67 protein-coding genes and 1 pseudogene (1 of these 68 running past the window's edge) are annotated in these 57,671 nt (G+C 39.8%); all 68 read right to left on the bottom strand.

The window, feature by feature from the left end; genetic code table 11:
• Positions 1–200 carry the 5' portion of a 30S ribosomal protein S13 gene (gene rpsM / locus SCSH_RS09055; protein ID WP_057491589.1) on the bottom strand. Its footprint begins 166 nt before the window's first position, so the window shows 200 of its 366 coding nt (coding positions 1–200); it begins with the start codon at positions 198–200; the stop codon falls past the left edge of the window.
• A 17-nt stretch (positions 201–217) separates the two neighbouring features.
• Positions 218–334: a 50S ribosomal protein L36 gene (gene rpmJ / locus SCSH_RS10965; protein WP_000868345.1), complete on the bottom strand. Its 117-nt coding sequence runs from the start codon at positions 332–334 to the stop codon at positions 218–220.
• A gap of 24 nt (positions 335–358) precedes the next feature.
• Entirely contained in the window at positions 359–577 is a 219-nt protein-coding gene (gene infA / locus SCSH_RS09050; RefSeq protein WP_002262318.1) for a translation initiation factor IF-1, read from the bottom strand.
• Positions 578–693: 116 nt separating this feature from the next.
• On the bottom strand, positions 694–1,332 hold the full coding sequence (locus SCSH_RS09045) for an adenylate kinase (protein WP_057491588.1): 639 nt from the start codon (positions 1,330–1,332) through the stop codon (positions 694–696).
• 209 nt (positions 1,333–1,541) lie between these two features.
• Positions 1,542–2,846: a preprotein translocase subunit SecY gene (gene secY / locus SCSH_RS09040; protein ID WP_057491587.1), complete on the bottom strand. Its 1,305-nt coding sequence runs from the start codon at positions 2,844–2,846 to the stop codon at positions 1,542–1,544.
• On the bottom strand, positions 2,846–3,286 hold the full coding sequence (gene rplO / locus SCSH_RS09035) for a 50S ribosomal protein L15 (protein WP_057491586.1): 441 nt from the start codon (positions 3,284–3,286) through the stop codon (positions 2,846–2,848). Before rplO ends, secY begins: the two co-directional genes overlap by 1 nt.
• Before the next feature lie 245 nt (positions 3,287–3,531).
• The gene (rpmD, locus tag SCSH_RS09030) at positions 3,532–3,714 is read right to left on the bottom strand and encodes a 50S ribosomal protein L30 (RefSeq protein WP_057491585.1); all 183 of its coding nucleotides are present in this window, start codon (positions 3,712–3,714) and stop codon (positions 3,532–3,534) included.
• Between the two features lie 13 nt (positions 3,715–3,727).
• On the bottom strand, positions 3,728–4,222 hold the full coding sequence (gene rpsE / locus SCSH_RS09025; RefSeq protein ID WP_057491584.1) for a 30S ribosomal protein S5: 495 nt from the start codon (positions 4,220–4,222) through the stop codon (positions 3,728–3,730).
• A gap of 18 nt (positions 4,223–4,240) precedes the next feature.
• Positions 4,241–4,597 carry a 50S ribosomal protein L18 gene (gene rplR, locus SCSH_RS09020; protein WP_003010871.1) on the bottom strand — a complete coding sequence of 119 codons (357 nt, stop codon included), beginning with the start codon at positions 4,595–4,597 and terminating at the stop codon, positions 4,241–4,243.
• An 84-nt stretch (positions 4,598–4,681) separates the two neighbouring features.
• Complete coding sequence (gene rplF, locus SCSH_RS09015; RefSeq protein ID WP_057491583.1) at positions 4,682–5,218, bottom strand: 50S ribosomal protein L6; 537 nt, start codon at positions 5,216–5,218, stop codon at positions 4,682–4,684.
• Between the two features lie 209 nt (positions 5,219–5,427).
• Positions 5,428–5,826, bottom strand: a complete 399-nt coding sequence (gene rpsH, locus SCSH_RS09010; RefSeq protein WP_057491582.1) for a 30S ribosomal protein S8 — start codon at positions 5,824–5,826, stop codon at positions 5,428–5,430.
• A gap of 185 nt (positions 5,827–6,011) precedes the next feature.
• Positions 6,012–6,197, bottom strand: a complete 186-nt coding sequence (locus SCSH_RS09005; RefSeq protein WP_003086896.1) for a type Z 30S ribosomal protein S14 — start codon at positions 6,195–6,197, stop codon at positions 6,012–6,014.
• 15 nt (positions 6,198–6,212) lie between these two features.
• Positions 6,213–6,755: a 50S ribosomal protein L5 gene (rplE, locus tag SCSH_RS09000; protein WP_057491581.1), complete on the bottom strand. Its 543-nt coding sequence runs from the start codon at positions 6,753–6,755 to the stop codon at positions 6,213–6,215.
• Positions 6,756–6,778: 23 nt separating this feature from the next.
• Positions 6,779–7,084: a 50S ribosomal protein L24 gene (gene rplX / locus SCSH_RS08995; RefSeq protein ID WP_057491580.1), complete on the bottom strand. Its 306-nt coding sequence runs from the start codon at positions 7,082–7,084 to the stop codon at positions 6,779–6,781.
• An 80-nt stretch (positions 7,085–7,164) separates the two neighbouring features.
• Positions 7,165–7,533 (bottom strand): 50S ribosomal protein L14, encoded by a 369-nt coding sequence (gene rplN, locus SCSH_RS08990; protein WP_003086899.1) that lies wholly within the window; start codon positions 7,531–7,533, stop codon positions 7,165–7,167.
• Positions 7,534–7,558: 25 nt separating this feature from the next.
• A complete protein-coding gene (gene rpsQ / locus SCSH_RS08985) occupies positions 7,559–7,819 on the bottom strand; it encodes a 30S ribosomal protein S17 (protein ID WP_057491579.1) in 261 nt (86 codons plus the stop codon).
• 26 nt (positions 7,820–7,845) lie between these two features.
• The gene (gene rpmC / locus SCSH_RS08980; protein WP_057491578.1) at positions 7,846–8,052 is read right to left on the bottom strand and encodes a 50S ribosomal protein L29; all 207 of its coding nucleotides are present in this window, start codon (positions 8,050–8,052) and stop codon (positions 7,846–7,848) included.
• Positions 8,053–8,061: 9 nt separating this feature from the next.
• On the bottom strand, positions 8,062–8,475 hold the full coding sequence (rplP, locus tag SCSH_RS08975) for a 50S ribosomal protein L16 (RefSeq protein ID WP_003062852.1): 414 nt from the start codon (positions 8,473–8,475) through the stop codon (positions 8,062–8,064).
• A 3-nt stretch (positions 8,476–8,478) separates the two neighbouring features.
• Entirely contained in the window at positions 8,479–9,132 is a 654-nt protein-coding gene (gene rpsC, locus SCSH_RS08970) for a 30S ribosomal protein S3 (RefSeq protein ID WP_057491577.1), read from the bottom strand.
• Positions 9,133–9,144: 12 nt separating this feature from the next.
• Positions 9,145–9,489, bottom strand: coding sequence for a 50S ribosomal protein L22 (gene rplV / locus SCSH_RS08965; protein WP_057491576.1), 345 nt, complete (start codon positions 9,487–9,489; stop codon positions 9,145–9,147).
• Positions 9,490–9,504: 15 nt separating this feature from the next.
• Positions 9,505–9,783 carry a 30S ribosomal protein S19 gene (rpsS, locus tag SCSH_RS08960; RefSeq protein ID WP_003086904.1) on the bottom strand — a complete coding sequence of 93 codons (279 nt, stop codon included), beginning with the start codon at positions 9,781–9,783 and terminating at the stop codon, positions 9,505–9,507.
• A gap of 199 nt (positions 9,784–9,982) precedes the next feature.
• Entirely contained in the window at positions 9,983–10,816 is an 834-nt protein-coding gene (gene rplB / locus SCSH_RS08955) for a 50S ribosomal protein L2 (protein WP_057491575.1), read from the bottom strand.
• Positions 10,817–10,833: 17 nt separating this feature from the next.
• Positions 10,834–11,133 (bottom strand): 50S ribosomal protein L23, encoded by a 300-nt coding sequence (locus SCSH_RS08950; RefSeq protein ID WP_057491574.1) that lies wholly within the window; start codon positions 11,131–11,133, stop codon positions 10,834–10,836.
• Positions 11,133–11,756: a 50S ribosomal protein L4 gene (gene rplD, locus SCSH_RS08945; protein ID WP_057491573.1), complete on the bottom strand. Its 624-nt coding sequence runs from the start codon at positions 11,754–11,756 to the stop codon at positions 11,133–11,135. The genes SCSH_RS08950 and rplD overlap by 1 nt, the downstream gene beginning before the upstream one ends.
• Positions 11,757–11,780: 24 nt before the next feature.
• Positions 11,781–12,407, bottom strand: coding sequence for a 50S ribosomal protein L3 (rplC, locus tag SCSH_RS08940; RefSeq protein ID WP_057491572.1), 627 nt, complete (start codon positions 12,405–12,407; stop codon positions 11,781–11,783).
• Between the two features lie 106 nt (positions 12,408–12,513).
• Positions 12,514–12,822, bottom strand: coding sequence for a 30S ribosomal protein S10 (gene rpsJ / locus SCSH_RS08935; protein ID WP_002262341.1), 309 nt, complete (start codon positions 12,820–12,822; stop codon positions 12,514–12,516).
• A gap of 224 nt (positions 12,823–13,046) precedes the next feature.
• Positions 13,047–14,354, bottom strand: coding sequence for an MATE family efflux transporter (locus SCSH_RS08930; protein ID WP_057491597.1), 1,308 nt, complete (start codon positions 14,352–14,354; stop codon positions 13,047–13,049).
• Between the two features lie 329 nt (positions 14,355–14,683).
• Positions 14,684–16,168 carry a threonine synthase gene (gene thrC / locus SCSH_RS08925; protein ID WP_057491571.1) on the bottom strand — a complete coding sequence of 495 codons (1,485 nt, stop codon included), beginning with the start codon at positions 16,166–16,168 and terminating at the stop codon, positions 14,684–14,686.
• An 829-nt stretch (positions 16,169–16,997) separates the two neighbouring features.
• On the bottom strand, positions 16,998–18,782 hold the full coding sequence (locus SCSH_RS08920) for an acyltransferase family protein (protein ID WP_057491568.1): 1,785 nt from the start codon (positions 18,780–18,782) through the stop codon (positions 16,998–17,000).
• Complete coding sequence (locus SCSH_RS08915; protein WP_057491596.1) at positions 18,779–19,159, bottom strand: MORN repeat-containing protein; 381 nt, start codon at positions 19,157–19,159, stop codon at positions 18,779–18,781. Before SCSH_RS08915 ends, SCSH_RS08920 begins: the two co-directional genes overlap by 4 nt.
• Before the next feature lie 65 nt (positions 19,160–19,224).
• Positions 19,225–19,646, bottom strand: a pseudogene (locus tag SCSH_RS08910) (low molecular weight protein-tyrosine-phosphatase).
• A 27-nt stretch (positions 19,647–19,673) separates the two neighbouring features.
• A complete protein-coding gene (ruvB, locus tag SCSH_RS08905) occupies positions 19,674–20,675 on the bottom strand; it encodes a Holliday junction branch migration DNA helicase RuvB (RefSeq protein WP_057491566.1) in 1,002 nt (333 codons plus the stop codon).
• 348 nt (positions 20,676–21,023) lie between these two features.
• Positions 21,024–21,938, bottom strand: coding sequence for a helix-turn-helix domain-containing protein (locus SCSH_RS08900; RefSeq protein WP_057491564.1), 915 nt, complete (start codon positions 21,936–21,938; stop codon positions 21,024–21,026).
• Between the two features lie 232 nt (positions 21,939–22,170).
• Positions 22,171–23,469, bottom strand: coding sequence for an adenylosuccinate lyase (gene purB, locus SCSH_RS08895; protein WP_057491562.1), 1,299 nt, complete (start codon positions 23,467–23,469; stop codon positions 22,171–22,173).
• Positions 23,470–23,917: 448 nt separating this feature from the next.
• Complete coding sequence (locus SCSH_RS10960) at positions 23,918–24,865, bottom strand: GyrI-like domain-containing protein (RefSeq protein WP_082581969.1); 948 nt, start codon at positions 24,863–24,865, stop codon at positions 23,918–23,920.
• Between the two features lie 73 nt (positions 24,866–24,938).
• Positions 24,939–25,550 (bottom strand): CPBP family intramembrane glutamic endopeptidase, encoded by a 612-nt coding sequence (locus SCSH_RS08885; RefSeq protein ID WP_057491560.1) that lies wholly within the window; start codon positions 25,548–25,550, stop codon positions 24,939–24,941.
• 72 nt (positions 25,551–25,622) lie between these two features.
• The gene (locus SCSH_RS08880) at positions 25,623–26,315 is read right to left on the bottom strand and encodes an aspartate/glutamate racemase family protein (protein WP_057491558.1); all 693 of its coding nucleotides are present in this window, start codon (positions 26,313–26,315) and stop codon (positions 25,623–25,625) included.
• Between the two features lie 62 nt (positions 26,316–26,377).
• The gene (locus SCSH_RS08875; RefSeq protein ID WP_057491556.1) at positions 26,378–27,418 is read right to left on the bottom strand and encodes a hypothetical protein; all 1,041 of its coding nucleotides are present in this window, start codon (positions 27,416–27,418) and stop codon (positions 26,378–26,380) included.
• A complete protein-coding gene (gene purK, locus SCSH_RS08870) occupies positions 27,419–28,510 on the bottom strand; it encodes a 5-(carboxyamino)imidazole ribonucleotide synthase (RefSeq protein ID WP_057491554.1) in 1,092 nt (363 codons plus the stop codon).
• Positions 28,497–28,985, bottom strand: coding sequence for a 5-(carboxyamino)imidazole ribonucleotide mutase (purE, locus tag SCSH_RS08865; protein WP_057491552.1), 489 nt, complete (start codon positions 28,983–28,985; stop codon positions 28,497–28,499). Before purE ends, purK begins: the two co-directional genes overlap by 14 nt.
• A 290-nt stretch (positions 28,986–29,275) precedes the next feature.
• Positions 29,276–30,457: an ATP-grasp domain-containing protein gene (locus tag SCSH_RS08860; protein ID WP_057491550.1), complete on the bottom strand. Its 1,182-nt coding sequence runs from the start codon at positions 30,455–30,457 to the stop codon at positions 29,276–29,278.
• A 59-nt stretch (positions 30,458–30,516) separates the two neighbouring features.
• A complete protein-coding gene (purD, locus tag SCSH_RS08855; RefSeq protein ID WP_057491548.1) occupies positions 30,517–31,776 on the bottom strand; it encodes a phosphoribosylamine--glycine ligase in 1,260 nt (419 codons plus the stop codon).
• A gap of 151 nt (positions 31,777–31,927) precedes the next feature.
• On the bottom strand, positions 31,928–32,776 hold the full coding sequence (locus SCSH_RS08850) for a hypothetical protein (RefSeq protein ID WP_057491546.1): 849 nt from the start codon (positions 32,774–32,776) through the stop codon (positions 31,928–31,930).
• Entirely contained in the window at positions 32,773–34,893 is a 2,121-nt protein-coding gene (locus SCSH_RS08845; protein WP_057491544.1) for an ATP-binding protein, read from the bottom strand. Before SCSH_RS08845 ends, SCSH_RS08850 begins: the two co-directional genes overlap by 4 nt.
• An 11-nt stretch (positions 34,894–34,904) precedes the next feature.
• Positions 34,905–36,089, bottom strand: coding sequence for a DNA cytosine methyltransferase (locus SCSH_RS08840; RefSeq protein ID WP_057491542.1), 1,185 nt, complete (start codon positions 36,087–36,089; stop codon positions 34,905–34,907).
• Positions 36,090–36,690: 601 nt separating this feature from the next.
• Positions 36,691–36,954 (bottom strand): type II toxin-antitoxin system RelE family toxin, encoded by a 264-nt coding sequence (locus SCSH_RS08835; protein WP_057491540.1) that lies wholly within the window; start codon positions 36,952–36,954, stop codon positions 36,691–36,693.
• Positions 36,951–37,166, bottom strand: coding sequence for a type II toxin-antitoxin system RelB family antitoxin (gene relB, locus SCSH_RS08830; RefSeq protein ID WP_057491538.1), 216 nt, complete (start codon positions 37,164–37,166; stop codon positions 36,951–36,953). The genes SCSH_RS08835 and relB overlap by 4 nt, the downstream gene beginning before the upstream one ends.
• Before the next feature lie 334 nt (positions 37,167–37,500).
• Positions 37,501–38,274 (bottom strand): LamB/YcsF family protein, encoded by a 774-nt coding sequence (locus tag SCSH_RS08825; protein WP_057491536.1) that lies wholly within the window; start codon positions 38,272–38,274, stop codon positions 37,501–37,503.
• Between the two features lie 23 nt (positions 38,275–38,297).
• On the bottom strand, positions 38,298–39,467 hold the full coding sequence (locus tag SCSH_RS08820) for a biotin carboxylase N-terminal domain-containing protein (protein WP_057491534.1): 1,170 nt from the start codon (positions 39,465–39,467) through the stop codon (positions 38,298–38,300).
• A 36-nt stretch (positions 39,468–39,503) separates the two neighbouring features.
• Positions 39,504–40,514, bottom strand: coding sequence for a 5-oxoprolinase subunit C family protein (locus SCSH_RS08815; RefSeq protein WP_057491532.1), 1,011 nt, complete (start codon positions 40,512–40,514; stop codon positions 39,504–39,506).
• Positions 40,504–41,244, bottom strand: coding sequence for a 5-oxoprolinase subunit PxpB (gene pxpB, locus SCSH_RS08810; RefSeq protein WP_057491530.1), 741 nt, complete (start codon positions 41,242–41,244; stop codon positions 40,504–40,506). Before pxpB ends, SCSH_RS08815 begins: the two co-directional genes overlap by 11 nt.
• A 21-nt stretch (positions 41,245–41,265) precedes the next feature.
• Positions 41,266–42,468, bottom strand: a complete 1,203-nt coding sequence (locus tag SCSH_RS08805; RefSeq protein ID WP_057491528.1) for an NRAMP family divalent metal transporter — start codon at positions 42,466–42,468, stop codon at positions 41,266–41,268.
• 371 nt (positions 42,469–42,839) lie between these two features.
• On the bottom strand, positions 42,840–43,823 hold the full coding sequence (locus SCSH_RS08800; protein ID WP_057491526.1) for a Gfo/Idh/MocA family protein: 984 nt from the start codon (positions 43,821–43,823) through the stop codon (positions 42,840–42,842).
• Positions 43,824–43,948: 125 nt separating this feature from the next.
• Positions 43,949–45,181, bottom strand: a complete 1,233-nt coding sequence (locus tag SCSH_RS08795) for a zinc-binding dehydrogenase (RefSeq protein ID WP_057491524.1) — start codon at positions 45,179–45,181, stop codon at positions 43,949–43,951.
• Between the two features lie 20 nt (positions 45,182–45,201).
• Positions 45,202–46,044, bottom strand: a complete 843-nt coding sequence (locus SCSH_RS08790; RefSeq protein ID WP_057491522.1) for a PTS system mannose/fructose/sorbose family transporter subunit IID — start codon at positions 46,042–46,044, stop codon at positions 45,202–45,204.
• A gap of 19 nt (positions 46,045–46,063) precedes the next feature.
• Entirely contained in the window at positions 46,064–46,864 is an 801-nt protein-coding gene (locus SCSH_RS08785) for a PTS mannose/fructose/sorbose transporter subunit IIC (RefSeq protein WP_057491520.1), read from the bottom strand.
• A 24-nt stretch (positions 46,865–46,888) separates the two neighbouring features.
• Positions 46,889–47,380 carry a PTS sugar transporter subunit IIB gene (locus SCSH_RS08780; RefSeq protein WP_057491518.1) on the bottom strand — a complete coding sequence of 164 codons (492 nt, stop codon included), beginning with the start codon at positions 47,378–47,380 and terminating at the stop codon, positions 46,889–46,891.
• On the bottom strand, positions 47,380–47,796 hold the full coding sequence (locus SCSH_RS08775) for a PTS sugar transporter subunit IIA (RefSeq protein ID WP_057491516.1): 417 nt from the start codon (positions 47,794–47,796) through the stop codon (positions 47,380–47,382). The genes SCSH_RS08780 and SCSH_RS08775 overlap by 1 nt, the downstream gene beginning before the upstream one ends.
• Before the next feature lie 15 nt (positions 47,797–47,811).
• Entirely contained in the window at positions 47,812–48,612 is an 801-nt protein-coding gene (locus SCSH_RS08770) for an SDR family oxidoreductase (protein WP_057491514.1), read from the bottom strand.
• A 160-nt stretch (positions 48,613–48,772) separates the two neighbouring features.
• Entirely contained in the window at positions 48,773–49,720 is a 948-nt protein-coding gene (locus SCSH_RS08765) for a sugar-binding transcriptional regulator (RefSeq protein ID WP_057491512.1), read from the bottom strand.
• Positions 49,721–49,851: 131 nt separating this feature from the next.
• Positions 49,852–51,333, bottom strand: coding sequence for a xylulokinase (xylB, locus tag SCSH_RS08760; protein WP_057491511.1), 1,482 nt, complete (start codon positions 51,331–51,333; stop codon positions 49,852–49,854).
• Positions 51,334–51,342: 9 nt separating this feature from the next.
• Positions 51,343–52,302 (bottom strand): aldose epimerase family protein, encoded by a 960-nt coding sequence (locus SCSH_RS08755; protein ID WP_057491510.1) that lies wholly within the window; start codon positions 52,300–52,302, stop codon positions 51,343–51,345.
• Between the two features lie 93 nt (positions 52,303–52,395).
• Positions 52,396–52,914, bottom strand: coding sequence for a D-lyxose/D-mannose family sugar isomerase (locus SCSH_RS08750; RefSeq protein ID WP_057491509.1), 519 nt, complete (start codon positions 52,912–52,914; stop codon positions 52,396–52,398).
• A gap of 17 nt (positions 52,915–52,931) precedes the next feature.
• Entirely contained in the window at positions 52,932–54,035 is a 1,104-nt protein-coding gene (locus tag SCSH_RS08745) for a PTS fructose transporter subunit IIC (protein WP_057491594.1), read from the bottom strand.
• A gap of 6 nt (positions 54,036–54,041) precedes the next feature.
• Positions 54,042–54,356: a PTS fructose transporter subunit IIB gene (locus tag SCSH_RS08740; RefSeq protein WP_057491508.1), complete on the bottom strand. Its 315-nt coding sequence runs from the start codon at positions 54,354–54,356 to the stop codon at positions 54,042–54,044.
• A 246-nt stretch (positions 54,357–54,602) separates the two neighbouring features.
• Complete coding sequence (locus SCSH_RS08735; protein ID WP_057491507.1) at positions 54,603–55,478, bottom strand: ketose-bisphosphate aldolase; 876 nt, start codon at positions 55,476–55,478, stop codon at positions 54,603–54,605.
• A gap of 29 nt (positions 55,479–55,507) precedes the next feature.
• On the bottom strand, positions 55,508–55,972 hold the full coding sequence (locus SCSH_RS08730) for a PTS sugar transporter subunit IIA (RefSeq protein WP_057491506.1): 465 nt from the start codon (positions 55,970–55,972) through the stop codon (positions 55,508–55,510).
• Complete coding sequence (locus SCSH_RS08725; protein ID WP_057491505.1) at positions 55,973–57,445, bottom strand: BglG family transcription antiterminator; 1,473 nt, start codon at positions 57,443–57,445, stop codon at positions 55,973–55,975.
• Between the last annotated feature and the right edge of the window lie 226 nt (positions 57,446–57,671).

The following is a 57,671-nucleotide window of genomic DNA, read 5'->3' as shown; positions in this document are numbered from 1 at the left end:
CCTTCAACCTTAATTGCATCAACTTCACGACGGATAGCATCTTCTTGATCAGACGTTAAATCTTTCACACGGACATCTTCTGAAACACCTGCTGCTGCAAGAATTTTTTTAGAAGTTGGCAAACCGATACCATAAATGTAAGTAAGTGATACGACTACACGTTTGTCGTTTGGAATATCAACTCCAGCAATACGAGCCATTTTTTCTCCTTTCTATTTTAACCTTGACGTTGTTTGTGCTTTGGATTTGTTGGACAAATAACCATAACACGGCCATTACGGCGAATAACTTTACAATATTCGCAAATTGGTTTAACCGATGGTCTTACCTTCATTTTTTATCCCTCCATTTATTTCGACTATTTAAAGCGGTATGTGATGCGGCCGCGAGTCAAATCATAAGGACTCATCTCGACAGTAACCTTATCTCCTACTAAAATACGAATATAATTTTTTCGAATTTTTCCAGATACGGTTGCCAAAATTTGGTGTCCATTTTCGAGCTCAACTGTAAACATCGCATTCGGCATGGTTTCAACAACCTTGCCTTCAATTTCAATCACATCTTCTTTTGCCACGCAAAAGCCCCCCTAAATTTCGATTTGATGACCTCTGAGCACAGAGGTAACAATTATAAGCCAGACTAGCTTATTCTATCACTCTTTGCAAGAAAAATCAAGCTGGTAAGCTGATTTTATTTTAAATTTGACAAAACCTTGTCAATAGCTTCAAAGACTAGTTCAATATCTTGATCTCCTTCAATATCATGAACCAATCCTTCAGCACGATAAAATTCAATAATCGGCTGACCTTGAGCAATATTGACATCTAAGCGGCGTTTGACAGCTTCTGGTTTGTCATCCTCACGCTGATAATAATCTTCTTCATTGTAATCAGCAGGAGGATTGAAAACTTTATGGAAAGTTTCACCAGTTTTACGATTGATGATGCGGCCGCTCAAACGTTCAACTAGTTTATCAGCAGCAATTTCAATGTTAACTACCGCATCTAATTTCAAGCCAAGATCTTTCAAGATAGCATTCAGTACCTCTGCCTGTTCCAAAGTTCTTGGATAGCCATCAAGAAGAAAACCTTTTTCTTTGATGTCTTCTTGTCCCAGACGCTCTTTTACAATGCCATTGGTCACTTCATCAGGAACCAGATCTCCTTTATCCATATAGGACTTAGCTAACAGTCCCAATTCTGTTTGATTGGCGATAGCTGCACGGAACATATCTCCTGTCGAAATATGAACAAGGCCAAATTTTTCAACAATCTTAGCTGCCTGAGTACCTTTCCCAGCACCTGGCAAACCCATAATTAAAAGATTCATGATAGTCTCCTTATTTTGTTTTCAAATAAATCTGCCAATTTGGCAAACTTATCAAAAAACAAAATAGAAAGGAGCAGAAGATGAATTCAAAACATCAGCGAATTCATCATCCTACCCCCGCAGCCTTTGTCTGCTTTTCTAAGCAGCTGCTTAAAAACAAACAATTTCTGCGTTTTTTAACGCTCTGCTATAAAGTTTGACTTTATATTCTATTCTGCAGTATTCATAAAACCAACATACTGTCTCTTGAGCAGATAACCTTCCAGCTGTTTCATTCCTTCAATACCAGTTGAAATAACAATCAAAAGACTGGTTCCTCCCAGAGCCACACTTGATGATAAATCAAACTGCTGCTGAGCAACAATCGGGCTCAAGGCAACAAAGGCCAAGAAAATGGAACCGATTGTGGCAAGTTTTTTTAGGAGTGATGACAGGTATTCTTCCGTTTCACGGCCAGGTCTGACACTAGGAATGTAAGAAGCATTCTTCTGCAGATTTTCTGCTGTCTTTTCCGGATTCACCTGTACAAAGGTATAAAAGAATGAAAACAGAACGACAAGAACTGCATAGACAGCCATCCCTGTTGGATTGGTATAGGACAGCCATTCCTGCAAAGTTGACATCCAAGGAATATCACGCCCCCGTTGGAAAAACGGCAGTATGGTACTTGGAATTGTTGTAATGGAACTTGCAAAAATGACAGGAATAACACCGGCTGGATTTATCTTTAAAGGCAGATAAGAATTGGTCGGCGCACCTTGTGCCAGCTTTGTATATTGGATTGGAATTTTATATTCCGCTTGCTGAACAAAGGTTGTAAAGAAGATAATTACCAAGCTGGCCAATACTAGCAGTCCTACAAAAATCAGTGAGTTTTTCATCTCGCCAGAACGAACGTTGACAAAATAATCTTCATAAACTGATTTAATGGTTTCAGGTATTGACGAAATGATCCCAGCAAAGATAATCATTGAAACACCGTTGCCGAAACCTTTATCAGAAATTTGATCTCCCAGCCAGGTCACAATCACACTTCCTGCAGTCAAAATAGCACCAATTAAAAGAAAGGTTTTTACATTTGGGGTTGTTACAATACCTACACTGGAAAGTGCATTGAAACCGTAAGCAATACCAATAGATTGGAAGAAAGCAAGAACCAGTGAGATATAGCGTGTCGCCTGATTTAGCTTACGGCGTCCAACTTCTCCTTGTTTCCCCCATTCAACGAACTTAGGTAATATATCCATTTGTAAAAGCTGAACCACGATAGAGGCGGTAATATAAGGACTAACCCCCATTGAGAAAACTGAAAAGTTACTCAAAGCATTACCGCTGACTAGGTTTAGCATATTTAAAAATGGCAGATCACTTATTTGTTCAAGACTTTTAGCATTGATGCCTGGTACGGTGATGTGTGTACCAACACGAAATACAAAGATGATAAAAATGGTAAAGAAAATCTTTTTTCTAACACTTTTCACCTTTAGGGCGTCTTTTAAAAGCCTAAAAAACATTAGATCACCTCGATTGAACCACCTTTAGCAGTGATTGCTGCTTCAGCAGATTTTGAGAATTTAGCTGCTTTAACAGTTAATTTTTTAGTTAATTCGCCATTACCAAGGATTTTAACTCCTGATTTTTCATTGCGAACGATACCTGCTTCTTTAAGGACAGCAGGTGTAACTTCTGCACCATCTTCAAAGACGTTTAATTTGTCAAGATTAACAAGTGCATATTCTTTAGCATTGATATTTGTAAATCCACGTTTTGGCAAACGACGGAAAAGCGGAGTTTGACCCCCTTCAAATCCAGGACGGATGCTGCCGCCACTGCGGGATTTTTGACCTTTTTGACCACGACCTGCAGTCTTACCATTACCTGATGATGAACCACGGCCGACGCGGTTGCGAACTTTGCGAGAACCTTCTGCAGGTTTTAATTCATGAAGTTTCATTTAAATTTTTCTCCTTATTTGTAAAATGCTAACGCCTTTATAGGGGAAAAGGTGTTCCCTATAAAAACTCGCCTATACGATTTTTTATTGCAGTCAAGCCGCAGCGAAAAATCGCTGCGACTTGATGAATGAGCTGTTAATTTGGCAGAGTTTCAACAAGGTTAAAACCAACTGCTCAAATTAGCTTTTATAGAAAACTCTAAAGCCATGAAAAAAGTCTCTTCTCATAACTTAAGGGGCTGTTTCTATTTAACTTCTTCTACAGTCACTAAGTGTGAAATTTTATTGACCATGCCGCGAATAGATGAGTTATCTTCTTTGACAACTGAGCTGTTCAATTTACCAAGTCCAAGGGCAGCAACTGTTTTACGCTGTGCAGGAATACGGCCAATTGGAGACTTCGTCAAAGTAATTTTAATTTGTGCCATGACTTCTCCTTTCCTATGCTAAATCAGAAATTGAAACACCGCGAAGGGCTGCAACTTCTTCAGCACGTTTAAGCTGTTTCAAACCTTCAACTGTTGCACGAACAATATTAATTGGAGTGTTTGAGCCCAGTGATTTAGATGTAATATCTGCTACACCAGCCAATTCCACAACGGCACGAACAGCGCCACCTGCAGCAACTCCGGCACCTTCTACAGCTGGTTTCAACAAGACACGAGCACCGCCAAATTCTGAACGTACTTCGTGCGGAATTGTTGTTCCAACCATTGGTACTTCAATCATATTTTTCTTAGCAGTATCTACTGCTTTGCGAATAGCTTCCGGTACTTCTTGAGCTTTACCGGTACCAAAGCCAACGCGACCGTTACGATCCCCAACAACTACAAGAGCAGCAAAGCGAAGTCGGCGTCCGCCCTTAACAACTTTTGTAACACGGTTGATTGCAACAACGCGTTCTTCAAGTTCTACTGCATTATCTTTAAATGCCATTATTAAGTGTCCTCCCTATTAGAATTTCAATCCGTTTTCACGAGCTGCATCAGCCAAAGCTTTAACACGTCCGTGATAGAGATATCCACCGCGGTCAAACACCACTTCAGAAATACCTTTAGCTACTGCGCGTTCAGCAACGAGTTTACCAACAACAACGGCTTGTTCTGTTTTAGTCCCTTTTGAAACTTCTTTGTCAAGAGTTGAAGCACTTGCGAGCGTTACACCCGCTACGTCATCAATTACTTGAGCGTAGATGCCTGTATTAGAACGGAAAACGTTCAAACGTGGGCGATCAGCAGTTCCAGAGAGTTTACCGCGAACGCGACGATGGCGTTTTTGACGGATTTTATTTTTATCTGGTTTCGAAATCACAATTTTTACCTCTTAAATTTTATTTATCAAACTGACAAAGACTTTTATAGCAGCTGTAAATATCTTACAAATACTATTAAACTTCTATTTACCTGTCTTACCTTCTTTGCGGCGTACATATTCACCAACATAACGAATACCTTTACCTTTATATGGTTCAGGAGCACGAAGACCGCGGATATAAGCAGCTGTCTGACCAACAACTTCTTTATTAATTCCGTTTACAACGATAGCTGTAGCAGATGGTACCTCAAAAGTGATACCTTCTGGAGCTTCTACTTCGTCTTGGTGAGATTTACCGACTGAAAGCACAAGTTTTTTCCCTTGAAGCTGAGCACGATAACCGACACCCTGCATTTCAAGTTCTTTTTTGAAGCCTTCAGAAACACCGACAACCATGTTATTCAAGTTAGCACGAGCTGTTCCATGAATTGTCTTCATTTCTTTAGAGTCATTTGGACGATGAAGAGATACTTCAGTACCTTCAACTTTGATTTCAATAGCTTTTGGAAACTCACGAGTAAGTTCCCCTTTAGGTCCTTTTACAGTAACAACATTATCTTTATTGCTGAGTTCAACACCAGCAGGCAACGTAATTACTTTATTACCAATACGTGACATATTTTTAATTTCTCCTGTTAGATTATCAGGCCACTCTTTGAGTGACGAGTTTTCACGGGGTGATGATAAATAAAATACCGTTCAAAGCATAAAAGCTGATTTGAACACGCCCTAAGAACCGTGCAAATTAGACAACTCTTTTTGTTTGCAAGCAAACTTCAAAGAGTTCCTAAATTTGCTTTGTTCTTGACGGGCTTTGTATCATTATTTTACCATACGTATGCAATCACTTCGCCGCCAACATTCTTTTGACGAGCTTCTCTATCAGTCAAAAGACCTTCTGAAGTTGAAATGATAGCAATTCCAAGTCCATTAAGAACTTTAGGAACATCTTCGCTTTTAGTATAGATGCGAAGGCCTGGTTTTGAAATACGTTTCAGGCCAGTAATAACTTTTTCACCATTTGGTCCGTATTTCAAGAATACACGGATGATGCCTTGTTTGTCGTCTTCGATGACTTCAACATTTTTTACAAAACCTTCACGTTTAAGAATTTCTGCAATTCCTTTTTTAATGTTTGATGCAGGAGCTTCAAGAACACTATGATTCGCTTGGTTAGCATTGCGAATACGTGTCAGAAAGTCTGCAATTGGGTCAGTCATAACCATTTATATATTTCTCCTCTTACTAGTAGTTTGCAAGCTGCACTTGCTAGTTAATGATGCCCTGATGAGCTAGTTTAATTTAATAATAGGTTGCAAGGCCGCCGTCAATCTAGGCGATTGCTCGCAGACAGTACTTGAGTACGGCAAGAGCAATCAACGACGAGTGACCAGAGCATTGCAAGCTATTATTACCAAGACGCTTTAGTAACGCCAGGGATTTGTCCTTTGTATGCTAATTCGCGGAAGCACACACGGCAAAGTTTAAATTTGCGGTAGACTGAATGCGGACGGCCGCATTTTTCACAGCGAGTGTAAGCTTGCGTAGAGAATTTTGCTGGGCGTTTGCTCTTAGCAATCATAGATTTTTTAGCCAAATTTAAACCTCCTTATTATTTTGCAAAAGGCATTCCAAGGCCTGTAAGCAATTCACGTGATTCTTCGTCAGTATTAGCTGTTGTAACGATAACAATATCAAGACCGCGCACTTTATCAACATTATCAAAGTTGATTTCTGGGAAGATCAATTGTTCTTTAACACCAAGTGTGTAGTTGCCGCGTCCATCAAATGATTTTGTTGGAACACCGTGGAAGTCACGCACACGCGGAAGTGATACAGTAACTAATTTATCTAAGAATTCATACATACGTTCGCCGCGAAGAGTAACTTTCGCACCGATAGCAACCCCTTCACGAAGGCGGAAGCCGGCGATAGATTTCTTAGCTTTAGTGATAAGCGGTTTTTGACCTGAGATAAGTGCCAATTCAGCAGCAGCTTTTTCCAGATTTTTTGCATTTGATACAGCGTCGCCAACACCCATATTAAGGACGATTTTGTCAACCTTAGGCACAGCCATTACAGATGAGTAGTTGAATTTTTCTGTCAATGCAGGAACTACTTCGTTAAGATATTTTTCTTTTAAGCGATTTGCCATTATACTTCTCCTTTCCTTCGTGATTAATCAAGCACTTCGCCTGATTTTTTATTATAGCGAACCTTTTTACCGTCAACAAATTTATAGCCGACACGTCCTGCAACACCATTTTTATCAAGAACTTGAACGTTTGATACATGGATTGGTGCTTCTTTTTCCACGATAGCACCTTGAGGGTTTTCGCTGTTTGGTTTTTGATGTTTCTTGATGATGGCTACACCTTCAACAACAACCTTGTTTACTTTTGGAAGAGCTTTAAGAACTACAGCTTCAACGCCCTTGTCCTTACCAGCAATAACGCGAACTTTGTCGCCTTTTTTTACAAACATTTGAGTATTCTCCTCTGTATATTTCTTACGCCCCAGGGGCACCCTAGGAAAAACCTAGGGGACTAAGTTTGTTTTTTAAATTAAAGTACTTCTGGTGCCAATGACACGATCTTCATGAAGTTACCTTCACGCAATTCGCGAGCTACTGGACCAAAGATACGAGTTCCGCGAGGTGTTTTGTCATCACGGATCAGAACAGCTGCATTTTCATCGAATTTGATGTATGAACCATCAGCACGACGAGCACCTGATTTAGTACGAACGATAACGGCTTTAACAACGTCACCTTTTTTAACCGCACCACCAGGAGTAGCTTGTTTTACTGAAGCAACGATAACATCACCGATGTTTGCGAATTTACGTCCTGAACCACCAAGAACTTTAATGGTCAAGATTTCGCGAGCACCACTGTTGTCAGCGACTTTTAAACGACTTTCTGATTGAATCATTTAAGTTTTCTCCTTTCAGGTTTGATTAAATAATAACAGCCTCTTCGACCACTTCAACAAGACGGAAATGTTTTGTCGCTGAAAGCGGACGAGTTTCCATGATACGAACGATATCACCTGTTTTAGCAACATTGTTTTCATCATGTGCTTTGTATTTTTTAGAGTAGTTAATACGTTTACCATAGACTGGGTGGTTACGTTTAGTTTCAACTACAACAGTGATTGTTTTATCCATTTTATCAGATACTACACGTCCAACAAGGGTTTTACGTTGATTACGTTCCATTATTAGAAGACTCCTTTCCCAATCTATTATTTCATTTCAGATTGCACTGTTTTGACACGTGCAATTTGTTTTTTCACTTCGTTCAAACGGGCAGTTTGATCAAGTTGACCTGCTGCAGCTTGGAAACGAAGGTCGAAAAGTTCTTTCTTCAGTTCGTTTTCTTTCTTAGCAAGCTCTTCTTGAGAAAGACCACGAAGCTCTTTAACAAAATCTTTAATTTCTTGAAGTTTCATGTTTTCTCCTTATTCTGCTTCACGTTTCACGAATTTAGTTTTAACTGGCAGCTTGTGGCTGGCAAGACGAAGAGCTTCACGAGCAACTTCTTCTGACACACCGGCAATTTCAAACATAACCTTGCCGCGCTTAACCGGTGCTACCCAGCCTTCAGGAGCACCTTTACCTGATCCCATACGTACACCGATAGCTTTAGCAGTGTATGATTTGTGTGGGAAGATTTTAATCCAAACTTTACCACCACGTTTCATGTAACGCGTCATCGCGATACGAGCAGCTTCGATTTGGCGGTTGGTAATCCAGTGGCTAGTTGTAGCCTGAAGACCGTATTCTCCAAATGCTACTTCTTTCCCGCCTTTTGCTTCACCGCGCATTTTCCCGCGGAATTCACGACGGTGTTTAACACGTTTAGGTACTAACATTTGTTATTTGCCTCCTTTAGTGTTTTTACGAGCTGGAAGAATTTCACCACGGTAAATCCAAACTTTGACACCGAGCTTACCATAAGTTGTGTCAGCTTCTTCCCAAGCGTAATCAATATCCGCACGAAGTGTGTGAAGCGGAACAGTTCCTTCTGAGTATCCTTCACTGCGGGCGATATCCGCACCGTTCAAACGGCCTGAAACTTGAGTTTTGATTCCTTTAGCGCCTGCACGCATTGTGCGTTGAATAGCTTGTTTTTGTGCACGGCGGAAAGCAACACGCTGCTCAAGCTGACGAGCAATGTTTTCACCAACAAGATGGGCATCAAGATCTGGTGATTTAATTTCAACGATATTGATGTGAACTTGTTTTCCAGTCAGCTTATTAAGCTGCACACGAAGGGCGTCAACATTTGCTCCGCCTTTACCGATAACCATACCTGGTTTTGCAGTATGAAGGGAAACATTTACTTTATTTACTGCACGTTCGATTTCGATAGTTGAAACAGAAGCGTCAGCCAATTCTTTGTTAATAAATTTGCGGATTGCAAGATCTTCATGAAGGTAATCCGCGTATTCTTTTTCAGCATACCATTTCGCATCCCAGTCACGGATGATTCCGACACGCATACCAATTGGATGTACTTTTTGACCCACGATTTTACCTCCTTATTTTTCTGCTACAACTACTGTAACGTGAGTTGTGCGTTTGTTGATTGGTGATGCTGAACCTTTAGCACGCGGACGGAAACGTTTCATTGTCGGTCCTTCGTTAGCAAATGTTTCAGATACGACCAAGTTAGCTTTTTCCAAACCAAAGTTGTTTTCTGCGTTAGCAATTGCTGAATTAAGTGTTTTTTCAACAATGCGAGCTGCTTTGTTTGGAGTGAATTTCAAAATTGCGATTGCATCAGCAACGTTCTTACCACGGATAAGATCAAGAACAAGACGTGTTTTACGAGGTGAAACACGCACTGTACGAGCAATTGCTTTAGCTGAAGTAATTTCTGCCATTGTGTCCTCCTCCTATTAACGACGTGTTTTCTTATCGTCAGCTGCGTGACCTTTGTAAGTACGAGTTGGTGCAAATTCACCAAGTTTGTGACCTACCATGTCCTCTTGAATGTAAACAGGAACATGTTTACGTCCGTCATAAACTGCGATTGTATATCCGATGAAACTTGGGAAAATCGTTGAACGACGTGACCAAGTTTTGATGACTTTTTTCTTTTCGTCATTAGCTTGAGCTTCAATTTTTTTCATCAAATGCTCATCGACGAAAGGTCCTTTTTTAAGACTGCGTCCCATTGTGTAATTTTCTCCTTTAAATAAATGTACCACAACGGCTTGCCCGCATAGCGGGCTACCGAGCTGGCGGATGATTGTCGTGCTTGACTGACGCAGCAGCTAATAGTCAGATAGCCTTACTTTTAGAAAGTTTGCTATTTTCCTCATCAACTGTGCGAAGCCTTGCTACGAAGTTTTAACAAAACCTCTACTCAGCCGCTTATTTTTCGTTGCGGCGACGAACGATAAGTTTGTTAGATCTAGCTTTCTTATTACGAGTTTTAAGACCAAGCGCAGGTTTACCCCAAGGAGTAGATGGCGCTTTACGTCCAACTGGCGCTTTACCTTCACCACCACCGTGTGGGTGATCATTAGGGTTCATTACAGAACCACGAACTGTTGGGCGAATACCTTTCCAACGGCTGCGTCCTGCTTTACCAAGGTTTACAAGTCCATGTTGTTCGTTACCAACTGTACCAACAGTTGCACGGCAAGTGCCAAGAATCATACGAACTTCACCTGATTGAAGACGAACAAGAACGTATTTACCTTCTTGACCAAGCACTTGAGCAGAAGCACCAGCGGCACGAACAAGTTCTGCACCCTTACCTGGTTTCAATTCAATATTATGAATGATTGTACCAACAGGGATGTTAGCAAGCGGAAGTGCATTCCCAACTTTGATATCAGCTTCTGGACCTGAAACGATACGTTGACCAACTTCAAGACCTTTTGGAGCGATGATATATGCTTTAGTCCCGTCAACATAGTGCACAAGAGCAATATTAGCTGAGCGGTTTGGATCGTATTCAATTGTTTTAACAACTGCTTCAACACCATCTTTGTTACGCTTGAAGTCAATCAAACGGTAATGACGCTTATGGCCACCGCCTTGATGGCGAACTGTGATACGACCGTTATTGTTGCGGCCAGCCTTACTTTTCAGTGGAGCAAGCAATGATTTCTCAGGAGTGCTTGTAGTGATTTCAGCAAAATCCAAAGAAGTCATATTACGACGGCCATTTGTCGTTGGTTTATAAACTTTAATACCCACGTTATTTCCTCCTTAGATTACTCTGCTTCAGCAGCTGCAAACAACTCGATTGCTTTCGAATCAGCTGTAAGAGTGATGATAGCTTTTTTCGTTTTATTTGTGAAGCCTGTGTAGCGGCCAACACGTTTTTGTTTTGGTTTTACATTTACTGTACGGACACTAGCAACTTTTACACCGTCAAATGCTGCTTCCACAGCTTGTTTGATCAAAAGTTTATGTGCACGAGTGTCAACTTCAAATGTGTATTTCCCTTCTTCAAGAGCAACCATTGATTTTTCAGTAACAACAGGTTTTTTGATTACGTCGTACAAATTCATTATGCAAGAACCTCCTCGATAGTAGAGATTGCTTCTTTGGTAACAAGAAGTTTGTCTGCGTTTACGATATCAAGAACACTTGCAGTTGCTGCTGTAGCAACTTTTACATTAGGAAGGTTGCGAGCTGACAGTTCAGCAAATTTGTTGCCTTCTTCAAGAATAACAAGTACTTTTGAATCAATGCTGAGCGCAGCGAGTGCCTGTGCAAATTCTTTAGTTTTTGGAGTTTCAAAAGAAAGAGCATCTACAGCTACAAATTTATCTTCAGCAACTTTTGCTGAATAAACAGATTTCAATGCAAGGCGACGAACTTTTTGCGGAAGTTTGTAACCATATGAACGTGGAGTTGGTCCGAAGACAACACCACCACCACGCCATTGTGGTGAGCGAATAGAACCTTGACGCGCACGTCCAGTTCCTTTTTGACGCCATGGTTTACGACCGCCGCCTGATACTGCTGAACGGTTTTTAACCGCATGAGTCCCTTGACGAAGGTTAGCACGCTGACTGACAACCACATCAAATACTACTGATTCATTGGGTTCAATTCCAAAAACAGCATCATTAAGTGTCACTTGACCAGCTTCTTTACCAGTTTGGTCAAATAATTTTACGTTTGCCATGTTAACTGATTTCCCCTTTCTTTATTATTTAGCAGCTTTAACTGCTGATTTGATAGTGATAAGAGATTTCTTAGCACCTGGCACATTACCCTTGATGAGGATAACATTTTTTTCTGGAACAACTTGAACAATTTCAAGGTTTTGAACTGTTACACGGTTGCCACCCATACGACCTGCAAGGTTTTTACCTTTAAATACACGGTTAGGTGCAACAGGACCCATTGAACCTGGACGACGGTGGTAACGAGAACCGTGTGCCATAGGACCACGTGATTGACCGTGACGCTTAATAGCACCTTGGAAACCTTTACCTTTAGTTGTGCCAGTGACATCAACAACATCTCCAGCTTCGAATTGCTCAACAGTTAATTCAGCACCAACTTCCAAGCCTTCAATGTTTTTAAATTCACGAATGAAGCGCTTAGGAGCCGTGTTAGCTTTTGCTACGTGACCTTTGGCAGGTTTGTTGCTCAATACTTCGCGTTTGTCATCAAAACCAACTTGAACAGCTTCATAACCATCAGTTTCAACTGTTTTCACTTGAAGCACAACGTTTGGAGTTGCTTCGATGACAGTAACAGGGATAAATTCACCATTTTCAGTGAAGATTTGAGTCATTCCCACTTTTTTCCCTAAGATTCCTTTTGTCATGAGAAAATATTTCCTTTTCTTAATTTTGTTTTCAAAAAGTTTTTAATGAGCGTTTTTCATGCTCAAAAAAGTTTTTTAGGAGCGTTTTTTGTGCTCCGAAATCAACTTAAAGTTTGATTTCTACGTTAACACCGCTTGGAAGATCCAATTTCATAAGGGCATCAACAGTCTTTTGCGTTGGGTTCACAATGTCGATAAGACGTTTGTGAGTGCGCATTTCAAATTGTTCGCGAGAATCTTTGTATTTGTGAGTCGCACGAATAACTGTGTAAAGGCTGCGTTCAGTTGGAAGCGGTACTGGACCGGCTACACTTGCACCTGTACGAGTTGCAGTTTCAACGATTTTTTCTGCCGCTGTGTCAAGTGTACGATGTTCGTACGCTTTCAAGCGGATACGGATTTTTTTGTTTGCCATCTTTTCTCCTCTCGTCTATTTAAAATAATAGGCTAGCTCCACAAGAAAACCGACAGCGGTCACGTGGCAATGCAACCGAGCGTGTCGCAACCTCTTGCATCAAAGCTAAAAGCTGTTTTTTACAGCACCAGATTAGTATAACAAATAAACCCTAGCATTGCAAGGGTTTTGAGGACTTTTTTTCATTTTCTTCATGAGAAGGCTTTCAAAGTTCTAAAGTGCAATCAGCTATCCATCGTCATCGTTTTCTTGGGAAATTCCTGCATGTATCTTCTATACAAATAATAAAGGAAAATCCATCTAAAGACATTATCAGCCAAGGTTGCCAGCCAAACACCTGCCAAACCAAGATTTAAACCAGCACCCAAACAATAGCCAGAGACAATCCGAATCAGCCACATACCAATCGTTGTCGCATAAAAAGGCAATTTAGCTTTGCCTAAACCCTGCCAAGCCGCCGTAAAAACCAGAGTTCCCGATGTTGCAGGGCCTCCTATGAAGGAATAAAACAAGACAACTAAACTAGCCTGAAGAGCCGCCTCATTGCCTGTAAAGAAATAGCTTAACTGTCTGCCACCAAAAAAGACAATTCCTCCTACTGCCAACATTAATATAGTGGAAATAATATAGGATTCTCTAACAACTTCTTTGACAGCGCTCATTTTTCTTTGGCCTAAATTATGAGCCACTAGAATGACAGTTGCTGTCGCAACACCCATCCCAGGCATATAATTAAATTGCGTCAAAGTCTCCCCGATAGCATTGCCAGCTACTACTTCTGTGCCAAACTTGACAATGATAGCTACAATGACAACATCTCCTGCCCGCATCATCAGCCTCTCTCCAGCTGCTGGTAGAGCAAGTTTAACTAAACCTTTATCTAGTTTAAATCGCATCTCAGCTAAAGTTGCTTTAAGTGGCAGCTGACCAACCAGCACAGCCCCTCCAATAAAACGTGAAAAGACCGTAGCAAGAGCAACACCAGCAATTCCCCAGTGAAATAGAAAAACAGCTGATGCTGACAAAAGAGCATTTAAAATATTGGTCAATAAACTGACATACATTGGCAGCCTAGCCTTCCCCAGGGCCCTCAAAATAGCACCCAGAGTTGTCTGCAAGCCCAAAGTGACAATCAAGCCGCCAACAAGAGCTAAATAAAGACCACCTGTCTGTGTTACATCAGCAGCTGTTCCCAAAAAATGCAGCATCTGCTGCCCAAAAACAAGAGATATTGCCCCTAGAATCAAACTGAGCACTAGCGTTATAAAAATAGATTGAGCTTGATAAGATCTTGTTTTAGCATCATTTTTTTCACCTAAACTCTTGGCAGTCAGACTGGACACTGCAGCCCCGAGGGCAATAAAAATAGCTTGATAAATAGTAATGATGTTGTTGGCAACTGAAACACCAGAAACAGCAGCTAAGCCCAGCTGCGCGACCAGATAATTATCTATAACTCCCATTAGCATCTGAAGCAAATTTTCTGCCATAGCCGGCAAAGCAAGCTCAATAATTTTCTTTCTTTGGTTCATATAACACACGAAAAGGCCGCTAAACGGATAAAGCTAGCCTCCCATTTACATTTTTAATTTAAAACAGCTTTCTACACTATTAAACTGCTAAAAAAAAGAATAAACCCAGTCATATATCAATGAGATGGCTTTTTTCTTATACGTATCTTCCTAGATTACCTTATTTTGGAGGTGAGGACGAAGCATGTATTGCTGCCCTTTCCACTCCCTAAGGCGACCACCTGAAAACGAAGAGGTATCCAGACAAAGACCCCCCAATTACTGCAAACATTTGATCTGTATAGATTGAAAGAGTTTGGATTTTTCCCAAACTCCGTTCTATCTTCTCTTTAAATTCCCAAGTAAGACTCAACTGCTTTTTGCATATCAGCAGCCGCAACGACCTTTCGATGACGAACAGGAGCAGTATCAAGACCTGCAACTGCTGCTGGCACAGCAACACCCGATAGCTCGTTTAGGTCACGAACAGCAGCAAAGTCATCTCCTGAATCCTTACCAGTTACCGCTTGAACTGTAACCCGCGGGAACTTATAAGGACTGGCTGTCGAAGCAATGACTGTAGGCCTTTGATCTCCTGTAGCAGCCTTATAAGCACGATAGACAGCAGAAGCAACCGCTGTATGCGGATCTTCAATGTATTTATTATCATCATAAACACACTTGATTTCTGCGGCAGTCTCTGTCTCACTGGCAAAACCTGCTGCAAACAAGTCTAAAATGTCTTTGTCTGCATTTTCCAAGGTGTACTCACCTTTTTCTACCAGAGCTTCCATGAGCTCTTTTGTTTTAGCCGAATCATTGCCCAACAAATGGAAAATGAGCCGCTCTAAGTTTGATGAGACTAAAATATCCATAGACGGACTGGTGGTAACATAAAAATCACGTTTTTTATCGTAGGTTCCTGTTTTAAAGAAGTCTGTCAGCACATTATTTTCATTTGAAGCACAGATCAATTTCCCAACCGGCACACCAATTTGATAAGCATAATAAGCAGCTAAGATGTTGCCAAAGTTTCCGGTTGGTACTGTAAAGTTAACTTTATCGCCGTTTTGAATATCTCCGGATTTAACCAATTGTGCATAGGCATAAACATAGTAAACAACCTGAGGAATCAAGCGGCCGACATTCATTGAATTAGCAGAAGAGAACTGGGTTCCTTTTTGCAGCAATTTATCCCGCAGTTCAGCATCGTTGAACATTTTTTTGACATTAGTCTGAGCGTCATCAAAGTTTCCTTCAATCGCAACCACATGAGTATTGCTGCCCTTTTGCGTGGTCATCTGCAGTTCTTGAATTTTGCTGACTCCACCATGAGGATAAAAGACAATAATCTCTGTTCCGGGCACATCAGCAAAACCAGCCATGGCAGCCTTGCCGGTATCACCGGATGTCGCTGTTAAAATAACAATTTTATTGTCAACTCCCTGCTTTTTCGCAGACGTTGTCAACAAATATGGAAGGATAGACAGGGCCATATCCTTAAAAGCAATTGTTGAACCGTGAAACAGTTCAAGATTGTACTGACCATCAAGTTTAACAAGCGGTGCAATCGCTGGTGTATCAAATTTATCATCATAAGCATTAGCAATACAATAGCCCAGCTCTTCTTCGGTAAAATCATCCAAAAAAGCAGACAGCACTAATTTAGCAACTTCCTGATAAGTTGCTGTCTTAAGCTGCTCAAAATCCAGATCAACCCGAGGGTAAGAAACAGGTGTAAACAAACCACCGTCTGCAGCTAAGCCTTGCAGAATAGCTTGACTGGCAGTTACAGTATTATTTGCATCGCGAGTCGATTGATAAACTAGGGTCATGATTCATCCTCTTCTTTTATAGATAGCTTTTTAAGCATTATACCATAATTATACTAAAAGAGCGCGCCTTTATTCAGATAAACCCAAAATCAAAGTCCTTATCAAGAAGAAAAACACATTTTAGCTGCAGCAATCTGCTAAAGCGCTCAAAAATTAATTTAACTTCCTTACTTTTGACATTTTAAGGTTGCAAGAGCAAGGAAATACTTCCTGGATCATTTAGTTACAAAAGTTCAAAAGACCAAACATTGCCCGGTCTCTTATTGATATGAATGATAATAAAGCTCCTAAATCTTGCTTGGACAGTCGCACAATTCAACCTACAAGTCTGATTAAAGCAAAAATAAGAGCCCTCACTAAGATAAATTCCCAATGAAGGCCTTGCAATGTTTTTTCATACTTTAATGAAGATTAAGCAAGCAGCCTGTAAATCTGCAGTCTCTCTTCATAAAAAAACTAGTTGCCCCAGCGAGCATCTACTCCAGCAATAGAAATCCAGACCACCGCCAAAGCATTGTAAAGCCAAGCAGACATTTGTAACGCACCCTCCTTGTTCTAACATTTAATGTCACCTATATTATAACGCAAGAATTTGTTTTTGCAAGCCTATTTTAAAAGTTTTTTAGAGATTTTATAAATGTTATCATTCCTAACATTAAAAGTCAGTTTTAGCGCCTGATTCCTCCAAACTATGTCAGCTTTTTTCTTTCTTTTGCTCCATAAAAATCAAAAAGCATACCATGCCAATTTTATGGCAGATATGCTGTCATTTATATAAGCAAAAACAAGTTGCCTGCAAATTAAGGCTTTTGCTTCTCTTGAAAACTGCTTATTTTTCACCCTTAGCAGGCTTTTTAGCAGATGCTTGGATTGCTTTTTTAATAGTTTCGACATAAAGCTTGGCACCTTCATCACTGCTGTCGTTATAGTGAACACCATCAGATTCTGTCCAGATTTCAGAATGCGCTACCGCAGCCGCATACCAATCTGCAGTGGTGACATATTTATATTTCTTAGCCAAACTTAACTCATAGTCGCGAACATTAGGAATACGTTCATCTTTAGTATTATAAGGCGTAACAATCACCAAGCGGTGTCCATTTGGAAGAGCATCAATGAATTGCTGAAGATTATTTTCATATCCTTCAATGGAATTAACACCAACAGCAAGAACAACTGTTTTGGATAAACTGTTATTAGTAATATGGTTCTGGAAGATTTCATAAGCACTTTCAAAATTTCGACTGACTGCTGCGTCAACTTGAGCCTCAGGCAAAAGTTCTGAAAAAGCCGAGCTGGAGCGCAAGGTAACAGAATCACCGATAACCGTAATGTCGCTGATTGCAGTTGCATCACCAGCAGCAAGCGTATGAGTCCGATTCATATTATTGTCAGCCTGATTGAGAGAGTCGACCAAAAGGTTAGTCTCAAAAGCACCAACATTTGGCGCGGTAACAGCAACACCCAGAGCTACAGCTGTCAATAAAGCAGCGAGACCATACAGCCATTTTTTATAAGAATCCAAATGAATTTCCAAGCCTAAGAGAGAAGAAGACTTACCAGCAATATACGGCTCAACAACATAGTAAGAAAGCGTTGAAAAGATAACTGAGAAAAAGAGGGTGAAAAGAACAGCCAACCAGTTGTTCATCAGCTGACCAAAAATGATATAAAACGGCCAGTGAAAAAGGTACATACCATAGCTGATATCTGCCAGATAGGTTACAACAGCAGGTTCCTGCAAATCAGGGGTTTGTTCATGTAAAACACGGCTTGAGTAGATCATGACAGCTGTAAATAAGCTAGCCAGACCAAAGCCAAACAGATAAGTAATGATATTATTAAAATCAAGTATAAAGCCTAACAAAAAGAGCAAGGCCGCACTGCCAGCAATGTAGATGACAACACGCTTTGTCTGCCAGAGACGCACATTTTTCTTAAACCGTTTGGTTGTTTCATTAATTCCTGAAATGGTCGCAAAGATAGCTCCCAGGAAAAAGGGGAAGATATGCGACAGCGTTGAGAAATAAATTACCGAAAAGTTGGTCACAAAGAAAGCCCGTGCAAACATAATGGCAAAGCTCAGCAAGAACAGTCCCACCGAAACCAGAAAAACCGATCCGCGGAGCTGCTGCTGATTTTTAACTTTGGTTGACAAGAACCACACCAAGATGCCCCAAAAAACATAGAAATGCACTTCAATGGCTAAACTCCAAGTATGGACGAAGAGGTGCGGAATAAACTGAGTTTCATAACTGCTGCCAGTAAAAATTTCATAGAGATTAGTTGTGAACCCTAAAACAGCAGCCATCTGCCGGCCAATGTCCGCCACGAAATCTTTTCTAATCAAAAAAGTAAAGGGCAAAACGAGAAGCAGCATGACGACCAAAGGTGGTACGATGCGATAAAAACGCCGCCGCAAAAACCCTAAAAGATCTATAGCTTTATGTCGAGCATATTCATCAATTAGTAAAGCCGTAATGAGATAACCCGAAAAGGTGAAGAAAACGTCCACTCCGATAAAGCCGCCACGAAAGACCTGCTGAAAGAAGTGGTAGAGCAAAACCAGAAGCAGCCCGGCAACTCTAACAAAAGAAAACCATTTTATTCTCATTTTTGATAAATTCCTTGTTTAAACTTTCCTTTATAAATTTTCTTATCTTTAGCAATCAGCTTGCCTTGTCCATCAGCCTGTCCCTTTTTGAACTCTCCAACATAGGACCAGCCCATGCTAGATTTAAAGCTGCCACGACCGCTGAAAACACCATTAACGAAGTTGCCTTCATATACATCTCCGTTAGGATAAGTCAATTTGCCATGACCGTTCATGCGATGATTTAGCACATAGCCTGTATAACGAATTTTGCCGTTTTCATAAGTCAACGTTGACTGACTTCCAAATTTAATGCTAAAAACTGACAGACCGCATACAAGAATGACAATAACTGCTAATAACTCTAATTTTTCTCTTGTTATCTGTATTTTTTTCATCTTATTCATTCAATTCTACCTAATAATGCCATTTTACTACAATTTGAAAATATAACAAGGTGCAGCTAATTCATTTTTTCCAACCAAGCCTGACACCCTTTTTTAATCAAGCCGTAAGTTTCTTCAAAATCACCTGTATAATAAGGATCTGGCACTCCACCATCTATAAAAGAAAAATTTTATCATCAAATTGCCCCTGTGACAATCTCTTTAAATCACGAACATTTTCACGATCCATGCCAATAATCAAATCAAAGTAACGAAAATCGGCTTGGTTGATTTGCTGAGACTTTTTCGAAGGATCATAAGCAATATCGTATTTTTTGAAAATCTTCTGCGTTCCACGGTGAATTGGATTGCCGTGTTCCCAGCCAGAAGTAGCCCGACTGGCAATTTCAACAGTATCAGCAGCTGCAGCCTTCATGACAAATTCAGCCATAGGACTGCGGCAGATATTTCCCAAGCAGACAAAACAAACTTTCTTCATCTGTATTTCCTTTTTATCTTTAAACCGTCAGTGTTCTTTAGTATAATCATAACCCAAATGCTCATAGGCTTTGGCAGTTGCAACACGGCCGCTGCGGGTCCGTATAATAAAGCCTCTTTGGATAAGGTAAGGTTCGTACATGTCCTCAACTGTTTCTCGTTCTTCAGCAATATTGACCGACAGCGTCCCTAAACCAACAGGACCGCCGTGATACATCTCAATCATTGTTCTAAGAATCTTTTGGTCGATATAATCAAGACCTTCATGATCCACATCAAGCATAGTCAGAGCCTTATCGGTAATCTTCTCATCAATCAGGCCATCTCCCATAATCTGAGCATAATCACGTACACGTTTTAAAAGACGGTTGGCAATACGCGGAGTCCCGCGTGAACGTCTGGCCAATTCCAGAGAAGCTTGGTGGGTGATTTCCATCTCAAATATGTCCGCTGTTCGCTCCACAATCTCTGTTAAATCCGATTCCGTGTAATATTCCATATGCCCTGTAATTCCAAAGCGAGCCCGCAAAGGATTTGAGAGCATACCTGCCCGCGTTGTCGCTCCAATTAGCGTGAAAGGCGGTAAATCCAAATGCACACTGCGAGAAGTCTCACCAGCACCAATCATAATATCAATATAAAAATCTTCCATAGCACTGTAGAGAACTTCCTCTACTGCCATTGGCATGCGATGAATTTCGTCAATAAAAAGAACATCACCTGGTTCTAGCTCGTTGAGAACAGCCACCAAATCGCCAGCCTTTTCAACAGCCGGACCGCTGGTCTGCTTGAGATTGACTCCCAGCTCGTTAGCGATGACAAAAGCCATAGTTGTCTTTCCAAGCCCTGGAGGTCCAAAAAGCAACACATGATCTAGCGCTTCATCACGCTGTTTAGCTGCCTCAATAAAAATCTTCAGCTGATCTTTTACTTTATTTTGACCAATGTATTCCTGCAAATACTGAGGGCGCAAAGACCGTTCGGCAAATTCTTCATCACCCATAGGCGCATTATCTAAAATTCTAGTCATAGTTTAATTGTATCATCTTGCAGGCAAAAGAAAAAGACAAAAATAGGTCCTGTTCAAAAATTTAAAATTTCCCAAAAAAAAGAAAGACTTTTGCTGAGAGGGCAAAAATCTTTCTCCTTTTGACCATAAGGCCAACTAAATGCTTTCTGCTGCTTCACTCTGCTTTGAAAGCTGTGGCCTTAGGCTGATCAAAGAGCCTTATCTGAAAGTTTCAGATGTGTTTCCACATTAGAGTCCCCACCAGTCAAGAGCTCGTAAAATCGTTGAAAAAACTGCAGCCATATTGCTTCTCCTTTCTTTTTTGATGCTACTCATTATAAAGGATTGGAGAAGAAAAGAACAGGACATCTATGTCCTATTTTGGAAATCTTTCTGCCACTCTTTTTCTAATTTTTCTTTTAAGATTGAATTTTCAGTCAATTTAGCAAACAAGATAGCAGAATCATAGCTTTTTCTAGCTTCAATGTCATTTTTCTCTGCTAACAGACAATACTTCCACTCAAGCATACTGACAATCGGTTTCTTTTGGAAATCAGAGGTTTTCATCATGATATTATTGGCAACCGTGATTAATTTTTTAATGACATCATATTTTTCTAAAAGAAGGAGAATACCAAAGTTGTTTAACAGGACATTATTCAGCACAAACAAATCTTCTAAAGGAAGATGAGCGCTTTGCTTTAAAAGGAGATGCATCAGTTTATCATACTTATCTAAATCAAAAATATCTGGGCTGAGATCACTGATCGTTAAGCAGGAGAAGTAGAGATCAATAATGATTAAATCGTTAAGCTGATAACGTTTCCGCATCAGAATCTGGTCAAAATAATCATTTAAAATGCCAACTCCAAAATCGATATTCTCACTGAAATGAACATCCAGTTTAGATTGAAGGGCATCAACAACCAGCTGCTCTTCCTCGGGCAAAATATCATAAAAATGATTAAAGATCTCATCAAAATAAGCCTCCCTTTCAGCCAGCTTTTCCTGATCGCCATAGGTCGGTGTTCTCAACAGCAGATACTTTAATTTCTTATAACGGTTGGGCAGATCGATACCCTTCCCATCAGTCAAATAATCAAGTGTCACTCCCAGACGCTCAGCAATATAAACAGCCTTTCTGAGAGTAGGCACTGACTGCCCTGACTCAATCCTTGTCAGCTGCCGCATGGACAGCTCGGATTCATCCTGACAGAAAACTTCCTTGGTTAGTCCCTTTTCTAACCGCAGATGTTTTACTCTTTCCCCAAAATCTTCTAACATAAAATCTCTTTCTCAATTTTTTAACATTTTATCATAAGTTTATAATATAGTAAATTTTTCTGATGTTTCATTTATATTATGAAATGATTAGAAGTTCGTACTCAGTGCTTATTTGCCAACATCTCTCAAACCACGGCAATGCTTGCTGCAGCCTGTAGAATTAAAAACAAGAGCAGAACTACTCGCATGGTTGCTGAGCAATCATACAAGTAGTTCTACTCTCTTACGGTTATTAATCCTTTAATCCGATTCTTTCAAAAATTTCATCCACACGCTTAGTATAATAGGCAGGATTGAAGATTTCGTCGATTTCTTCTTGGGTCAGGCGGGAAGTGACTTCTGGATCTGCTTCCAGCAGCGGTTTGAAGTCTACTTGATTGTCCCAAGACTGCGCGGTCTTAGGCTGGACAAGGTCATAAGCCTCTTCGCGGGTCATACCTTTTTCGATCAAGGTCAGCATAGCGCGCTGACTGAAGATAAGACCAAAGGTAGAGCCCATGTTGCGCTTCATGTTTTCTGGGAAGACCGTCAGGTTCTTGACGATATTGCCAAAGCGGTTGAGCATGTAGTCAATGAGAATGGTCGTATCAGGCGCGATAATACGCTCAGCCGATGAGTGAGAAATATCACGTTCGTGCCAGAGGGACACATTTTCATAAGCTGTCACCATGTGCCCGCGGATAACACGCGCAAGGCCCGTCATGTTTTCAGAGCCAATTGGATTGCGCTTATGGGGCATAGCTGAGCTGCCCTTTTGACCTTTGGCAAAGAATTCTTCCACCTCACGCTGTTCAGACTTTTGCAGACCGCGGATTTCTGTCGCCATGCGTTCGATTGATGTGGCAATGCTGGCAAGCACCGCAAAGTATTCAGCGTGCAGGTCACGCGGTAAAACTTGGGTTGAAATTTCTTGCGGACGAATACCTAATTTATCACAGACATATTTTTCCACAAAGGGCGGAATATTGGCAAAGTTCCCGACAGCACCAGAGATTTTCCCAGCTTCCACACCAGCGGCAGCATGTTCAAAACGCTCGATATTACGCTTCATTTCACTGTACCAAGTCGCAAGTTTGAGACCGAAAGTCGTAGGCTCCGCATGGACACCGTGGGTACGCCCCATCATGATGGTGAACTTGTGCTCCTTAGCCTTATCAGCAATGATAGTCAGGAAATTGTCTAAATCCTTGCGGATAATGGCATTAGCCTGCTTGTAAAGGTAGCCGTAAGCCGTGTCTACCACATCTGTCGAGGTCAAGCCAAAGTGCACCCACTTGCGCTCCTCACCCAACGTCTCAGAAACCGCGCGGGTAAAGGCCACCACATCGTGGCGGGTTTGCTGCTCAATCTCCAAAATGCGGTCAACATCAAAATCCGCCTTCTCACGAATCTTGGCCACATCTGCCTTGGGAATCTCACCCAGCTCAGCCCAGGCCTCATCAGCGAGGATTTCCACCTCCAACCAAGCACGGTACTTGTTTTCTTCTGTCCAAATGTTTGCCATCTCAGGGCGTGAATAACGTGTTAGCATTTGTTTTAAACTCCTTTGGCTTTCAGCCAGATTTCTAATTTATTTTTTGCCCTAATAGGCAGGTTTTCTTTTTTTATGATACTTTTCTTAGGTAGTGGGGTCGCTAGCAACTTCCTACGGGATTTCATAGCTAAATCAAAAGCCTAGGGTCTTTTGATTTTCCCCGAGTGACTTCGTCACTCTTTTCACTACAGCGAAAAGTATCGCTTATAGCTCACTTCGTTCGCTTAATTTTCTGTTTTTCTCCGCATTTTTCGTTCGTGCTTAATTCAAGGACAACGTTCCTTCTTTTTCTATATTTTATTTGATAACTGATGTTTCACTTAAGTGGGGCGGACACCGGCAAACCTTCGGTTTCATGGCTAATTGTTGAACCTAAAGTCTCAACAATTCCGTCGCTTACGGCTCTCCCCACGGCGTGAAACATCGTAATCGTATAGGGGTATATCTAAAAGTTATTAAGCGCATCTTCTAGCTCTTCTTCTGAGTATCCAAACGTATAATCTTCATCTTTCCCACTAGAGGCCCAAATATCCGCAGCATCATACACATCCAACGTTTCATCTTCATAATCATCAAGTTCATCAAAGTCATCGAATTCAACGACTTCCTTAAATCGCTCACCTCTATGATATGGTCCGACATATTTTTGAGTGGGACCATTTTTAGTATGATAGGTTTGATAATGCCCACTTACTATATGATCTTCTGGAGACTTGCGTTCACTCCTAACTGCATCTACAACACTTTCATCTCCCTCGAAACCATCCATTAATGTATCTTCAAGATCTATATCATCGTTTTCCTCATTATTGAAGACAGGTAGTTCACAATTGCTTTGAGATTTATTTATAACTATCTCTGTTATTGCAGCCACTGCCGTTGCAACAATCAATCCTATTGCTACTTTAACACTTGGCTTTTCCCAAAGTTTTGCAGCTTTCCATTTAAGTTTTTCAATTTTTGTTTTTTCATTTAAGATAGGGATTAAGATATTCATTGAAAAATCAGAACTAGTCTTTTCTTGTCGTCCATATAGTTCAATATTTTTTTCTGATGCTAAATTAAAGGCAGAGAACGCAAACTTCCATCCTTCAATAACTGACTGCTCTAACGGTCCAGTTAATAACAACCTTACATAACGCCCTTTTGGCATAGTTATTATATCGTAATCAGATAAGTCATCATCTGAATCATAGCCTTGAATACATATACTATACGTAAATTCTTCATTTTCATTTGGAAGAGTTTTTATTACAAGCGGGTTTTCAAGATAATTTTTTTCCTTAGTATAAAATTCATTCCAAATTACTGAAAAATCTGTCTCTGAATTACATTCCCAAGAATAGCCATAATATGTTTGCTCTTCTCTTTCCTCAATTTTGTATTGAACCATATAGCCTCCTGTCAATTTACAATCTTATTCCTAATTCACCACAACGAACTCATTTTATTCAACAATATTTCAACTAAATTACCATAAACGCAGCACATATGCCTGAAAAAATATTAGCTGCCGCATGAATAATCCAACTTGGAATAATGGAACCTTGAGCCTTGTTTTCGTTGATATAGCCCATTCCATAAGCAATAGCAAACGTAAACACTGTAACCATCATTGTGGAACCAATATCCAGCACCTTTAAAAACATGAAACCATGTATCAAAGCAAAAAACAAGGACTGGATGGTATTAGCCAAAGGAAAGGCCAGTTTTTGCATAAGACGCTTCAATAAGAATCCTCTAAAAAACAATTCTTCCGGCAAAGCGGTATTAAATATTCCATAAATCAGAATAGCAGGCAGAATCTTAAAACCACCGCCTCGAAAAACGGTTGTCGCCATTGACACTCCCTTTAAGCGGAATAAAATAAAGAGAGAAATGAGCAAAAATAATACTGTCATCACCAGTAGGGGCACAAAGACTTGTTTAAAATCATGTTTGCTGACTTTTTTAAAGCCTAGCCAGTCTAGAAAAGGAGAGTGTTTTCTTTCTATAGCAAACCAATAAATAAATGGAATGATAGCAAATAATACTATTTCTAAAAAGCTGCTGATGACTTTTGAAATGAATAGTTCCATGTGTTAACCTCCTGATACCTATCATACCATTTCAGCACCTGCTGTCAAAATGGTCACAGGTCTCTTTCTAATTTATTCATTCACCGCTAATCGTGCGGCTTTTTCCGCATGTATAGCTGTTGTGTCATAGAGGGGGAGATCTGTATCTGCTTGTTTAACCAAAAGACCAATCTCTGTACATCCTAGGATAACGGCTTGGGCACCAACCTTTTTCAAATCATCAATGATAGCAAGGTAGGTTTGCTTGGAGCTGTCTTTGATGATTCCCAGACACAGCTCATCATAGATGATCCGGTTGACTTCGGCAATGCCAGCTTGGTCTGGAATCAGCACCTCAAGCCCTGCTTCAAGCAGTTTATCCTTATAAAAATCTTGGGTCATGGTGTACTTGGTGCCCAAAAGACCGACTTTTTGAATGCCATTTTCAAGCAAAGCCTCAGCAGTCGCCTGCGCAATGTGCAGGATAGGAATGGTAATTTTTTCCTGAATCTGCGGAGCGACCTTGTGCATGGTATTGGTGCAAATAACAATGAAGTCGGCACCAGCCTGCTCCAGCTTCTGAGCAATTTGGCTCAGCACTTCCGCACTCTTAGCCCAGTCGCCGCTGGCTTGATAGTGCTCAATCTCCGCAAAATCAACACTGTAAAGTAGAATTTTAGCCGAATGCAGACCGCCAAGCTCCTTTTTGATTGTTTCGTTGATGAGCTGATAATAAGTGGTCGTACTCTCCCAGCTCATGCCGCCGATAAGACCGATTGTTTTCATGTTTGTTCTCCGATTAGGGTGATTAGGTTGAATAACGATCTCCATGCTCCTTTCTATTTTGTTTACTTTTTAGTATTTACTTTATCAAGAACTTTTTTAGCAACATTTTCCTTTAAATTTTTATTTATCCACTCTTCTTTATGAGATTTCAAGTAAATCTGCCAAATAATTAATAGAAAAATACTAAAAAATAAAATTCCAGAAGTAATGTAAAATCTTATAATAGAATTATAATTATAAAAGCAAAAAATGCTTATCCCCCAAGACACCTCAATAGATGTTAAAAATAATTTTAAAATTTTTACTTTATTTAATATTTCTGGTTTCACATCCTCGTCAGTAATGTTAACACTAGGACTTATTAATCCAATTATATTCTGAGGTTTTGAGAACCAAATTATAAGAAGTCCAACACCAGCAATAATTGGATAAGAATTTTTATCAATCTTTGAAAAAATGATAAAGAGTACTGCTGGAAGTATCAGGAATCCGATCTTTAACAATATCCGGAAAAATTTATTTTTTACAGGGATATCAATATTTTGATATTTTTTAGGGATAAACAGATTTAGAAAATAGGATAATCCAAGAGTTTGTAATATTGGTATAGCTAGTCTTGCATTTGATTTAAAACTAACTATCATTTTCTGATAATTTTCACTATAGTATCTTATCATGTCTGTTAATTCAGCAATAGTAGTATTATCAGGAGAGAAATGAGTTATAATAACTGTAAGAGCCAAAAATGTAGATCCGAACCAAAAAATTGTAGCCAATAAAAATGAGAAGATTATGTAAATTAATATTAATGGTAATAGAATTCTCTTTTCTTTAACCAATGCAACAATTCTTTTTACAAATTTAATTAACAATACTATATTAATTACAAACATTCCAAAAGGTATTGTGAGATTTGAGAGTGGTATATAGCTTAAAACTAGACTAAAAATAGCAAACACTAAACTGTTGATCAAAAACGGCAATAGATAAGCAAATGCATATCCCATCCCTATTATATGTTCAGAGTCTATCGTTCTACTCTTAAAAAAAGCCCTAAATCTCCCAAAAATAGTTGAACCATATTCCCTTACTCTTAATTTCACTTAAAATTCCACTCCTTCCCCAAACTCCCTCACCTCATCTGGTTTATCACTAAACACCGTCACATGGCCCATTTTGCGGTTGTGCTTGGCTTCTGATTTGCCATATAGGTGGAGGTGAGCGCTAGGTTTTTTGGAGACGTATTCTTCTGCTTGCTGGACGTGCTGGCCAAGGACGTTGAGCATGACGGCTGGAGCATGGAGATGGATTTGAGGAAGGGGCGCGCCGAGCACGCCTAAGATATGAGTGTCAAACTGGGAAAAATCGCAGGCTTCGATGGAATAGTGCCCTGAGTTGTGAGGGCGCGGGGCGATTTCGTTTACAATGATATCATCGGCTGTCGCAAACATTTCCACGCAGAGAGTGCCTGAGAGATTGAGTTTTTTAGCAATTTGTACTGCCATGCTCTTGGCCTTCTCAGCCAATTGCTCTGAGATACGGGCAGGCACAATGGTTTTTGAGAGGATGTTGTTGCGGTGGATATTTTCCTGAACAGGGAAAACCGTCACGTCCTTGCCATTGCCCGACACGATAACCGAGATTTCAAGGTCAAAGTCCACAAACTCTTCCAAGACACACTCAGCAGCGTTAACTAATTGGCTAGCGCCAGCTAAATCGTTCTGTGATTTAATGACGACTTGACCGTGACCATCGTAACCCCCTGTGGCTGTTTTCAAGACGTAAGTCTTGCTCAAGTCCAAATCTTCTAAATCCAGACTGGAAGTCACCACCTTATAAGGAGCGACTGTCACGCCGGCCTTGTTGGCGAGGAAATCTTTTTCAAAGATACGGTTTTGCGAAATGCGCAGCAAGTCAGTCCCCTGTGGCAGCTGACCAGCCTTGATGACCGCGTCCAGTCCGTCGGCATCAACATTCTCAAACTCATAGGTGAGTACATCACAGCGCGCAGCCAGTTGACGCAAAGCGTCCACATCATCGTAAGGCGCCACAATCATCTCAGACACGCGTGAGGCAGGACAGTCCGCCGTCGGATCCAGCGTTACTACCTTGTGCCCCATGTAAATAGCGGAAATGGCCATCATCTGACCCAGCTGACCGCCGCCAATAATACCAATGGTTTTAGTTGAGCTCATCCGTTGACGCCTCCGCGATTTTCCCTTGTTCCTCTGCAAAATCTGCAAGCAGCTTTGCCAAATTCTGATCTTCAATCGAGAGAATTCGCAGGGCAGTAAGAGCAGCATTAGTAGCTCCCGCTTCTCCAATGGCCATAGTTGCCACAGGTACGCCGCCCGGCATTTGCACGATAGAGTAAAGCGAGTCTAATCCTGAGAGGGCGCGCGATTTGACAGGCACACCGATAACAGGCAGCGTTGTTTTGGCTGCTACCATACCCGGCAAGTGCGCTGCACCGCCAGCACCTGCAATGATAACCTTAATGCCGCGGTCGCGTGCTTCTTCAGCGTGTTTGAACATGAGGTCTGGTGTGCGGTGAGCAGAGACCACTTTTTTCTCATAAGCCACACCGAATTTGTCCAAAACCTCGGCAGTTTTTTGCATAGTGGCCCAGTCGGATTTTGAGCCCATGATAATAGAAATAATTGGTTTCATAATAAGATACAAAGGGACGTTTCGGTTTACCGAAAATTTCCGTAGAAGTAAAATAATCCAGTGGATTATTTTAGCCTTGAGCCTTACAACCCAAATGCGAGAGGGAAAACTAACGACGACGCTTGCGTCTAGGCAGTTTTATCTTTTTTCCTAGGAAATTAGTCCCGTGTTCAATTCCTTTCGTTTTTTATGTTATAGCGATTTTTTGTTATTTGCGAAAATCCCGTAGAAAAGAATAAGTAAACTAACGGAATGTTCCTTTTTCTCTTTGAATAAACGGAATCTTTTACTCAAAGATTTTTTAGGGTGGCTGCTTCTACACTGTAATGTTTAACAGTATTATTGACCAGTTTTGTGACACTTCTAGGATTTATCAATAATCGGATTGTAATAATGGCAAGAGGAATAAAACTCAAAAAGTCTTTCCAAGCTGGTGTTAACACCTCCTCACTATCACTTTTTAAAAGCCAGTGCCCTATGGTTTGTAACATCTTTCTCCTGCTCTTGGTTCTTTCAGCAGTGCCAATTATCAATGCCAACAAACTGTGTGTTTTTACTCCAGACTTTCCTATACAGATATCAGGCTGAGAGCAGCTGCCATTGCTTAATTCTATCATCATTTTCGGGAAATTAACCCCCGCTTTATAAGCATTAGCAGGTTCAACCATTCTGGGATTGCACTCTATATAATAAAACTGATGATGAACACGTATAAAATCCAAGGTTAGACTTCCATGCCATTTTAAATAACTTCCTAACTTTTCAACATGTTTTTTCGTTATTTCAGATTCTATACTTAATCTAGCAGCAGCTGAACCACCAGCACCAGATGCAACCTTTATACTAGAATGAACTGCAAGTAATTTCCCGTGATTAAATATTGCTTGAACTTGCCCATATTCTCCTTTTATATCTTGCTGAACCATCCATTTTTCATCATTGGCCAATAAAACGCTCGCGGCTCTGGCCAAATCTTCTTTATTTGTAATTTTATAAACCGAACGTCCAGCAGTGCCATGGTCTGCCTTTAGCCAATAAGGATAGGGAAATGAAATAGATTCTAGTTTTTCCACACGCTCCCATTTAGGAATCGGCAAAGTTAACTGGTCTGAAATTTCAGCAAAAGCGATCTTCCCAGCTAACTTTTCAAATTGTTCCTTATCAGCAAGCGCTACTGGCAAACGAGTTGGCAAAAACTTCTTCCCACTCGCCAATAACCAACCTTCTTCATGTGTTGGCAAAATAGCCACATAATTTTTTTGATGAAGCAGCTGATTAACTTGTTTCAAATAATCTACAGGAAAACGATTCACATCAACTGTCGGAATTCTATGAGTGAGTCGACTGAATCTTGCAATAGAAAACTTATCAGGAGACAGGACATCAACTTTGTAGCCTTCTTTTAGCAATACTGTTAGAGTCTCTCTTGAAGTTAAGCTAGAACCTTCTAAAAATAGCAGTCTATTTTTCATTTTTCAAACACCAAAATTTTATATTCAAGCCTCATGCGTCAATATTTAATACACCTGAATTATAAAGCTTTGCTGCCGATATCATGTCGGTAAAAGAGGCCCGCTGTTTCTTGTTCGGCAAGTTTGCTGTAAATTTTTTCCTGACAAGCTTTGACCGTGTCTGCTGTGGTAACAAGCATGTAGACACGTCCGCCGTTTGACAAGAGCAGCTCGCCATTTTCCGCAAACTTAGCCCCTGCATAATAAGTGATGATATCGCCGTCAGTCTTAGCTGGCAGCTCCACACCCTTGTCATAGGCTAAGGGATAGCCGTTTGATGCAACGACCACGCCAAGGGTCACACCCGCGTCTAGCCAAGTGATGTCAGGCTCCTTACCAGCCAAAATGTCCGTGATGTTCTGCGCAAAATCAGACGTCAAACGCGGCAGGATAATCTGCGTTTCGGGGTCACCAAAGCGCGCGTTAAACTCAATGACCTTGGGACCATCAGCGGTCAGGATTAAGCCGCAGTAGAGCACGCCCAGATAAGGCCGTCCTTCTTTAATCATGCCCTCAAGCACAGGCTTGACGATGGTTTCCACCGCCGTGTCCACCACGCTTTGAGGCAGGTGCGGCACCGGTGCATAAGCCCCCATACCGCCTGTATTTGGCCCCTTATCGCCGTCGTAGGCCCGTTTGTGATCCTGAGCTGTCGGCAGGATGTAAAACTTATCGCCGTTGACCAAGGCAAAGAGGGAGAACTCCTCACCGTCCAGAAACTCTTCGATAACCACGCGCGCACCCGAATCACCAAACTTATTGTCCAAAAGCATCTCGCGCGCCGCTTCTACAGCCTGTTCCACAGTTTCTGCCACGACGACACCCTTGCCCAGCGCCAAACCATCAGCCTTGATGACGATTGGTGCGCCCTGCTTTTCGATATAAGCCTTGGCTTCTTCAAAGTCGGTAAATGTGCCATAGGCTGCTGTCGGAACATCGTATTTGACCATGATTTCCTTGGCAAAATCTTTGGACCACTCCAGCTCCGCCGCTAATTTTGACGGTCCGAAAGCTTTAAGCCCAGCTTGGTTAAAATCATCAACGATGCCAGCTGCTAAGGCATCATCAGGACCAATAAAAGTCCAGGCAATATCATTGCTCTTTGCAAAATCAATCAAAGCAGAATGTTCGGAAATTCCGATATTTACAATTTCCAAACCATCCAACGTCATCCCGTCATTGCCGGGCGCCACAAAGACCTGCTCAACCTGCGGAGACTCCAACAACTTCCTCGCAATCGCATGCTCACGACCGCCAGAACCAACAACCAAAAGTTTCATAGCTAAGATACCTCAATATAAAGAAAACGTCTGGAAAAATTCCCAAAAACTGAGTTTATTTTGTGAAATACAGATATTTCACGAATTATATAGGATTATTATAACAAAAAAGTTCGCATCTATAAAGAAAGATGCGAACTTATATTTTAGTCTAAGATTTAATTTTTAATAATTTTTTCACCATATCCACTACTTCAAGTAAATTACAACGTTCTTCATCCAAGTTACTTTCACTAATAGTAAAAGAGTCGCCTTGTTTTTCAGAAATTGACTTTATGTAATATCCACTATTGCTGTCATAATCCTCTATTACATGAGCTAGTGCATTTCTCCTATCTACAAGAATTAACCAATTATCTTTAATTTTTTTTAATTTATCATAACAAGACGGGTTAGATCTTTGAATGTTACTTAAGTTTAGTTTTTTAAAAAAATAACTTTTCACTAGTTCTTTATAAGGCTTATCTGTGGGGTATTCGGTACAAAGTTTTCGAAGATGATATTCTAATTCTGCATTTTCATACATATACTGACCACGTAGGGCATTAAGTTCATCCCATCTACACAGAATAACCTCAATTGCGTCCTTAAAATTTTGTTCTATCAGTCTATTCCCACTAACCGAGAAGAAAGTAAAATTAGAGAAGGTGAAATTAGGAGTTGCTGGTAATTTAAAGTAATCAATCACATCCTTTTTTAGATCACTATTTGATTTATTTGAATACAATATTACAAATTGTTTATATCCCCTACTTTTCCTTATTTCATCTAAATATGTTAACCCTGTTTCATCTTGTTCTAAATTAAAATCAGAAATAAAAAAATCTATTCTATTATCTTCTTCCAACGCTTGTTTTGCCTCATCAAAAGTTTTTTTAAAAATAAAATTAGATATATATCCTTTTTCTTTTAAAATATTTTCAACTACATTAACCCTTTTTTTATGAGCACCTGCCTTAAGATCATCCTCAAGCCAAACAATATTAATATTTTTTCTCACACTTTTTCTCCAAATCCTATTCTAAAATCTACAAACTCCCCTGATTGATTTATAGTAATTTTCCATCCGAATTCTTCACAAATTTCTCGACATAAATACATGCCAATACCTGTACCTACCGCTTTAGATGTAACTCCTAAATTAAAAATAGAATCAATGGGATCGATTGGAATCGGACCAGTATTAGAAATAAAGTGAAATGCTTTGTCATTTTCTTCAAAGTAAATATTAATTTCTGCATCTCTACGTAGCTCTTCTGCATTTAATAGAAGATTATCTAGTATTACTCCAAAATCGTAAATATTAACATCTTTATATACCGGTTTCCCACTTATCAAAATTGATATCTTCGCATTTGATTCTTCAGAAGCAATATCAAAGTAATCAGTTAAATATTGTTTTATATCTATTCTGATTGTATCTCCAAGTGATTGATTATTAACACGTAATATTTGTGTTTTTATTGAGGTTAGCCTATCTGCATATCTCCTGAGTTTAGCAACTTGCTCTAGAATACTATGCTTTATTGGATCTTCTAGTTCAGCTATGAGATCAATAATTACATCGATAGAATCATCTAAGTCTCCTCCTACTTTGCCAAGTTCATGAAAAAGTAACTCTTGTCTTGCTGGTTTATTTTTTTCAAGAACTGCTTCTTTTACTGTAATCTCATTTTTTAGCCTTAAATTTTCTCTAGATACTTGCTCCCTCTCTCTTTTTACCTCACGATTCTCTTTTGTTAACTCGACCGTAGCTTGTTTTAAATTTTTTTGAATCTCTTTTTTCTCAGAAATACTGGTAGTTTCATCATCTAACAAATCAAACTTTTTATTTAAAGGTTGAGCAGTTTTAGGTAATTGATAATATCTAGGAACTGTTGTAAATTTGTATTTTTTAAATCGACTTGTTAATTTTTCAACAGCTTCATTATCGTCTGTTTGAATATCATCTATATCACTATTACCAAATTTAACTAACTGGACATAAGATTCCAACGGCCGTTGAATAAACTCCATATATAATTCTTCAAATGCGATTGTATAAGCATTAGTCACAAATCCTCTGTCACGTGATGTCACCTCATTAAAGTGATTTTCTGAGTCTGTAATATTTATCCAACCCAACAATTCACGATGTCCTAAATAACGATTATATCCTTGAGTTTTTCTCAAGTTTAATCCAAAAGAGTCATAATCAACCTCTCCATACGGAAATATACGAAAATTGTTTTTATAAAGAAAAATAGAACCATAATCTTTGGCACGAACTTTCATAATTCTATAAAAATTATTTTTTGCTGCCGTCCCCATATAATATATTTTAAAATAAATATTCTTAAGTATTGTTGTATTTTCAATATCAAAAGAATAAATTGTCTTTTCTTTGTCAAAAAGCGTGACACTGACTTCTCTTTCTTTAACTTCGCACTCTATGTAAATTGTTTTCTTATCTAGTACCGTAGCAATGTTATTACTAACATCCCTATCTATTTCTGCGATTCCTGTAGCTGTGGAGAAGTACTGAACATTGATTTTTATTTTTCCATCGTCAATAAAAGGATTCACTAATCGTTGGAGTGCTGAAAACACTTTTTCAACACGGTCTTTCGACCAATCATCACGTAACCCTGTAATCTTTAAAAGAGTCCCCGATTCCGCTTCAAATACATTTTCAACTTCTGAACCTGACCGATAATCAACTTCCATCTTCTCAAATTCATCCAGAGAATTTTTCTCGAACTCTCCCCAATCTATGGTGAGTTCGCTTAGCTCATTATTTTTTTTACTTAATAAAGTTAGTTTACTCCCCAATCGGTCACAAGAAAACCTGCCAATTCCCTTTGAACCAGCATAGACACGATCGCTATCTTTCTTTTCAGAATGTGCTACAAATAACCACTTATTTTCGATATCATGTCGGTTCATACCTTTCCCATTATCCTGAATGATAATGGAATTTTCATGACTATTGATAATAAGATTAATTTCAGTGGCATCAGCATCATATCCATTTTTGACCAATTCAAAAATAGCAACTAATTCGTTAGTAATAAGATCCCGTCCTAGTATATCTTTCAAACCAGAACTTACCTTGAAGTGTAATTTTTCTGATTCCATAAACATCTCCTTTAGTTTTGGAAATTAAGAATAACATTTCCCACCTGCTCAGCAAACAATGGAGGGACTGCGTTTGCTACTTGCGTATATCGTGGAACATCTTTTTTTCGACGTTCTCCACCCGTTGTATAAGGTCCTTTAAATTCATAATCATCTGGAAAACTTTGAATTCTAGCATGCTCTCGAACAGTCATAATCCTTGGTTCTGAGTAATGTACATAGTCATCTGGAATAGAAGTAATCGTATTGCAAATAGAATCTCCTTTCAATGGGGTAACTCCACGCTTTTTCAAACCTTCAACTAAATTCATTCCTGGAGTAATTCTAATAGCCTTATTACTGGCATCCATAAGGCGTTCAAATAATTCTACTGTCTCTTTTTTATGTTTTACAAACCTATGACTATCTGGAAGAGAATCTTTTTTTATATTTGTGCGCATTAATCGTTGATAATTTGAATTGACTTGTCCATAAACTCCGTTTGTAAAACGCTTTGTATCTGGACTCTCTACTTCACCTTGACTTTTAGTTAAGTCTCCTATTGCTTGAGAAATCGTTATTGGTACTCTTAAATTTTTACTTAGCAAAAAATTATTAGTATTTTCAACAAGAGCCTCAAAAAAAGTTTGACTATCATTACTATTTCTGGATGCAAATAAGATGAATCTTTTTCTTTTTTGAGGAACTCCAAAATCAGACATTGTAATCATCCGAAAATTTACAGTATATCCTAAGTTTTGAAGATCCTCCACCAAAATTGCTGAATAATTCTTGACTTCCTTACTGTTCTTAAAATCAACAGTAAAACCTTGAACATTTTCAAAGAATAGCATCTTTGGCTGTATAATTTCAACAAATTTTATATAAGCATGCATTAATTGATTCCTTATATCATTGTTCTGACGTTTTCCAGCCATCGAGAATCCTTGACAAGGTGGCCCACCAACAATCAAATCCACACTATTTGAGAGAATTTCTAACTCATTTTTGTGAACTGTTAACAGCTCATTAATGTCCCAATTCTTCATTTCAAGCCACTCTGGCCAATTAAAATGATTCTTGTTGTCAATAAGATTATATTTCAAGGTTTCAAATGCATCTTGATTCTTTTCAACAGCAAAGATTCCATGTAAGCCAGAATTAAATAATCCCAGAGATAAACCACCGGAACCCGCAAATAAGTCTATATAATTCATTGATACATCCTTTAAATCATTAATCATCTTTATTATAACATTTTATAATAGTCTTTCTACATATTAATACTCAAAAAAGCAAGCCTCTCAGCTTGCTTCCAAATAACTATATAAAAAATGTCCGCCTTGTCACATCAGAGAGAGGTGGGCGGTCCTATTAAGATTATTCTACTAAAGTTAATTAAGGTTTGTCAAGATTGAGATGCTTATTGCACAACAAATGCATGAAACCATCTAGCTCACTTCTTGTATCTATATTTCCTATGTCCGCTGCTGACAGCTACAATGATTAGCTCCTCATTTTCGATAGGGCATAGGAGAGCGTGGAAACAATAGTCAGCTAGACTTCTTGCAAAACAAAAGAAGACTGATTGCTCAGCCTTCTTTTTAGGAGATTTACGGTAGTCGTAGACCTTTAGGTCGTACGAATACCTATGCAACAGCTACTTCAATCTTAAACGCTGAAAGCGTGAGAGGATTGTTAGTAGCCACTGCTATGAAAAAGAAAAGTTTTAGGAGTCCTATTGCTAGGATGACTATAGTATAGTCACTCTTGCTTAAGCGAGGCTTAAAGAAGTCTTGTAAGAAGCTTAAAAATCATTTAATAAATTTCTCGACGATGGCCAACTGAAAAGACTTCTATCACAATTTCGTCGTCAAGGATATTAGCAAGAATCCGATAGTTTCCAACACGGTAACGCCACTCGCCTGAGTGATTAGCTATCAGTCCTTTTCCATGATGGCGGGGATTGTCTGTGTGATAAAGATTTTTCTTAATCCAAGACAAAATCATCTTCCTGGTGAAGGCATCCATTTTTTTCAGCTGTTTATCCGCTTTTGAGGTGATAACAATTCGGTATTTCATATGTCAAATTCCTCAAAAACATCTTCAATCGGAATCCTCACGCCATCGTCTTCAGCCATGGCCTGACGGAGAAGCTGCAAATCATATTCGTCCTCAATTTTTTCCAGCATAGACTGTCTGGCAAACTCAGAAATTGTCAATCCATGTAATTGAATGTATTTTTTGATCAACTCTCCATCTTGGTCGTTGATTCTCAAAGTCATTGTTGTCATGTTTATTCTCCTTGAATACATTGTATTTACACCTATTATAATCCGCTCATTTGTTTTTGTCAAAAGACTCCTTTCTCTTTTCTATTCGTAAAAAGCACCCCAACTTTTTCAGCTGGGGCGCTTTTGCTAGTTAACAAAGACATGAAGTAAGGGATGCTGCACATTCAAGTAAAGACCTGCTGGACAACCCGGCAGGTCATACCCAGAGCTTCTGCTACTAACTTAAGAAGCTCCGTTCTTCTTTTATTTAGCAAAACGCATGCCAAAGAAAACACTAAAACCGTTTCATTACAAGACTGAGTTTTTTATGGACTATTGGGGAGCTTGTGAGAACTCAATCGACAACATTTGCTAAAGGACTGATGGCAATGCCTTCTTGCTGGAAGGCTTGTCTGATTTCTTTGACAAATTGAAGCGCTTTGGGACCATCACCGTGGACACAAACGGAATCAGCTTCAATCGGTATGGTCTTGCCATCAATACTAACAACTGTCTTATCCTTAATCATTTGAATCAAGCGTTCAATAGCCAAGTGTTCATCGGTAATCATGGCGCCTTCTTTGTTTCGGCTAACCAAGGAGCCATCATTTTCGTAGGCACGATCAGCAAAGACCTCCTTTGCCACTCGTAAACCACTGGCCTTGGCAGCCAGCGCTAATTCACTGGCTCCGGGACACAAAAGAATTAACCTGTCATCGTAACTGGCAACCGCCTGAGCAATGGCTCTGGCCAGCTTGCTGTCTTTGCAGGCCATATTATAAAGAGCACCGTGGGGCTTCACATGCTGCAGCTGCATATTGCTGGCCTTAGCAAAAGCATCTAAGGCTCCTATCTGATAGGTCGTATCGGCTGCAGCCTCTTTGGTGCTTATCTGAAGGTTGCGGCGGCCAAAGCCCATCAGGTCAGAGAAACCTGGGTGAGCTCCCATAGCAATTTTATTTTCCTGAACCAACTGGGTTGTTCTTAGCATAACCAAAGGATCTCCTGCATGAAAACCGCAGGCAATATTAGCTGAGCTAATCAAAGGAATAATTTCACTATCTTGTCCCATGTGATAGGCACCAAAGCTCTCACCTAAGTCACTGTTCAAATCAACTTTATATGTCATACTGATCTCCTTGGCTTAAGAATTCATAATGATTCTATCAAATTTTTATCAATCTTACCTTCCCTAAATTTAGGGTCTTCCATTATACTATACTGAAAATCTAAATTGCTTTCAACACCAAGCACTACCATTTCATCTAAGGCTGCCTGCATTTTTTGAATGGCCGTCAATCTATCAGCTGCCTGAACAATAATTTGAGCAATTTCTGGATTATAATTTTCAGGAATTTGATAACCGGCATAAAGAGCGGTATCCACTCTGATACCATTGCCCGCAGGCAGATGCAGATGCTTAACCAAGCTAGACTCTGCCTTAGAATCTTTGCAGGAAAACTGCGCTCTAATACGGCAGGCAAGAGCATGTCCCTTGGCAGCAATATCTTCCTGTTTAAAAGATAGGGGCTGCCCGTCGGCAATTCTAATCTGCTCAACAATCAGGTCTGTCCCCGCTGCCATTTCTGTCAAAGCATGACCAGATGAGATGCTGGCAGTGATTCCTCTAAAATAGAATCGATTTGATTTGTCCGTCGCAAAGCTAACCGTTCCGGCATTGGTATAGCGAGCAGCTTTGGCAATCTCAACAGCAGCCTGTCCTAAACTTTTTCGACTTTTCCTATCAAGAGCAGGTGAGGGTGTCTCCTCCACTATTATCTGTCCATTTTCCTGACTCAAACAGTCCCTTTCTCCCAAAGCAACAATATTGCCAAAATGATCAGCAACAATTGGGACTTCAATCGTTCGAGAAGAGTCCACGAACTTTTTTGCAGGTTTATTAGGATTAATAGGAGCTGAATTTTCAGATAAGAGAGCAGGATTGACCTTTGCCACTATCTGCTCCATTTGAGAATTATCGTGCAGCTGTTCAAGAAGCTCGGGACTCGGTCCAATAAAAATAAGACCGTGTTGTTGACAAAGCTTGGCAAACTCGGCATCTTCTGCCAGAAAATCATAGCCCGGATGAATAGCATCGGCTCCCGTATATAAAGCAGCCGAAATCATATGTTCTCGGTTCACATAACTGTTTTCAAGCGAACCTTGACCGATGCAAAGACTTTGGTCTGCCAGCTGTACATGAAGGCTCCTAGCATCCTCTTTGGAATAAACAGCAACTGACTGGATTCCCAGGCAGCGGCAGGCTCGAATAATACTGACCGCTATCGTGCCGCGGTTGGCTACAAGTATTTTTTCAATCATCACATTTCCTACTTAAATATCACACAATTGCAACGTTCAACCTTGCTCAAAAAGGGCGGCCAGACGTTTAGCGGTAGGACGTCTCGTCAGTACTTCCGGGCAGGGCTGGTGAATCTGGCTGCGCATTTGTTCCAATTCAGCGGCCTCCTTTTGCAGCAAGTCTTGGGCTTCTTCAACCGAAATAGCCTCAAAGTTAATGCTGTGATTCATCTTTCTTTGAACCAATTTGGGAATATCCACAGAAATAACCGCTGCTATTTTAGTATAGCCGCCCGTTGTCTGCCGATCGGCCAATAAGACAATGGGTTTGCCGTGAGCTGGCACCTGGATGGCACCAAAAACAGTCGCATCCGAAATAATATCTGCCTTGTCCTTGTGAGCAATAGAGGGACCATCTAAACGGCAGCCCATGCGATCAAAATCTTTGGTAACCGTATAGGTTCCCCTTAGAAAAGTCTGCAGGCCTTCTTCCGTAAAATGCTGTGCCTGAGGCCCTAAAACAACCCTTAAAACAGCCGCATCCTGATCAAAATCATCAGCCGACAGTTTTCTGGATAAAAAGTGAGGCAGGTACAGACGGTTGCTGCGAAAGGGAATATAGTCATCTGCTTGCAGCTGCCGGCCTTTAAAGCCTCCTAAACCAACTTTAACATTGGTTGAGCGGCTCCCCATGACTTCTGGAATTTTCAAGCCGCCAGAAAAACTGATGTAACCCCGCGAACCCGTCTTAGCACCGCCAAAGGCTAGAACATCTCCTTCGTGTATATAAAGAGCAGTATACATGGCTGCCGGCTCTCCGTTGATTGTCGGCTGAAAATCACCGCCGGTGATAGCAATAATCGTATCCTGAGTGAATGCTAAGGTTGGCCCCACCAGAGAAAATTCAAGAACAGCTTCATTTTCAGGATTGTCCAGCAGAAGATTGGCTATCCGAAACGATCTGACATCCATAACACCCGAAACACTGAATCCTTGACTTTGATAACCATTGCGGCCGCTGTCCTGAACAGTTGTCATAAAGCCTGGTTTGATGATCCTAATGCCCATCCCTGACCTCCTCTCCGGTCAATACAGTGGCCTCATAACTGCCTGCCAAAACCGCTTGATAAATGTTATCATAATCGGATTCGTCAATAACCTTAAAACGAATATAATCACCAGCTCCAAAGATAAAGGGCTGCTGTCTTTGAGGGTCATAGGTCTTAAGAGGTGTTCTGCCAATTAAACGCCAGCCGCCAGGAGAAGCCATAGGGTAAATACCTGTTTGGCTGCCGCCAATGCCAACACTGCCAGCTGCAATAGTCAGCCTTGGATTTTCCAAACGAGGCGTATGAATGGTCTCATCGAGACCACCTAGATAAGGAAAACCTGGCAGAAATCCCAGCATATAAATGAGATAGTCACGGCTAGTATGCCTGGCAATGACTTCCATTTCTGTCAGACCAGCATTCTGAGCGACAAAGGACAAATCCGGACCGTATGCTCCACCATAGCAGACAGGAATTTCAATGATTCGCTGTTGAACTTGGCTTTCCTTGACCTCCTGTTGCAATAAAGTATCTAATTGATTTATTAAACTATCGTAAGAGAGGAGACGCGGATCATAACTGATTAGCAGGGAAGCAAATGCAGGAACCATGTCAAGAATCCCTTCAATAGACTGTTCTTTCAGCCATTGAAGGATAGCCTTGATTTTTTGATTTGTCTCCTGCTTGATTTCCTGCTCGAATTCAATCAGCAGGGCTGAATCACCAGCTGTTCTAATCCTGTATTCCATACAAGCCTCCTTTCATTCTCATTATGAGAACAATTGTCCCAAATTTCCTAAGGACACTATTCCTAAATAAGCCGTAATCCCAACAACAATGACACCCAGCCAGAACAGCCATTTAGGATGCTTATAAACTGACCCCATAATGCTGGTTTTTTGGCTGGCAATGAGACAAATACCTAAAGTCAAAGGCAAAATCAAACCATTTAAGGCTCCTGCAACAACCAATAAATTAGCCGGCTGTCCTAAAAAGGCCATGATGAAGGTCGAAATAATGATAAAAACAATGGTAACCGCTTTTTCGTATTTAGCAACTGTCTTGCTTAAGGTCTTTAGAAAAGAAACCGAGGTATAAGCTGCACCAACGATTGAAGTTAAGGCTGCTGACAAAAGCACCAAGCCAAAGAAACGGTAACCAAGTTCACCAGCCCCTTGCTTGAAAGCATCTGCTGCTGGATTATTGGGATCTAAGGCAGCACCTTTGGCAACAACACCTAAAATAGCCAGAAATAAGAAAATGCGAACAATTGTTGCAATCGAAATTCCCGTGATGGAACTTTTCTTCACATGATCTAAATTTTCCTGTCCTGTAAAACCAGCATCAATCAAACGGTGAGCTCCTGCAAAGGTAATGTAGCCTCCAACCGTGCCACCTAAAAGCGTTAAAATAGCATTGAATAGATTTGAAAAGCCTGCTGATGGCATAAAGGTCTCTTTTAAAGCGCTTCCATAAGGAGGATTAACAATGAGAATAACAAGAAAGATGACGAGAATCATCAGGCCGCCCAATATCTTGGTGAAAGTATCCATAGCTGTCATGGCATTTTTAAAGAGAAAAATTAAAATGGCCAGACCGCCAGCTAAGAAATAACCGACTTCTGTAGGAAGACCCAACAAGGTATTAAAACCAAGCGCTCCTCCGCCGACATTTCCAATATTAAAAACAAGACCGCCTAAAACGATCAGAAAAGCCAGAACATAGCCTAATCCCGGCAGCACTTTATTAGCAATATCCTGTCCTCTCAAACCGCTGACCGTCAATACACGCCAGATATTGGTCTGAACAATCAAGGCTAAAGCAATCGAGGCAAGAATAACAAAGCCAAAGCTAGCTGAGAAGTCACTGGTAAATTTTGCCGTTTGTGTTAAAAAACCAGGCCCGACAGCAGATGTTGCCATAATAAAGGCAGCTCCCAAGAGAGCACCCTTGTTTCTTTTTTTGTTGTTCATATCTATCCTCCCTTTATCAGAATACTTACATTATAGCCCACAAAAGATAACTTGCCAAGGAAAATATACAAATTGATGTTAGATTTTGTAACATCTTCTCTCGCTATTTGAAAAATCCTATCTTTAAAAATTTCAAGCCTCATCATTTTACAGCGGCTTAACAAAAAGCTCTGCATGTTGTATGCAGAAACTCTTTTGTTCAAATACAGTCTTGGCTTGAACCTGACATAGACGGCTTTTTGTCTGGCTTAATTTTTGATCATTTCAGTCCTAAAAACTGCAGTTGTTGGAGAATTTTTATAGTACAATTGACCGGACACAATAACTGACAACAGCTATAGACTCAAGATAAGTACAATCTTGAGTTGTTTTTATTCTTCTTCAGGATAGGTCATTCCCCATTCTCTGCGCAGCTGGGTCATGATAGCCATGACATCCTGCGTGTAATCCAGATGCATGGTATTTTCGATACCTGCGACAGCCTTTTCCATATCAGCGACTTCGTAAGCGAGAGCCTGCAAGGTGTCTCCTGCTTCGATCACTTCCTGATGACCATCCTCTGTATAGGTAATAACCGCCTTTTGACCGCGAGGGTATTCATAAAGCTCGATATAGCCTTTGTCATAAGCAACAGTCCCGCGTTTGGGCTGCTTGGCATGAAGGCTGAGGGCAATGGTCGCCATCTGGCCTTCATCATTGGTCAGAAGAATTCCGACCTGCTCATCCACACCAGTTGGTGCTAGCTTAACCTGCGAAGCAATCTGCTTGGGTGCAGAAGTCATAAACCAGCGGACAAAGGACAGCGCATAAACACCAATATCCAGCAGAGCGCCGCCTGCCAAATCACGGCTGAAAAAGCGGTTAGTCATATCGTAATCTTTATAACTGCCAAAGTTCATCTGAATGAACTTCAGTTCCCCCAACTTGCCGGAATTTACAATCTCTGAGAGTTTACGGTAAATGGGCATGTGAAAAATCGTCATGGCCTCCGCTAATACAGCATGATTTTCCTCTGCCAGCTGAATAGCCTCTGTTAGTTCCTCAGAATTAAGGGTAATAGATTTTTCGCAGAGCACATGCTTACCCTTTGTCAAAGCCTTGCGCAGAAAATTAATGTGGGTATTGTGCGGAGTAGAAATATAGATAATATCGACATCTGGATCTTCAAAGACATCGTCAATTTTTTCATAGACCTTATCAATCCCGTATTTTTGTGCAAAAGCGACACCTTTATCGTAGGTGCGGTTGGCAACAGAATAGAGCTTTCTCCCTTGACTTTCCAAAGCCTGAGCCAATTCATTGGCAATAACACCTGTTCCTAAAGTTGCCCAGTTGTAATGTTTTGGTTGTGTCATATTAACCTCCTTTAGCTTATAATGGCTGCACTGAATGCAGACAATCCTCCTATAGTATCAGCATTTTAGTTCATAACCAATACTATAAGAGGATTATACCAGTTACTGCAAAACTTGCAATCTTTTTAGATTTCAGGATAATAATCTAAAATATAATTTTCTGCTTCCTTGCTCCAAATGCCATCTGTCTTGGCTAAAATAGCCGATAATTTTTCGTCTTTTTCCTGAGCCAAGGCTAAGGCAAGACGATCAAAGTTTTTATGCGTATAAACAAGTTTCTTGCCTCCGCCGATTTCTGGCTGTGACAGAGTCGTTTCTGCTAAATCGTTTAATCCCAGTACATGCGTTACGATATTTGCAACAGAGACTTTCTTTTCTTCAATTAATTGAACAGCCTTGCGCATATCTTCTACATTCCCGCCGGATGTGCCCACATAATGCGTAAAGGAATAATGGATATCATAGAAATTAATTGGAGCAGAAAAATCTTTTTTCTGCGGTCCAGCAAAGAAATTCAAACAACCGTCTGGATTTAACAGTTTTGAAGCTTCGGTAATTAATTGTTCTGAAGGAACCAAGACAAAGACATCATCAAAACCTTCTCCGCCAATTGTTTCTTTTAAAACTTGAGCCTGATTTTCCATTTCTTTTGTATTTATAAAAATCAGTTTTGTCTTATCAGTGCTTTGATAAAGTTTCTCGGCACGATCAAGCTTATCTTGGTTTATATCCGTTACAATTAAAGTCTTGGGAACACGCGGTCCATGCAAAGCATAGTCAATAGCAAGCAGACCCATAGGTCCTGTCCCACCTAAAATAATCATATTTCCCTTTTCTTTAATGCCCATGTGATGATTATAACTGCCTTCAACCAAATGATAATTAGCTTCAAAGGCACCAATAACACAGGACAGCGGCTCAACTAAGGAACCTTCAAAATAAGTGTCTCCTTCATATATAATTAAGCAGCCTTGTTCCATGACATCTTTGTCAAGGATAATATAAGTCGCATCACCTCCTGTATAAGGATAGGAATAACCCGGGCAGTCCGGCCTGTCCGGCAATTGCAAATTTGCTTGGATTACATAGCGTTGGCCTTTTTTAAACTTGTCCTGCCACTTTTTACCAACTTCAATCAATTCGCCGCAAAACTCATGACCAATAATAATGGGATTAGTAGCCAAATCTCCTGGAGTTTTTTTATGATCTTCCCCTTGATTTGCCAGCTTCCAAGACGACATGCAAATGCTGTCTGTAACGACTGAAGCTAAAATTTCATCATCCTTGATTGGTGGGAGCTCAAATTCCTCCAAGCGTAAATCTTTTTTTCCATATAGCCGTACCGCTTTTGTTTTCATGTTTTCCCCCTTTTATACTTTTAAGACAAGATGCCTGCAGCATAGCCTAAAATACCGACTGCAAATAAGGCAAAAATCAATACAATAGGACTGATCTTTTTTCTTAGGAAATACATCATAATGAAGGTCAATGCTAAAGGCAGCAGGCCAGGAACAAGTTGATCCAAAATATTTTGAACAGTTGTCACAACGTCTTTGCCATTTTTACTGGCTGCTTTGTAAGCAACGAGTGAAACATTTATACTTGTCCATTTTGTTACCAAAACACCCATGATGAACAAACCTAAAATAGTCGCACCTTCTGTTAATTTCGGCAGAATATTCCCTGACAAATTTTTAACAATACCCAAGCCTTGCTTGTAGCCGTAGGTCAAACCATACCATTTAATAGCCAGCCGCACTATATTAAAGGCAAGGAAAAAGGTCAATGGTCCTAATATCTGTCCTGTCAATGCCATAGAAGCACCAATAGCTGCTGTTACGGGACGCAACGTTCCCCAAATCAAGGGATCTCCAACTCCACATAAAGGTCCCATCAGACCAATTTTCAGACTGCTGATTGTACCATCGTCTAAATCTGAACCATTGGCCCGCGCCTCTTCCATTGCCATTGTCACACCAATAACAGGCCCACATACGGCAGGAGTGACATTGAAAAAGGTCAAATGTCTTTTTAAAGCTGCTGACTGCTCTTCTTTTGTTTTATACAGCCTTTTAATGCTGGGAATCATATCTACACAAAAAGCCAAAGCGTGTATCCGTTCATAATTAAAAGAAGCTTGTTGGAAATTTGAATAGATGAATGTTTTAAACATGTCCTTCTTGTTTATTTTTTTGTCTGCTGTCAGTTTGTCATTAGCCATGTCTCTTTCCTCCTTCTTACTAATCTTCTAATTCATCATCAGCTAAAACAGTATTGTCTGTCGCCTGTGAAGGAGCTGCTTTAGCAAAATTAGGATTCAATTGAACATAAATGATGGCAATAATTAATCCCAATATGCCAAATGATAATAGACTAAGATCTAAATAGCCGCCTAAAATGAATCCTGCAAAAAAGAAAGGTGCCAAGTATTTGATGTACATCATATTTAGTACCATGGCATAGCCGACAACAACAATCATGCCCCCAGCAACTGTAAGACCACCTGTAATAACTTCTGGAATAGCATCCAGCATCCTAGTGACAGCACGCGCATCAACAAAAACTGCTACCAAAGTTGCCGGAATAGCCACACGCATGGCCTGAAAAACTAAGGCAAAGAAATGCAGAAATATAATTTTACCGAAATTAGCTTTTTCAGCTTCCTTATCAGCAATGTGCTGTATGGCAACCGTAACTGTTCTGACCAAAACCGTTAGAACTTGACCGGCAACTGCCACTGGCAGCGCAATCGCAATTCCTTTTTGAATATCTTGGTGCCCTACAATCACTAAAATCGTTGAAATAACACTGGCCAGGGCTGAGTCCGGTGACTGAGCTGCTCCGATATTCATCCAGCCTAGAGCAATTAACTCAAGAGTCCCGCCTAAAATAACCCCTGTAGTGATATCTCCTAAAATAAGACCTGTAACTGTACAGGCAATCAGCGGCCTGTGTGTCTGAAACTCGTCCAAAACACTTCCCATGCCTGTCACACTTGACCAAATAAAGATTAAAATAATTTGTAAAATTGACAGTTCCATTTCATGACCTCTTTTCTTTACAGCTTAACCAACTTCCAGCTCATTGAGCAAGGCCTTAAAATCCTTAGGAGAATCCGTAGCGACCACTCTGCAGTCAAGCTTTACACCCAGCCTAATCAGCTCACGGAAAGCTTCAACATCTTCCCTAGAGACTGAAATCGCCTTGGTCACTTGTATACGCCCTTCCTTAAACTGCATTCCGCCAATATTAATCGTTTGAATTGGTACACCTCCTTTTACTAGGTCTAAAACCTCCTGAGGCTTAGTAAAAAGATAAAATACCGTTTCCTTATCATACTTAGGATTATGATAAACTTTGATTGCCTTTTCTATTGACACGATATTGACTTTTATACCGGGCGGGGCTGCTTGTTTGACCAAAGTACGCCGTATTTCATCGTTAGCCACCTCATCACTTGGAATAATAATACGTTCTGCTTTGGCTTCTTTAGCCCAGACAGTGGCTACCTGCCCATGGATCAAGCGATCATCAATTCTAGCTAATTTAATGATCATCACAATTCCTCCTTTTCATCAAATTGGATATTCCTATCAAAAACTTTAACCGTTTCTTCAGCTAACAGCGGAAGAGAGCTTGAGATATCCTTAAGTTTTTTATCAGTCCCAGCTGCTATTTCTAAAACCAGCGGCAAAGACATGCCAGAAACAACCTCTGCATCAAGTTCTGGATGGTTTAATAGAACAGAACAAGCGGCATTATAGGGAGTTCCACCAAATAAATCTGCAAAAATCAAGACCGGCTCGTTAAGCGCTTTCATTTTACTGTAAATTTTCTGAGACAGACTTTCCAAGCCATCAGAGGCTTCAAAATTAATGGCATGTAAATTGGGCAGCTCTCCAAAAAAGATTTCAGTGGAATTTTTCATCTCAGCAGCTAAATAGCCATGAGCCACTAATACAATTTGAACCATTCATTCTTCCCCTTTCTAGCCGCGGGTCTTACCTCCGGCCACATTAATCGTCACGCCGGTAGTATAACTGGAGCGCTGTGAAAGAAGATAAGCCACAAGATCAGCAACTTCGCTCAATTTACCGCTGCGTCCTAATGGGGTCGTACTTGTAGAAGCATAGCCTGCACGAATCTCATCAACAGTCTTGCTTCTGGTATAGGCGAGGGCTTCCTCATAAGCAAGCGTTCTCAAACCAGTTGCCTCCATAATGCCTGGTGCTACTCCGACAACACGAACATTGTACTTGCCCAGTTCTTTAGCCCATGAGCGGGTATAGCTGTATACGGCAGCCTTGGTAGCTGCATAAGCGCTCTGACCTTCAGAGCCTTCAAGCCCTGCTTCCGAGGCCATATTGATAATGACACCTTCTTTCTTATCAACAAGCACCCGACCGACAGCTTGACTGACCAGATAGAGACCTTTTTGATTAATACTGGTAATTTTGTCAAAAACAGCATCATCAAGTTCGTACTTGCCATGAGGGTCTTTAGGATCAACCAGCAGCCGCGGTATATTGATACCCGCATTGTTGACAAGGGCATCAATAGTGCCAAACCTATCAATTGTTGCTGTCACAGCAGCCTCGACTTCCTCTCGGCAAGTGACATCTACCTTTTGAAACAAAAGATGCTCATGCTCAAGACCATTATCCACAAGATCAAAATTCGCAATATTAACACCCAATTCCAAAAGCTCATCTATAATAGCCTTGCCAATACCCGATGAACCTCCGGTAACCACAACGGTTTTCCCGGAAATGTTTAACCAATTAGCCATTTATCGCTCCTTTCACACATGTGATTATATGGTGACATTTGTTACAAACCTAGTGTACCGCTTCCTATTCTAAAAGTCAATAACATTTTTGAAATTTGCGTAACATTTGTGATAATTAGAGCATAAAAAATAAGACTACCAATAATAGTCTTATGAATAATCATAGTCGGTCTAAGATTTCTTTCGCAGTTTCGTCGCTGGTTACCAAAACATTGATGTAACGACCTCTTAATGCACCAATTATGGCTGAGACCTTTTCACTAGATTCAGCTACTCCGATACGATAGGCACATTTTCTTAGCTTTGCTAATGTGATACCGATAATGCGTTCATCCAGCTCACTTTCAATATGATCTCCTTCAATATTATAAAAGCGTGAAACAACGTCGCCAACAACATCTTCTTTTTTTATCATTTCAATAATTGCTTCACCGTAAAAATCCTGCCAGGCTTTGTTCTGATTGAGAAGAATACTGCCGATACCTGTAATAATAACATCTAAATTTCCCCAAAGATTAATGAGTTCTTTGTTGAAATCATTTTTTAGCAGTTCCTTCGCCAGCAATTTTGTTTCTGGAATAGCTGGTGAATCAATTAACAGAGCCCGGCCCTTTAATTTTTTAGCAGCTTGATAGGTAATGGTATTAACATGATAGTCACTGGTCAACTTTCCTGATGGACCGCCAATCATTGGCACACAAACAATATTAGATAAGTTTAAAGTCGGCATATGATTGACAACTGCTGACAGGGTTTCTCCCCATGAAAAGCCAATGCTCATATTATCATGGAGTAGAGTTTCTAAATACTTGCCTAAAGCCTGGGCCAATAAGATATTCTTTTGAGTCCTAGTCATATCTGCAGAAGTTGAAACAACAATTGCTTTATGCAGACCAACAGCCGATTCTAATTTTTTTTCAATATTATAATTGCCAGCAGTGTCGTAGTTTATTTTAATTTCAACAATTCCTTCTTCTCTAGATTGTTTTAACAAACGACTAATCGTTGTTCTGTGAATTCCCAGTTCCTTTGAAATTTGGCTTTGTGTTTTATTCTCTAAATAATATTTTTCTGCAATTTTGACAAGCAATTGTTTTTGATTAAGCATTCTGTTTTGGTACCTTATATATTATCTTTCTTGATAGTATTTTAGCATAAAAGCGGATTATTGCAATTTAAGGTTAACAGACCTTCAAGAAAACAGACTTGTTGCCACCATTTTCAAACAAAAACTGCCCTTCAGCTATCAATGATGCTTTTCAAAGCAGGATAGAGTTTACAGTATCTGGAATAACTTCTTTGGTAAGCAGCAACATTTTCAGGAATAGGCTGAAAACATTTTTTATAGGATACAAAAGCTTCGACAGCTTCTTCCAGTGACGAAAACCAGTCGACTCCTACAGCTGCAAGTATGGCAGCTCCCAAGGCAGGCCCTTGCTCTGTTTTTAAACTAACAACTGTGCTATTGAAAATATCAGCCTGTATCTGAAGCCAATCAGTGTTTTTAGCGGCTCCGCCGACTGAGATAATCTTTGTAAACTTCTTTTGTTTGGCCGTTTCCATAATTGTTAGTAGATCTTTAAGAGAAAAGGTAATTCCCTCAATGACAGCTCTTGTAAAGTGCTGCAAACGATGATGGACATCTATTCCAACAAAAGATCCGCGTATTGTACTGTCAGCATAGGGCATGCGTTCTCCAACAATATAAGGGGCAAATAATAGACCTTCTGAACCCGGAGGGACTGTCTTTATATCCCTTAATAAAAGTGAAAAATCCATTCCCTTAGCAAAGGTGTCACGGAACCAATTCAAAGAACTGCCTGCAGCAAGTGTGACACCCATAGAATAATTAGCATCTGCAATTACATGATTAAACAAGTGAAGCTTGCCTTCATAATCAATATCATCTCTAGACTCAAGGCTCAGAAAAACACCCGATGTCCCAACAGAACATAAACCAACATCACTTTGTAAAACACCTGCTCCTAAGGCCGCACAGGCATTGTCAGCACCACCTGCAAATACTTTAACATCCTGCTTAAAGCCAAACTTTTCTTTGATGCTCTGCTTCAAACAGCCCACACAGGCTCCTGAAGGAACTAATTGCGGAAACCTTAATTTATCCAGCTTAAACTGCTTTCTAACAGCATCAGACCAGCACCTATTGTTCACATCCAGCAGCAATGTCCCTGCTGCATCTGAATAATCCATGTTTAATTTGTCCGTCAAATAAAAACGCAGATAGTCTTTAGGTAGCTGAATATAGCAAGCTCTTTCCCAAATTTCAGGCTCATTTTCCTGAAGCCAAAGAATCTTAGGCAGGGTAAATCCTTCAAAAGCTTTGTTTTTAGTAATCTGCAACATTTCTTTTCCAAAATGAGCCATAATTTCTCGACACTGCTGGCTTGTTCTTGTATCGTTCCAAAGAATGGCAGGACGTAAAATACTTTTTTCTTCATCTAGGATAACTAGCGAATGCATTTGTCCCGAAAAGGAAATGCCTTCAAGATTTTCAGTAAAATCATCCACCTTACTTTTTAATTCTTCAAAAACAACATCGCAGGCATGCAGCCAGTCTTGAGGATCCTGTTCGGAAAATCCAGGCTTGGGTGTTAGCAAGGGATAAGTTACGGAATGCTCTGCTACTACTGTTCCTGACGGATTAACCAATACTCCCTTGAGGGAACTCGTTCCTAAATCTATTCCTAATACATATTTCATGGCTTACCTCTAAATAATTTCATAGCGAATGTTAGAAAAATAATCTTGTGTCAAAGAGTCCTCACATTCATGAATATAATTAGGTCGCCTTTGCATCTCAAAGGTAATGCCGCCGTATTTTTGAATGGGAATACCATCGTTAACCAGCACTTCTTTATCAATTTTATTGAGTGTGTAAATCACACATGATTCTTGATTGCTATAAATTTTTAATTCATTTTCACCATCATTACTGAAAAGATGAATTTGGGGACTGCCTTTTTCTGTAAAAACATAGGCCAAATCGATACCTTCAGCACAAAATGTTGATAGAGGAGTATTTTTAGCAAATGCTTCTTTGACTCTTTTGCCAGTCTTAAAATTGAAAAAGTCATTCTCCCTCGTCATATCATCATAGACATCTGTAGGAATAAATTCCTTATCTATGACTTGAATCTTAGCTGGCAGGGTTTGCAAGAAATGGTTTTCAACAGTTTCTCTTTTATCCTTATTGAGATTAAAATAGCTGTGGTTTGTTATGTTGCAAGGACTTGGGACATCTGCCCTAGCTCTATATTCTATGATAAAATTATTGTTCTCCAATCGATAAATAATTTTAAAAACCATAGGTTCATAAAGTGAGCTGCCATCAAAATAAGACAAGGTATATTCTAATTCACCGGTTTGTTCAACGGTCCAATTTTGCTTATGGAAGCCATATTTCCCGCCATGCAAGTGCAATCGGCCCTCATTGACATCCAGCTGCACGGTCTGCCCTTTAAAATTATTATAAGTGGGAGGAAAAACACGACCAGCAACTCTGCCGATTGTTCCGCCTAAAAAATAAGAATTGTCATTATAATCATCATAGTCCTGATAATGGATAACATAATTGGTATCATTGGCTTTTTTAACTAACTTAGTAATGCTGGCACCTACATCAAGAAATTGTAATAAAATAAAGTCATTTTCTAATTGATATGTTTTCATAAAAAACCTCATGCAAAAATGAAAACGGACAGGTATCTATTGACTTGTGCATCATTGCTAAAAAGGCGAGGATTAAGTCCACGCCTTCCAAAACTATCGTTGAATATTAGGATTTGTGAAAATATCAGAGGCGTCATCGCTAGGAGAAGAGAATTCTGAAACGATTGCTCCCCCATCTGCTGCCTGAAACCAATGCTTGGTATCTGGCGCAATAGTATACTGCTCCCCAGCAGATAAAACAATTTCATGACGAATGGTATAGTAAGCTTGGCTTTCTTTTGGAATACGTGCGGATATTTCAGAAGTATTTTCTTCCCCTTCTACATATAGGAAAACTTTACCCTTGCGAACCCGAAAGGTTTCTTGCTTGCCTTCAATTTCCAAATTTTTGCCACGGCGAGGATGACGATGCTCAGGACAGGTTTGTCCTGGCAAAAGAACCATTTCTTTGGCACAATAGCGATCATTATTGACATAGATGATTAAATTAAGACCTTCAGTTTCAATATTTCCTAAACCAAAGTCTGCGTATTCAATGGAGTCCAGCTCTTCTTGTGTAAAAGCTATTCCTGAATCTTTGTAGTATTTCTTAACAGTATCTTTATAAGTCATTTCCAAACACCTCAATTTTAGCTAATTTTTAAGTCACTAAAGTCAATGTCTTCTTCCTCAGCTGATTCTTCATTCAAGGCCGCATTCGGGTCAACTGGCTTCATCAAAACGATAAAGGTTAAAGCTTGAGCCAATGAACCTATCAATAAAGCCAGTACAAACAGCAACCCATGATTGCCAGTCATTGTTGGTACGGCAAACATGCCCGATGCCGGAATATGCGAATCGCATCCCCAAATCATTGACAGAGCTCCAAATATTCCGCCGCCGATACCAGTTGCCACCATATTTTTCATCCAATTTTTAAATATGATTGGAAAACAGCCTTCTGTAATCTGACAAAATCCCATCGGAACAGCTGCTTTTAAGGTTTCAATATCCTGTCTGTCAAAGACGTTTTTCCTAAATATTTTTTGCAGGAAGAAGGCAAGACCATAACCAAAAGGTGTAATCATGGAAGCCCCTATTAAAACTGTAAGTGGTGCATAGATGCCTTCTGAAAACATGGCAAAAACAACCGCGAAAACTGTTTTGTTTATTGGTCCGCCGTAATCAATACTAGACAAAATACCAATAATCAAACCATAAACGAGAAGCTGCGAACTGTTCAGACCTTGCAAATAATCCGTTAACAAACCAACCAGCCAGTTGATTGGCTTTCCTAAAACATAGTACATGACCATACCACTTAAAAACGAAGAAATAAATGGTGTCACCAAGGTTGGCATCAGACCTTCCATCCATTTTGGAACCTTAAGATTGGCATATAAAAGCAAAGTAATAATGCCAGCTATAAAACCAGAAGCAATGCCGCCGATAAAACCTGTATTGATGCCATGAGCGACAAATCCTGTAATCAATCCGGGAGCAATGCCAGGTTTGTCCGCGATAGAGTAAGCAATAGCTGTGGAAACAATCATCGGCAGAAAGCCTAATCCATAGCCGCCCATGGTTGACATCGTATCAGCAAAGCTAAAACCCTTAGAAAAATCTTCAATGGTTGCACCGCCCATAATATTACCGATCGCAAGTAAAAAACCTGATGCACAGATAATCGGTAAAAAGAAGGAAATAGCAGTCATCAAATGCTTTTTAAATCCCAAGTTTTTTAATGCACTCATCATTAATTACACTCCTTTTTTAATTTCTTCAAGCTTTGCTATCAATTTGTTAGGAGATTTAACAACCAAACTAGTGGGAACCTCAACTACTTTTTTAGCCTTGAAACGGTCGCGTCCGTTAATTTTTATATCTGCTGCAATAACAACAATATCAGCAGCATCAATTTCTTTTTGCTCTAAGGTATCCTGCCGTCCTGCCAGCCCTTGAGTCTCAATATGAATCTCATGACCTCTTTCGAGCGCTGCTTGGGTAAGTTTTTCCTTAGCAATATAAGTGTGAGCAATTCCTGCTGTGCAGGCAGCAATTCCAACAATTTTCATAATATGACCTCTCATAAATCATTTTATATAGTTATTAACCGCCCTATCAATTGGGGAAATCCTCGCATCTTCCTTGATTATAAGTTGAACCCCTTGATGTCTAATTAACTGGCTATCCTGAGTCTGAATCCAAAGAGATAGTTAACTTTTTTCAAGATGGATCTGAAACAGTCTGAGAAGGGACCATTTCAGACCACCATTTGAAAACAAGGAAGAAAATTTTTGTTACAAAACTGCCGTCCTCCATTAATTAAAATAATAGTTTGCCTTATCCACAGCACCAAACAGTTCATTCTTTTGCCGAACAACTTTTTCAGTTGCTTTCATTGGTTCTGGGAAGAGAACATTTGGTTCTCGTTTTTCCGAGTTGCCATCATTTAATTCTTCACGTAGTTTTTCAGCAAAAACAATTTTAATATCGCTTGAAATATTAACCTTGTTGATGCCATGAGTAACTGCCTGAGCAATTTCTGAATCTGGATTTCCTGAACCACCGTGCAAAACAAGGGGAACATCAACAGCCTTGACAATATCATCCAGAATATCAATCCGTAATTTTGGTTTGATATCCTTAGGATAAAGACCATGGGAGGTGCCAATACCGACAGCCAAACTATCACAGCCTGTTTTTTCAACAAAATCTTTAGCCACTTCTGGTTCTGTATAGATTCCTTCTTCAATACCGCCTTCAACAGTATTTCCAGTATTGCCGATTGTACCCAATTCTGCTTCAACCGACACACCGACAGCGTGAGCGGCTTCTACTACTTTTTTAGTAATGGCAACATTTTCTTCATAAGGCGCCAAAGATTTATCGATCATCACTGAAGTCATGCCCAGCTGGATGGCATGGATAACCTGTTCGTAACTGCCACCGTGATCTAGATGAATAGCAATAGGCAGTCTGCTGCGATGGGCTTCATCAATACACTGAGCCACAAAACTATCTGTTAAGAAACTCAATTCATCTGGGTGAATGGCAATGATAAAGGGAGTATTGGTCTCTTCGCATGCTTTAACGGTTGCATTCAACAATTGACCTGACCCGCAATTATAAGCCGGAATAGCAAAATTATGCTCTCTTGCAACTGCCAACAATTCTTTTCCTGAAACTAAAACCATTTTAAGTCCTCTTTTCTATATATATTTTTTTAGTTTACCTGTGCTAATAACTCATACAAGGCGTCAACAGATTTGACTTTTTTTAAATCTTTAACAAAATCATCATGTGCCAGTAAGGTCGCTACCTGCTGCAGCAATAAAATATGAGTTGTATTGGAATCAGAGTCTCTTACAGCAAACATGATAACTACTTTTACAGGCTCTCCATCAAGTGTTTCCCACTTGATGGGATTGTCCAAAACCGCAATAGCAACAGTCGTTGTTCTTACAGCCTCTGATTTTCCATGCGGTATAGCTATACCCTGTCCAATTCCAGTGACACCTTCTTTTTCTCTCAAATAGACATCATCAATAAAAGCTTGAGCATCATCTGTATAACCCTCTTGATAAAGGAGATTACCAAGTTCATGAATAACCTCATCTTTATCTTTTGAGCTTGACATCACAACCATCAATTCCTTATGAATTACTTTATCAAGCAAGATATCGCTCATCTATCCTACCTCTCTTCCTTCTATTAAATAATTTATTTTTTGAATGTCCTGTTCTGTCAGCAATGAACTAATCATAATAACAGGAATATTTTCAACATCGTTTATTTTGGTATTAACTGTTGATAAAATAAAATCTACATTTTGTTTTACAAAACCGACATTTTTAATAACCTGACGGACACTCATTGTAGCGATGACATCTAGGCTAGGTATCTTATTTCGAAGTCTGGCCTTCAAAAGCTCAGAAGTTCCAACACCTGTTGTGCAAATCAAAAGCACTCGCTTTTCTTTTTTGACTTCTATACTGTATTTTTCAAAATACAGGGTTAAATAGCCAATTTCCGATTCATCAATCTTAGTAGAAAAGGCAAGTTCCGTATTGATATCAGTGACAATCTTTTTGAGCTTGTTAAAGGTTTGAAAATACTTGTGCTTAACGTCTTCTAACAAGTTATTTTCAATGGTCACCCCAAGCTGCAGACGGCTGAGCATGGGCAGAATATGCTGATACAAATCACCATAAAGCTTTCGACTTTGATAAAGCAGGGTAATATCAGAAATACCAAAATAAGACGTGATTAATTTTTGAGTAATAAGATCAGCTAAGACCTTATCAATCTTTTTACTTTCCCGCCTTTCAAAATTGATAACATACAAGGTTTCAAAAAAATAATGAACCTCTGACTCGTTCAGATTTACAGATAAGTAGGACGACAGATTGTCAATAATTAATTTTGCCAGTTTTCTGAGTTCTGGATTTTTTGAAATAACCTTATTTTCAAATTGCACATCAGCATTCGTTATAGGCTGAATTTTTCCTTCTCGAACACGCTTAATCAACATATAAAGATGAGCGGTAATGGTTAGATCATAGGGATAATTTAGAACGTTATGGCTCTTTTCCTCTATCAGTTCAATCTGTTTATCAATAAATTGCCTATCTGCCGGATACAGGTCAGATTCAATTTTTGCTAAATTGGTTTGCTGAGTGATAGCTCTGATGGCTTTGCGAATGTTATTTTCTGTGCCTTCTATCCAAACATATTCCCTTTTTTGATGGTAGTTGATATTATAAGATTTCAGTGCCTTGCGTATGCGCTGAACCTTTTTATTTTTAGCACTGGCAGAAAGATAGTCATCATTTAATATCTGACGGTGATGTTTTTTAGGATAGCCAAACAGGAGGGAAAGCAAGACTTCATTGATATCTAAAACAGAACTTACTTCTGGATCATCAGCGGGCAAGGAAATATCCTTGTCTTTAAAATAAACATTTAGAATAAACCCTTTTCCTGAATTTGCCAGAATCAGCTTATGATCATATTTCTTAGAAAAGCTATCATTAATTTTCTTTATAGAGCGACGAACGGTTTTATCTGATACAAATAAATTTTTCCCTAATTCCGATGCTTTAATATAGTATTCAAAATTTAATAGATTTATAATCATATGTTCATTTGATGTAAATTCCATTTCTTCCTCCTTTCTTATGAGTCAATTATAGCACTGTTTCTGAGACCATTTTCCCCATTGCTGTCCAGAACTGTGGACAACTTGAAACTTAAGATTTTAAAAATGACAACAAGTAAAATCTCATCAAACACTCATTTTCCCTGAAAATATTTATTTTTAAGTCAAAAATAACCGACCCTCCTTATCAGCAGGAGAGCCGGTTATTACATGTTTCTATTAATTTTTA

This window comes from Streptococcus orisasini (assembly GCF_001431045.1).
Lineage (GTDB): Bacteria > Bacillota > Bacilli > Lactobacillales > Streptococcaceae > Streptococcus > Streptococcus orisasini.
This window is presented reverse-complemented; position numbering and strand designations above follow the sequence as displayed.

Coding starts and splice junctions, on each gene's coding strand:
- rpmJ (WP_000868345.1), bottom strand. CDS start 334: ATGAAGGTAAGACCATCGGTTAAACCAATTTGCGAATATTGTAAAGTT.
- SCSH_RS09045 (WP_057491588.1), bottom strand. CDS start 1,332: ATGAATCTTTTAATTATGGGTTTGCCAGGTGCTGGGAAAGGTACTCAG.
- secY (WP_057491587.1), bottom strand. CDS start 2,846: ATGTTTTTTAGGCTTTTAAAAGACGCCCTAAAGGTGAAAAGTGTTAGA.
- rplO (WP_057491586.1), bottom strand. CDS start 3,286: ATGAAACTTCATGAATTAAAACCTGCAGAAGGTTCTCGCAAAGTTCGC.
- rpmD (WP_057491585.1), bottom strand. CDS start 3,714: ATGGCACAAATTAAAATTACTTTGACGAAGTCTCCAATTGGCCGTATT.
- rpsE (WP_057491584.1), bottom strand. CDS start 4,222: ATGGCATTTAAAGATAATGCAGTAGAACTTGAAGAACGCGTTGTTGCA.
- rplF (WP_057491583.1), bottom strand. CDS start 5,218: ATGTCACGTATTGGTAATAAAGTAATTACGTTGCCTGCTGGTGTTGAA.
- rpsH (WP_057491582.1), bottom strand. CDS start 5,826: ATGGTTATGACTGACCCAATTGCAGACTTTCTGACACGTATTCGCAAT.
- rplE (WP_057491581.1), bottom strand. CDS start 6,755: ATGGCAAATCGCTTAAAAGAAAAATATCTTAACGAAGTAGTTCCTGCA.
- rplX (WP_057491580.1), bottom strand. CDS start 7,084: ATGTTTGTAAAAAAAGGCGACAAAGTTCGCGTTATTGCTGGTAAGGAC.
- rplN (WP_003086899.1), bottom strand. CDS start 7,533: ATGATTCAATCAGAAAGTCGTTTAAAAGTCGCTGACAACAGTGGTGCT.
- rpsQ (WP_057491579.1), bottom strand. CDS start 7,819: ATGGAACGTAATCAACGTAAAACCCTTGTTGGACGTGTAGTATCTGAT.
- rpmC (WP_057491578.1), bottom strand. CDS start 8,052: ATGAAACTTCAAGAAATTAAAGATTTTGTTAAAGAGCTTCGTGGTCTT.
- rplP (WP_003062852.1), bottom strand. CDS start 8,475: ATGTTAGTACCTAAACGTGTTAAACACCGTCGTGAATTCCGCGGGAAA.
- rplV (WP_057491576.1), bottom strand. CDS start 9,489: ATGGCAGAAATTACTTCAGCTAAAGCAATTGCTCGTACAGTGCGTGTT.
- rpsS (WP_003086904.1), bottom strand. CDS start 9,783: ATGGGACGCAGTCTTAAAAAAGGACCTTTCGTCGATGAGCATTTGATG.
- SCSH_RS08950 (WP_057491574.1), bottom strand. CDS start 11,133: ATGAATTTGTACGACGTAATCAAAAAACCTGTTGTTACTGAAAAATCA.
- rplD (WP_057491573.1), bottom strand. CDS start 11,756: ATGGCAAACGTAAAATTATTTGACCAAACTGGTAAAGAAGCTGGTCAA.
- rplC (WP_057491572.1), bottom strand. CDS start 12,407: ATGACAAAAGGAATCTTAGGGAAAAAAGTGGGAATGACTCAAATCTTC.
- rpsJ (WP_002262341.1), bottom strand. CDS start 12,822: ATGGCAAACAAAAAAATCCGTATCCGCTTGAAAGCGTACGAACATCGT.
- SCSH_RS08930 (WP_057491597.1), bottom strand. CDS start 14,354: ATGAACCAAAGAAAGAAAATTATTGAGCTTGCTTTGCCGGCTATGGCA.
- thrC (WP_057491571.1), bottom strand. CDS start 16,168: ATGACCCTAGTTTATCAATCGACTCGCGATGCAAATAATACTGTAACT.
- SCSH_RS08920 (WP_057491568.1), bottom strand. CDS start 18,782: ATGAGAATAAAATGGTTTTCTTTTGTTAGAGTTGCCGGGCTGCTTCTG.
- SCSH_RS08915 (WP_057491596.1), bottom strand. CDS start 19,159: ATGAAAAAAATACAGATAACAAGAGAAAAATTAGAGTTATTAGCAGTT.
- ruvB (WP_057491566.1), bottom strand. CDS start 20,675: ATGACTAGAATTTTAGATAATGCGCCTATGGGTGATGAAGAATTTGCC.
- SCSH_RS08900 (WP_057491564.1), bottom strand. CDS start 21,938: ATGTTAGAAGATTTTGGGGAAAGAGTAAAACATCTGCGGTTAGAAAAG.
- purB (WP_057491562.1), bottom strand. CDS start 23,469: ATGCTAACACGTTATTCACGCCCTGAGATGGCAAACATTTGGACAGAA.
- SCSH_RS10960 (WP_082581969.1), bottom strand. CDS start 24,865: ATGGTTCAATACAAAATTGAGGAAAGAGAAGAGCAAACATATTATGGC.
- SCSH_RS08885 (WP_057491560.1), bottom strand. CDS start 25,550: ATGGAACTATTCATTTCAAAAGTCATCAGCAGCTTTTTAGAAATAGTA.
- SCSH_RS08880 (WP_057491558.1), bottom strand. CDS start 26,315: ATGAAAACAATCGGTCTTATCGGCGGCATGAGCTGGGAGAGTACGACC.
- purK (WP_057491554.1), bottom strand. CDS start 28,510: ATGAGCTCAACTAAAACCATTGGTATTATTGGCGGCGGTCAGCTGGGT.
- purE (WP_057491552.1), bottom strand. CDS start 28,985: ATGAAACCAATTATTTCTATTATCATGGGCTCAAAATCCGACTGGGCC.
- SCSH_RS08860 (WP_057491550.1), bottom strand. CDS start 30,457: ATGAAAAATAGACTGCTATTTTTAGAAGGTTCTAGCTTAACTTCAAGA.
- purD (WP_057491548.1), bottom strand. CDS start 31,776: ATGAAACTTTTGGTTGTTGGTTCTGGCGGTCGTGAGCATGCGATTGCG.
- SCSH_RS08845 (WP_057491544.1), bottom strand. CDS start 34,893: ATGGAATCAGAAAAATTACACTTCAAGGTAAGTTCTGGTTTGAAAGAT.
- SCSH_RS08840 (WP_057491542.1), bottom strand. CDS start 36,089: ATGAATTATATAGACTTATTTGCGGGTTCCGGTGGTTTATCTCTGGGA.
- SCSH_RS08835 (WP_057491540.1), bottom strand. CDS start 36,954: ATGAAATACCGAATTGTTATCACCTCAAAAGCGGATAAACAGCTGAAA.
- relB (WP_057491538.1), bottom strand. CDS start 37,166: ATGACAACAATGACTTTGAGAATCAACGACCAAGATGGAGAGTTGATC.
- SCSH_RS08825 (WP_057491536.1), bottom strand. CDS start 38,274: ATGACATATAAAGTTGATTTGAACAGTGACTTAGGTGAGAGCTTTGGT.
- SCSH_RS08820 (WP_057491534.1), bottom strand. CDS start 39,467: ATGATTGAAAAAATACTTGTAGCCAACCGCGGCACGATAGCGGTCAGT.
- SCSH_RS08815 (WP_057491532.1), bottom strand. CDS start 40,514: ATGGGCATTAGGATCATCAAACCAGGCTTTATGACAACTGTTCAGGAC.
- pxpB (WP_057491530.1), bottom strand. CDS start 41,244: ATGGAATACAGGATTAGAACAGCTGGTGATTCAGCCCTGCTGATTGAA.
- SCSH_RS08805 (WP_057491528.1), bottom strand. CDS start 42,468: ATGAACAACAAAAAAAGAAACAAGGGTGCTCTCTTGGGAGCTGCCTTT.
- SCSH_RS08800 (WP_057491526.1), bottom strand. CDS start 43,823: ATGACACAACCAAAACATTACAACTGGGCAACTTTAGGAACAGGTGTT.
- SCSH_RS08795 (WP_057491524.1), bottom strand. CDS start 45,181: ATGAAAACAAAAGCGGTACGGCTATATGGAAAAAAAGATTTACGCTTG.
- SCSH_RS08790 (WP_057491522.1), bottom strand. CDS start 46,044: ATGGCTAATGACAAACTGACAGCAGACAAAAAAATAAACAAGAAGGAC.
- SCSH_RS08785 (WP_057491520.1), bottom strand. CDS start 46,864: ATGGAACTGTCAATTTTACAAATTATTTTAATCTTTATTTGGTCAAGT.
- SCSH_RS08780 (WP_057491518.1), bottom strand. CDS start 47,380: ATGATCATTAAATTAGCTAGAATTGATGATCGCTTGATCCATGGGCAG.
- SCSH_RS08775 (WP_057491516.1), bottom strand. CDS start 47,796: ATGGTTCAAATTGTATTAGTGGCTCATGGCTATTTAGCTGCTGAGATG.
- SCSH_RS08770 (WP_057491514.1), bottom strand. CDS start 48,612: ATGGCTAATTGGTTAAACATTTCCGGGAAAACCGTTGTGGTTACCGGA.
- SCSH_RS08765 (WP_057491512.1), bottom strand. CDS start 49,720: ATGCTTAATCAAAAACAATTGCTTGTCAAAATTGCAGAAAAATATTAT.
- xylB (WP_057491511.1), bottom strand. CDS start 51,333: ATGAAATATGTATTAGGAATAGATTTAGGAACGAGTTCCCTCAAGGGA.
- SCSH_RS08755 (WP_057491510.1), bottom strand. CDS start 52,302: ATGAAAACATATCAATTAGAAAATGACTTTATTTTATTACAATTTCTT.
- SCSH_RS08750 (WP_057491509.1), bottom strand. CDS start 52,914: ATGACTTATAAAGATACTGTTAAGAAATACTACAAAGATTCAGGAATA.
- SCSH_RS08745 (WP_057491594.1), bottom strand. CDS start 54,035: ATGAGTGCATTAAAAAACTTGGGATTTAAAAAGCATTTGATGACTGCT.
- SCSH_RS08740 (WP_057491508.1), bottom strand. CDS start 54,356: ATGAAAATTGTTGGAATTGCTGCCTGCACAGCAGGAATTGCTCACACT.
- SCSH_RS08735 (WP_057491507.1), bottom strand. CDS start 55,478: ATGGTTTTAGTTTCAGGAAAAGAATTGTTGGCAGTTGCAAGAGAGCAT.
- SCSH_RS08730 (WP_057491506.1), bottom strand. CDS start 55,972: ATGAGCGATATCTTGCTTGATAAAGTAATTCATAAGGAATTGATGGTT.
- SCSH_RS08725 (WP_057491505.1), bottom strand. CDS start 57,445: ATGGAATTTACATCAAATGAACATATGATTATAAATCTATTAAATTTT.